Below are 57,268 nucleotides of genomic sequence, written 5' to 3'. Positions count from 1 at the left end.
GAGTTCCTGTAGATGAAAATAAAATTCCACTAACATTTTCAGAATTTTCTTGAAGAAAAAAACCAGCAGGTATTTTTGCTCCTGTCTCCTTTGTATAATGATCTACATTTATGATCTCAATTTTTTCAGAACCATCTTCATTAATTAGGACAACATCTCTTTTTCCATATAAATACTCCACAAGGGCAGTAAAGGACCAGGTCATTGAAGCATTGTCGTGAAAATCAGCTATTGCAAAAATTAGAGGTTTATCTTTTAAATGCTTTAATTTCCAATACTCTTTATTTAATTTGGAATAAAGTGCACTACCAAATCGTAAAGGCATTTCATTTTCTAATTTTTCTTTGATTTGAGCAGGAGTTGCTGCATCAACATCATGAAGTAAATATCTAGGTGGATTATTTTTACGATCGACTATAACTGCCTCAATCCCTATCTCAACCTCATTTTTTTTAACTAGAAAATCTGGTCTATTATACCCTCTAATTATTTCAAAGTGAGATTCTATTAATGATGCAAAAAGATAAATCTCCCAAATTCTAGCATCAAAACCATTTATTGATTGAAACTGTTCAATAAAATTACCATCAATATCATCTAAATGATTTGATATTTCAATTATTGCATTTTTAGAAGCCTTTAAAGCTATATCATTATTTAAACGTATGAAATAAGGATGCAATTTTCTTTTGTCAACTATAATCTTAAAAAGATCAAGGCCTTTTTTAGAAGCTCCTTGTACTACTACCCTAACATTCTGAGCAGTATGCCACTTTATTGAATTCTTTAATGTACTTATAGCTTCTTCTTTTGTTTTAAAACTATGCTGAACTTCAAACGCTCTAAACTGCTTGTTTTCATCCCGAGCCATTAAAGTATAATTGAAATCTTCATCTTCATAGTCGAATAGTAAAACTCCTAAAATAGAATTATTTTCATTAGAATAATACCCAACTTCTTGAGCTATAAAATTTGTATAAGGATGTCTAGTAAATAGCATATAGATATTGAATCTATTTCTATTTATTTCAAACACTTCTATTTCCTTTATTTTTCTCATAATTATGCTAGACAAACAAATGTCCAAAAATATTCTCAAAATCAACAGAACATATTTGTAGTTAAAAATTGAAGTTATTGAATAGTTACGAAGATGTTAGCCTGACGTTTTTTTATTAAAATGCAGCCTGGATTTGCACCAGGACTTCTCATTTAGAAATAAGCGTGCTATCTAATTACACCACTGTTGCATTTTTATACCCTAATGGTAGCCTTAAGACTACCAGACACCTCGACCTCCCCAAATTTAGCTTGTTTATAATTGAATTTGTGGAGAGTTAGGGAGTTGCTTCTTTAATTAGGTTGCTTTTGTGCACCGTCTAATATTTTTCCAGTTTTAGGATTTGTTCTTTCAAAATTTTCATTTCTCCATTCAATATTTTCTACGTTTACTTTTTGAAGATATTCGCGACCATATAGATATAATTTTTCATTGATAACACTACCAAATAATATTGAATTTTTAATTCTATATAATCCAACTATTTGTGGAGTTCCTCCACTGTAAATATCTTTCATATTATTTAATGTTTTTATCAAACATTGATAAACACCGCGACTTGTTCTATATTCATTATGAGATTCTCTTTCTAAATTTTCAAAATTTTTGTTGAATTCTTCTGCACCTGAACCACCGCTATATACTTTGGTCGAAATTAATGGTAACTCAATTTCCTCGTACGTAAATTCTTCGCTTTTGTAATCGTATAAATATTTAAATAGTTTAAACTCATGACTTATTCTTGTTCCATAAATAATATTAAAATTTTGATTTAAAGCAAATTTTGGATATAAATTAATAGCTTCAGAAATGAATTTGTATATTCTTTGTGATTTTATTTCTTTAGTGTCCGTATCATTAAAAAATATACCATAATCTATTTGCGTAATTAGCTGATTTATAATATTTGAAGGCAGTAAAACATCTCCACTAAAACCAAATATTTCTGGTGAATTAATACAACCAAACACCTTTACACCATAATCATATTTACCATTTTTACCCCAACTAAATCTACTATCTGAAGCAATATAAAGTGATGCAATTTGGTTTCCATTTTTCTTTTGATCTACTCCAATCCAAGATACAATTAACGTCATATAAAATAGTGGGTAAAAATGTCAACTAACTCTCAAATATCCAAATATTTAATGAATAAGCAAAATTGATTAAATCACTTATTGTCATAAATATATGCATTTTCTAATTATTATAATTACGATTTTTTATTTAACCTATATTTGAGTTATGACTTTTAAACCTATATATTTTATATTTCTCCTACTACCTCTTCTATCCTACTCTCAAACGATAGCCACAGTAGTAGGCATAAAAGACGGGGATACCATTGTCGTACTTCTGAAAGACAAAACTCAGCAAACACTTAGATTAGCTGAGGTCGATTGCCCGGAAAGTGGTCAGGCATTTGGAAAAAATGCCAAACAGTTTACATCTGATGCCGTTTTTGGAAAGGAAATAACTTTTGAAGAAACAGATCAGGACAGATGGGGACGTACTATAGCGAAAGTATTTTATGATGATAACTTGTATCTATCAGCTGAAATTATAAAAGCCGGTATGGGATGGTGGTATTACAGATATTCAGACGATGAAAGCCTTGGCGACTTAGAAAAAGAAGCGAAAGAAAATAAACGTGGTTTATGGCAAGACCCCCACGCTGTGTCTCCTTGGGAATTCAGAAAGAAGAAGCAAGAAGAACGAAATTAATGTATATTTATACTTGTGAAAGAGTTAACACTTGAAGATTATCAAAAATTATCGAATCACGAACAATATGACCTTGTTTTTAAACAAGGTGATTTCATTGATGTTTATATAAAATCAGATTCTCGATTTGTATTGTATTCGTTATTCACATTTTTTGTAGAGGTCGAATACAAAGTTTCTCAGAATAAAATTATTGGAATTGATTATTTTATTGACGGAGAAAAGTTGGAAAGACATACTACCTATTAAAATCTTTAGTTCCTTTTTTGTTTTTCTTTATTTTTTTTGAATAGCTGAAAATCAGCTATCTCCTTTTCAGTAACAGCACCATAAATTTCACCAAATACATTCATTGAGAAGCCTAATGCTTCAACTATTGCGATTAATGTAATGATTCTTGATTTTGTATTAGCGTTAAAAATATCATTTACAGTAGCTTTCCGTAAATCTGCAGCTATTGCAATCTTTTCATAGCTCTTTAAAACTTCTTTCTCATCATTCGTATTGACAGGATGTGTTTTATTTTCACTTAATAACTTTTTAAGTGTGATTGCTACTTTAATTTGAATATGGTTATGATATGTTTTATCCACAATGCCAATTAAAGAATTTTATAAAATTTATTCGGTACGGTTTGGCGTACCGAATAAATTATTTATATTTGAATAATTTATAGTATTGAAATAGTTTAATAAATTTGCAATTCTTCCAATAGGATCAAAATATTAGAAGCAATTGCTTAGATTCTCGAATCGAAAACTGGTAATTTTTATGCACGAGAAAATAAGCAAGATGCTCACGACCCGGGCGTGGGCTCTCTTATCGTGCAAGGTATGCCAGTACCCCGATTCGGTAAGTTGAGTTCCACGCCCTCCTTTTTGGGTTGGTTTTTCAACTGGATTTCTAAGCATCTTCTTTTTCTGGTGAAGTTTTGCAGCACATAACAACACAGAAATAATCTTAAAAAAAGAAGGCTTATGAAAAAACACATTTAACAACAATAAGTAAACATATCTTACAGTAAAAGCATAACGAAACTTGTGTTAGTTATTTAGCTTCTCTGTCGGGGCATCTAAACATTTAGGTGCAAGGTAAGAAAGCACCAATGCTTCGGCAGAGATTTTTACTGTAAACAAGAGGTGATAATACATTCACTTTGTACTTCCTTCAGACTTATTGTTTAGCAATTTAGATGATATGAGCAGATGTGGAAATATTCCCGATTATGCTACTCATCATCATCACGCTTAAAAAGCCAAAGAAGCATTTATAAATGCTCATCCTGCCATAAAAATATGACGGGCTTGCGACAGCTTTGGCCAAAGAGCAAAATAATTATTGTATCACTAAAACCCATTCAAAATTATGAAAATCAAACTATTAAACGGGAAGGGAATTGTGCCGAGGCACCTACTTATTGTCCTTATGACCTTGTGCTCACTCGCTTCGGCGCAACAACCTCCCAAGATCATTACCGGAACCGTTTATGATGCCGGCGGCCCTATCCCGGGCGTTTCTGTTCTTGTCAAAGGAACGAATCTTGCTACCGTCACCAATGAAGACGGTACGTATGCTATTTCGACAACGGAATCAGACACCCTGGTGTTTACTTATCCCGATTATGAACCGGTGGAAGCTGTGGTTGGTAACCAAACGGCCATCAACATTGAAATGTATGAGGCAGTCGCCTTGCAGGAAGCCGTGATCAATGCCGGTTATTATACTGTAAAAGATAAGGAAAGGACGGGGAGTATTTATCGGGTATCAGCAGAGGAAATAGAAAGACAACCGGTCAACAATATTCTGGAATCATTGCAGGGTCGCGTTCCGGGATTGGACATTGTTCAGACAACCGGTTTAGCCGGAGGTGGTTACACCGTACGAATTCGTGGACAAAATAGCATATCAGCCGGAAATGAACCACTGTATGTAATAGATGGAGTTCCGTATGATACAGGTACGCTTTCCGATAGGCAAACTTCGGGTTCCGTCTTGCCTGATGCACAAATAAATCCGCTGAATACCCTAGATCCAAGTTCAATCGAATCCATTGAAATACTCAAAGATGCAGATGCGACAGCCATCTACGGTTCACGTGGTGCCAATGGGGTCATTCTGATCACCACTAAAAAAGGGAAGTCCGGAAAAACGGAATTCAGCGTAAATGCTTCTACTTCGGTGCTTCGTCTTATCAAGTTTCAGAAATTATTAAATACACAGGAATACTTATCGGTAAGGGAACAGGCCTTTTTAAACGATGGGTATTCGGAATATCCGGCTACGGCCTATGACGTAAACGGAACATGGGATAGGGATCGATATACGGACTGGCAAAAGGAATTCTTAGGCGGTACTGCTTTTATCAACACCTTGAATACTGCGGTTTCAGGAGGCAGCGAACAGACCTTTTTTAAAATTGGCAATAGCATCCGAAAAGAAACAACCGTTTTTCCGGGGCATTATAATTATAAAAATCTGGCATTTTATGCTTCGGTCAGTCACCGATCTAAAAACGATAAACTCCATCTTCAGTTTACAGGAAATTTCGGGCAGGATCAAAACTATCTGCCGGCAACTGATCTTACATGGATATCGACTTACCTCCCGCCGAATGCTCCGGCCTTGTATGACAGTGAAGGAAATCTGAATTGGGAAGATTCAACATGGGAAAATCCCCTTGCCGCAATGGAAAGTGAATACCGCAACAAATCCAATAATCTGTCTGCCAATGCGCGTATTCAATACGAACTCTTCAAAGCACTTAGCATTAGTTCCAGTTTTGGTTACACCCATGCTGATTTACAAGAAACCCGTACTTCTCCTCATACGATGTTCAATCCTGCATGGGGATATGACAGCTCCTTTTCCAGCATCTTTGATAACAGAGGGCAAAGAGATTCCTGGATCATCGAACCGCAGATCAATTCCTCCTTTCAGTTGGGCAAAGGGAAATTTGATTTTTTGGTGGGAGGAACCCTTCAAAAACAAAACAGCGAAAGACTGTCTATCCTGGGTGCAAATTTTATCAGCAATGAATTCATCAGGGATTTGGGTGCCGCTTCTGAAATCAACATCCTCACGGATCAAACCGCTCAGTACAACTACATCGCTTTTTACGCCCGGTTGAATTACAACCTGAATCAGAAATACATCCTGAATCTTTCCGGAAGAAGGGACGGCTCCAGCCGTTTTGGACCCGACAACCGCTTTTCCAATTTCGGTGCTGTAGGTGCGGCCTGGATTTTTTCAAAAGAGCATTTTTTCCAAGATCTTCGTTGGTTAAATTTTGCAAAGCTCCGAGCCAGTTACGGTATCACGGGAAATGACCAGATCGGAGATTATCAATATCTCAATACGTACAGCATAGGATCTGCCAATTATGACGGAAACATTGCACTTTCCCCTACCCGCTTGTATAATCCCTCTTATGCATGGGAAAAGAACCGGAAATTCGAAGTTGCCCTTGAATCTGAGTTGTTCTCCAATCGCGTGCGGTTTGAAATCAATTATTACAACAATACGTCGGACAATCAGCTTTTAGAAATTCCCCTACCCGTCACTACCGGTTTTGCAGGCATCAATTCCAATCTGGATGCAACGGTTCGCAACTCAGGTTGGGAATTTATGCTCACAACCCGAAACATTCAGAACAAAAACTTTAACTGGTCTACTTCTTTTCAATTTACCCTGCCAAAAAATAAACTCATTTCCTTTGAAGGACTCGAAAATTCCACTTACATCAATTCACTGGAAATTGGTTATCCCATCGGGATTTATAAACTGTATGAATTAACAGGAATCAATCAGGAAACCGGATTCTATGATTTCAGGGATTACGACGGAGATGGCGAGATCAGTTCACTGGGTGACCAACAGTACATCGCAGATCTCAATCCTAAATTCTATGGTGGAATAGAGAATAACTTCCAATATAAAAATCTGAAACTAAATTTCTTTTTACAGTTCATGAAAAAGGATAATTTCAATGAGTTTTACGGAACCGAACCACCGGGACTGATGCGGAACCAACCCGCAGGAATTCTAAACCAAAATCCCATCCAGCCTTATACGACAGGAGAAAATTACGATGCTTACTTTGCGCATTACCTCTTTAGCATTAGCAATGCCGCAGTATCAGATGCTTCTTTTATCAGACTAAAGTCACTCAACATCGCTTATTCGATTCCTACTCAAAAAGAGACAGCTTACAAACTGACGCTATTTGCACAAGGATATAACCTATTGACCCTTACCCGATTCAAAGGACGGGATCCGGAACAAAATCCGGGCTTTCTTGCTCCTCTCAGACAATTTACTTTTGGATTTAAACTCGAATTATAAAATCAATCACATGAAAAATACAATACTACAAATCATAGCAACAGTAAAACCAACCTACGGAATGGTTTTTCTATTCTTTTTTCTCTCCGCTTGTGAAGAATTTTTAGATGTTCCTGCGCCAAACGGTCAAATCACGCAAAGCCAGATTTTTGAAGATCCTCATACAGCGGAAGCGGCAGTAACAACCCTTTACACTAAACTAAGGGACAATACGCTTTTGACCGGAAGAATTGAGGGAATGAACGTTCTGATGGGACTCTATGCAGATGAATTGGATTATTACGGTTCCTCAGGCCAACCTATTGAAACATTCTACAGACACCAGATCATTGCATCCAACAGCTTGGTACTCAACATTTGGAAACGATCTTATGAGCTGATTTATATGTGCAATTCTGTAATGGAAGGTCTACAGAACTCCGTACATCTCAGCACGGAGCTAAAGGATCAATTAATGGGTGAGGCATTATTCGTTAGAGCTTTAACGCATTTTTACCTGACAAACCTTTTTGGAAAGATTCCCTACATAACACAGACAGATTATGAGATGAATCAGGATGTCTCTCGGCAGGATGCCAACGAAGTGTATCTACAAATCAAAGAGGATTTACTCCTATCCAAAAGTTTGCTTCCTTCGAACGATCTGAACGGGGAACGAACCAGAGCGACTTCGTTTGTGGCTTCTGCACTTTTAGCCAGAGTATACCTATACAATCAAGAATGGCAAAGTGCTGTTAATGAAAGTTCGCTCCTTCTAAATGAATCTTCATTTTTTATACTGGAATCGAATATAGAAAATGAATTCTTAAAAGAAAGCACCTCCGCTATTCTCCAACTCAAACCGGGTAACGCAGGACAAAATACCCATGAAGCGATTTCTTTTATTTTTCAGCAAGGACCTCCAAGTTCCTTTGCGCTGAATGAGGCATTTATAAATTCATTTGAAGAAGGAGATTTACGAAAGCAATCCTGGATCAATTCAGTAACAGACGATAATCAAATTTGGTACATGCCATACAAATACAAACAATCCGGAAATACAGGTACTACAGTTGAATATTCCATCGTCTTTCGTTTGGCTGAACAATACCTGATCAGAGCGGAAGCCCATGCGCACCTCGGAAATTTATCTTCTGCTCTCTTCGACCTGAATAAAATCAGAAGCCGGGCAGGTTTGCCTGAAATTACTTCAGGCAGTGCCGAAGAAGTTTTGGAATCAATATACCGTGAAAGAAAATCCGAACTTTTTTCGGAACATGGACACCGTTGGTTTGATTTAAAACGATTGAATAAAGCAGATGCCGTGTTATCTCCGATTAAACCTTCTTGGCGTCCAACAGATATCTTACTTCCTGTACCCGAATCTGAAATTTTGTTGAACCCAAACCTTTTACCTCAAAACGAAGGGTATTAATAGTTTGAAATGAGAAATAAATTTTTTATCATAAAACTTCTGATTTTGATTCTGGGAGTTCAAATTGGAGCACAGGATAATTCAAAAAAATTGGAAACCTACCATAGTAAATTTGATTCGCTTTGGAGTAAAAACATTTACGTCCAAAGCAATAGTGAAAATGGGAAATGGATGGTTTTCTCGGAAGTTTATGACCTTAAACCGCCTAAGATTACATTATTGAATGTGCAGGATTTGACGAACTGGGATATAAGCGATAGCTACATGCATGCATTTTCCTCCAACAGTCAGTACTTTGCATCTCTTTCCCAAGACAGTACGCTTTTGATTCAAAATCTGAACAACCATCATCAGGTGAGGTTAGAAAAGGTTATAAAATTTCATTTCGACAAAAAAGACCATATAATTGCATTGAGCAAGAGAGGAAATCAAAATTCCCTCTTGCTTTTTGATGGGACTACAAACCAGACAAATGAAATAGAAAACGTAAAGGACTATTTCATAAACCCGCAAAAAGATACTTGGGTCACGCTGTCTCAATCTGAAAACCAAGAGGAATTAACACGGTACTCAATCCATGAGCGGGAAAATAATTCTGTTTTCATAAGTAATTCCGAAAATATAGCAGGTTGTGTTTGGAATGATTCGGGAAATGCTATGGGATGTTTTTTAAAGCAAAAAGAAAGCAACTCCATCCTCCTTTGCCAAAACAATCAGACCCGCATACTTACTGATGCAGAGATAAATCGACACTTTAAGGATTTTTCCATTTCTGATAAAAAGCTTGAAATTTCAGAAGACGGGAAAAAGGTTTTCTTTTTCAGAAGTCTAAAGACCAATCCGGACAAAAAAACGAAAGAAAAAGACATGGAAGTCTGGGACACATCGGATCCGTGGATTTTTCCTCAGATGAATGAATTCAACAGCTATGAGAGAAAATTTTTCCTAACGCTATGGCAGACTGAGACAAAAAATGTATCTCCTATAACGGATTCCATCTTTTCATCTTACCAATTGAATAAAAATCACGAAATCGCATTGGTTTACAACAAATTGGACTACGAGCCGCAATACAAATATTTTCCGGAGTCAGATATCTATCTCTTACACCTTTCAAGTGGTAAAAAGGAAAAAATTATAGAGAAGCAATCGGTACATCCTGGTCTTATTTCAATTTCACCCTCCGGAAATTTTATTGCATACTTTTCGGACCATCATTGGTGGTTATATGATGTGAGAAAAAAGAAAAAAAAGAATTTGACGTCCGAACTACCATTTCCTTTTTCCCAAGAAGAATTCGACCTTCCCTTTGGATCACCCGGATGGATAGAAGATGAAAAATATCTGATTGTTTACGACCAATATGACATATGGTTGTTAGATACCGGAAACAATACCCATAAAAAACGAACCAACGGAAGGTCTTCCAAAATGAAATACCGAATCAACCGCGATGTAGACCGGCACGATTCTAAATATTTATCCTTATTAAGTGAAAGCACAGGTGTATCCTACAATCCAAAATCCAGAAAAATAATACTCGACAGGACGGGGCATGATTTGAAAACAGGAATCAGCATTTGGGATAAAAACGAAATAGTGGATTTAGTATATGGGTCAGCACTGACGGAAGATTTAACGTTATCTTCTAATCAGTCTTTGCTGATCTATAAAAAAAGTAAATTCAACCTGCCCCCATCCCTCCATAGTATTGATTTATCCAACCACAAAACAAAAGAACTCTATCAAAGCAATCCCGGGCTACTCCAATTTGATTTGGGGAAACATGTATTTTACCACTATAAGGAATCTGACAACAACGAATTGGAGGGACTAATTTTCTTTCCTTCCAATTATAATCCCCAAAAGAAGTACCCGATGATTGTGAAAATATATGAAGCTGTAAATACTTTTGATATGCGCTACATGAGTCCGACAATTTATGAAGGAACCGGCTTTAATTTAGTTAATTATCTTACAAACGGATACTTTGTGCTGATGCCGACGATTAAATATGAAAAAGGAAACCCTGCAAAATCATCCCTTCTGTATGTAGAAAACGCTGTAAAAAAAGCATTGAAAACTTATCCCGTTGACCCAAAAAAAGTCGGTTTAATCGGACATTCATATGGAGGTTATCAGGCGACCTATATAGCGACAAAATCAGATATGTTTGCAACGGCCGTGGCCGGAGCTCCCGTTACCGATTTAGGTATTTATTATTTGGATATATCATGGGATTTCAAAAGAGAGCAGATATGGAGAATTGAAAATAAGCAATTCAGAATGGGAAAATCTTATTTTGAAGCGAAAAAGCAGTACAATGAAAATTCGGCGTTACAAAGTATAGAAGAATTAAAAACACCACTTTTGCTTTGGGCTGGAAAAGAGGATGGAAACGTAAACTGGACACAATCCGTTCATTTATTTATGGCGATGAAAAGACTAAATAAAGAAGGAAAACTACTTCTTTTTAACAACGAACCTCATTCTGTAGATAAGTTGGAAAATCAAAAAGACCTGTCAGAGGAAGTGATGAGTTGGTTTAACCACTATCTAAAGTAAAAGGAGCGAAAAATTTCGCTCCTTCAAAAAATTAATTAGGTGTATGCTGAAAGAGTTTTACCCTGCAAGTTGTTTCACCATCTTCAAGATTATAAACCTGCAAGCCCATGTATTTGCAATCATATCTTGCATCAACCACACAATCTTTCGGAGCCGATGTACAGACTCCGTTCTGGATTACATACCCTGTGATCAAGGGAGCTTCTCCCTTCACGTTTGTTTCCGTTGCAAATGCAAACGCAATAGCCATCAAAAATGCCATAATAGGCAGTCCTGTTTTGAAAATTTTTGTTTTCATACGTGTTAATTTTAAAATGATGACCTACTATTTTATACAGGTATTCGGTCTTACTCCTGAAGTGCACACTATATCTTTAGTTTATTTTTGTCATCCATTCTATTATCTAGGAACAAGGAAAAAAAGGAATATATTAATCTGCGAAATATTCAGGTTTTATCTTTTGTACCCATAACTGATCCTCTACGATTGCAATGATGGTATCTTTTATCACCCTGAATTCTTTGAGTTTCTGATCCCGTTGATGATAGAAATAAAAGCTGTGTCGGTATTCCTTTCGGTTCAAATCATAGACATCAATAATTCCGGCTGATTTCAATACCTTTTCATTTTCATATTTCCCCAAACGCTCACTGTTTATATAAAGATGATTTCCCCAAACAGAACTGGTTTTATTCACTAGGGTTGACTTTCCTAATTTATATACATTCTCCTTTTTGTAATAGCCAACATCAATCTGAGCACGCGAAATTGTGTCAATAGTTTTACCTGTAAATAGAAAGGATAGACGTTTATTGGCTACTTCAAATTGATTGCGGTAATAATAGACAAACACCATTTGATTCATGGGAGCATTCCATAACAAATCTCCATCGGTATCAAAGGTTCCATCTATTTGAGACTTTAATATGGAATCGCTCAGTATTAAATCGACCGTGTTGTTTCTTTTGCGCAGAATCCCCAAAACATTGGCTTGGGATTTTGTACGGGTTGTACTGATAAGTATTTGGTTGGAATCCAGCACCTGAAAATCATAAAAATAAGCTTCACCTTTTGAAAAAACTTCACCTTTCCAGTCGCTTGTTTTGCCTCGCAACAACACGGGCACCGTTCCGTCTCCTATAAAAAAGTAGGGAATCTGCACGTGGATTTTGATACGTTTAAAGGGTAAGTTGTAGTTTTCAATCTCAATTTTTATAAGCTCTGAAGCTCTCAAATCCCGACGGATGACTTTTAGATACAGCGGAGCATTGTAATTTCCTAAATAAATGTTTTGATCATCAATTCCTGCTATATAAAAAGCATTGGATTCCAATGGGAAACTACCTAATTCTTCCAATCTATGCGGGATATACTTCCGTTGAAAGGCATTGTTTCTTTTGATTTCTTTTTCGGATAAACCATATAACACTGCAACTAAGCTTATCCCAAATAAAAACAATCCTGTTATTTTAAAGATTATTGGCCTGATATTATCCACTAAACTGACCAATGCTAGAATGGCCAAAAGAATAAAAACCACATTGAAAATCAAATGTTCCGTCCACCCCAAATCTTCCAATACGCCCCCACAGGAACACGGAGTAAAAGAGGTGAAATTCAAAATAATGACGATGTACGCCGTAAACATTACCATCAGCAAAAAAGATAAATAAAGGCCTACCACACGGCTTTTCTCAAAAATCAAAAGCATAGATACCATCATTTCAATTAAAATAATCCCGTAGGAAATCGGAACGGCAAACGCACCCAAAACTGGGGATTGCCCCAATTGGGTTTGGAAGTCTTGGAATTCGAGTATCTTACTAACCGATGCATAAACAAACAATACGATATATAAATAACATATAAAATATACTATTAATTTTTTCTTTTTGATGTCAATATTAATCCCCATGATGAATTCTTATTTATCTCAATAATGTAAATTAATTGGCAAGTTTTTTATTTTGACAACAACTCATTTCAAATATATAAACATCAGAAAATCAAATTATTATCCATATCAAGCATTAGTTTTCCTATTTAGTGCATTTTAGCATTGATAAAGAATTATATCATTGAAGTGATAAAAATGAAGACCCATTTTCACAAAATAGAAAAAGGAAACTGAGATTACCAGGACAGTCAAAGACATATCATTCCTTTCGCTTCCTAGCAAGAATCTGATTGATACTCAAATATAATTTTGGATAAAAAAACATGAACTATATAACTAATGATGATCTGGAAAAGTTTCGCGTTTCTTTAATTGAAGACATTAAGAAAATACTACAAACTTATCATAGTGAAAATACTGAAAATAACGAAAACACAGAATGGCTCAGAAGTAAAATGATTAGAAAGATTTTGAACATTTCTCCCGGAACACTTCAGAATTTAAGGACGAGCGGAAAAATTCGTTATCAAAAAGTTTTAGGTTCTTATTACTACAGCAAATCTGATCTTTTAAAACTCTTTGATGGAAAATAATGTTTACTTGTCTCACTATTGGATAACTTACCTAATCTCAGTGTCAAATAATCCCGAAATTACTATATGGCACTTGACAATACTAATAGCAGTAGCCAGATTAGGTTTAAATCAAAAATCAGCAAAATCTATTGTAATAACAAGAAAATTACTTTTGAAACATTCAAAAATTAAAAGCATTCCTACATATCATAAGTACATCAAAGAACTAGTGAAATTGGGCATAATTCACTATACCCCATCCTATCACCCTTCCGGAAAAAGCCTTATCCAAATATTATAAGATTCTCATCTCAATCAGTAATTGCTTCTTTTATTCTTTGAATTTCCTGCTCTAATTTCCAAAGTTTCCCTAATGCGTCATTCTTATTCGAATTTAATATATCATCCGATAAATATTTAAATTCTTTGGTATTGCCTCGTTTCTCTTTAGCAAGTCTCTTCTGAAGCAACTTCATTTCTCTGTTTATCGTTTTACTTTCAGTAATTGCGTATTCTTCAGTTTGTTTGACAGAGTGATGTCCCAGCATTTCTTTGACCACATGTATTGGAACACCCATATTCAAAGTAACAGTACTTCCAAAAGTTCGTCTTGCTTTATGAGTGGTAAGTTCATTATCAATTCCACAGATAGCAGAAATTTCTTTCAAATATCCATTCATTTTTTGGTTAGACTTTACCGGCAAAGCTTGATTAGTAGTTTTACAGAAAGGATGATCCTTATATTTATCTAAAATTTGGATAGCCTTTGGTAAGAGCGGCACATCTGAGACTGAATTGGTTTTTTGCCGATTTGATATTATCCATAATTCACCATTTGAGCCTTTCTTGATATCTGATCTTTTTAAATTAAATACATCAATGTACGCCAAACCGGTATAACATTGAAAAACAAAAATGTCCCTTACAATAGCTAACCTTTCATTAGTTATTTCTTTTGATTCAATTCGCCGTAATTCTTCCCAGGAGAGTGGTCGTTTATTAAGTTTTACTTTCCTGATTTTAAATTGAATAAACGGATCAGAGTTGATAATTCCTTTAGCAACTGCTCTCAATACTATCTTCTTGAAATTACTGATATATTTAAGAGTGGTATTATGACTGCATTTCCTGACCGTTTTTAAATAAATTGCATATTCACTTATGAATTCATAATCGAGTTCATGGAATGTGATATCCTCTCTTTTATAATTGTGGCTTATGAATTCTTCTAAGTGTGATTTTGCAGTCTTATAACGCTCTAATGTCCCGGGAGCATATTCGGAAGAGACTAGTGCTTCGATCTCGTCATTATGCTTTTGAAATTCTATTAAAACATAGTTTTTCTTTCGGTCTGTTCCTTTTATGTGATTTATGATGTCAATTGTATAAATAATTTTATTTTCAGTAACCATTTTAGCTCTGAACATCATGATTTTAGATTCCAAAGAATCCAGATAAAAGTTTAAAACTTTCGCATCTTCTTTATTATCTCTTGCTCTTCCTCTTTTCTGATCCCATCTTGAAACGTTCCATTTCTTTTTGATCGAAATTTCCTTTGCAATTCCGTCTACTGTAACTCTCAAATAAATAAATCTATGGGGAGTTTCTCTCTTAGTCTTTTTTAAAAAGAATAATATTGCAAAACTATTTTCTAACATAACTTTAAATATTTATGGTTTATAAATTTCTAAATATTATGTCTTTGAATCAAGATGTTAAACTACTTAACATCTTATATTTTAATGAATTATACTTCAAATCGTGGCAGTTATTTTTCGGTCTGAAAAATTGCCACGATTAATGCAGAGTAATTTTGATTGCTTTTGAAAATTTTGTGATAGATGATTAATCAAAAAACCCTGCAATTCATTGTTATTACAGGGTTTTTGAAAATTTTAGAAGATTTTGAAAAGTCTAGCTTTTCATATTCAGCGGAGAAAGAGGGATTCGAACCCCCGGAGGTGTTACCCTCAACAGTTTTCAAGACTGCCGCAATCGACCACTCTGCCATTTCTCCAAATGGAAACCTTGACCGTTTCCTCATTTGTGGGTGCAAATATATAGTTTTTTAATTCAAATCTGCAAACCTAAATCGAAATTTCTATAGTCGTTCCCAATAAATCTTCGATCGTCTCTCTTTTTCTGATCAATTGCGCTTCACCATTGACCAACAAAACCTCTGCAGGTCTGAACCTTGAGTTATAATTGGAAGCCATTGAGAAACAATAAGCTCCGGCATTTAAAAAACACAAAACATCGCCCTCACGGATTTCATTTATTTTGCGATTGTTTCCAAAAGTATCGGTTTCACAAATATATCCGACTACGGTATAATATCTATTTCTTCCTTCCGGATTGGACAAATTCAGGATTTCATGGTGCGCACCATAGAACATAGGACGGATCAAATGGTTGAATCCACTGTCAATTCCGGCAAAAACCGTAGATGTCGTTTGCTTTACTACGTTGACTGAAGCCAGAAAATAACCTGATTGACTTACCAAATATTTCCCCGGTTCAAACATCAAGGTCAATTCTTTTCCATATTTCTTCTGAAAAACATTGAATCGATTGCCCAATTTTTCACCTAAATATTCGATATCCGTTTCATCACCATTTGGATAATAAGGCACTTTAAATCCACTTCCAAAATCCAAATAGTCCAAATCCTTAAAATCTTTTGCGACTTCAAATAAAATTTCCGCTCCTTGTAAAAACACATCGATGTCCAAAATATCAGATCCTGTATGCATGTGTATGCCATTGATTTTTAAACCTGTATTTTCCACCATTCTCTTTACAAGTGGCATCTGATGAACCGAAATCCCAAATTTAGAATCGATATGTCCTACCGAAATCTTTGAATTTCCACCAGCCATGATGTGTGGATTGATACGGATACAAACCGGATAATCAGGGAATTCATGTCCGAAATGTTCCAAAACCGAAATGTTATCAATGTTAATTTTCAACCCCAATTCCACAGCCATTTTAATTTCCTCAAAAGAAACACCATTTGGCGTATAAATGATTTCATTTGGCTCAAATCCGGCTTTCATACCGATCATCGCTTCTTGAATGGAAACCGTATCTAGACCGGAATTCAAAGATTTGAAAAATTTTAAAATGTTCAGATTTGTATTCGCTTTACAAGCATAATTTAATTTGACCTTCTTGACAGTAGAAAAAGCATTGATCATTCGCTCGTATTGAGCCCTCATAATTTCTGAATCGTACACGTAAACCGGCGTACCAAATTTCTCAGCAACATTTAGGAGCTGTTCTCTATCCATTGTCATATTAAAAATTTTTCTAAGTTGCAAAAGTATTAATTTGAATGAAAGATTAAAGCGAATTCTCAAATTTTCACTGTAAAAATCGCTAAATTGCAGGACTATTTTAAAATCATAACGCAAAACAAATTATGAAAGAAGTTGTCATCGTATCTGCCGTAAGAACGCCCATGGGCTCATTTTTAGGTGGATTATCTACTGTACCCGCTGTTCAATTGGGTGCAACTGCTATTAAAGGTGCTTTAGAAAAAATCAATTTAGATCCTTCAAAAGTTCAGGAGGTTTTTATGGGAAATGTTTTACAAGCCGGTGAAGGACAAGCTCCTGCCCGCCAAGCTGCTCTTGCTGCCGGTCTTCCCAATTCCGTTCCTTGTACTACCGTTAACAAAGTTTGTGCTTCAGGGATGAAAGCCGTGATGTTTGCTGCGCAAGCGATCAAATGTGGCGATGCCGAAATCGTCGTTGCCGGTGGAATGGAAAATATGTCCCAAACGCCATTTTACAATATGTCTGGTCGTACCGGAATCAAATTTGGAAATGCCGTTCAATTGGATGGAATCATTCAAGATGGACTTCAAGATGCCTACAACAAAAAAACAATGGGTTTTGCAGCTGATGCAACGGCTGTGAAATACAATATTTCAAGAGAAGCACAAGATGCTTTTGCCATCGAATCCTATACCCGTTCAGCCAATGCTTGGAAAGAAGGGAAATTTGCAGATGAAATCGTTCCGGTAGCAGTTCCTCAACGAAAAGGTGATCCGCTAATCGTTTCAGAAGATGAAGAATACAAATCTGCCAACTTCGAAAAATTCGCAAGTTTACGTCCGGCATTTGAAAGAGAAGGTACCGTTACCGCTGCAAATGCCTCTACTTTGAACGACGGTGCTTCTGCTTTGGTTTTGATGTCGAGAGAAAAAGCTGAGGAATTAGGCTTAAAACCATTGGCCAAAATCCTTTCTTATGGAGATGCAGCTCATGATCCTGAATTGTTTACCACGGCTCCTGCAAAAGCAGTTCCGGTTGCTTTGAAAAAAGCCGGATTGGACAAATCTGAAGTTGATTTCTGGGAATTCAACGAAGCTTTTTCCGTAGTTGGAATCGTGAACACCAATTTATTGGAATTGGATGCTGCGAAAATCAACGTAAACGGAGGTGCAGTTTCACTCGGACATCCTTTGGGAAATTCAGGTTCCAGAATTTTGGTTACGCTGATCAACGTATTGAAACAAAACGGCGGAAAAATCGGTGGAGCCGGGATCTGCAACGGAGGTGGTGGCGCTTCTGCGATGATTATTGAGAATGTAGAATAATTGTACAAAATACAATCTATAAAGTATCCTTGTCAAGTTTTTTTGGCAAGGATTTTTTATTTTCAAATTCCCAAATTATCCAATTTTCAAATTGAAAAATTATCTTTGTTCAAATTCATTTTTCTATGTCCATTCAAGAAAAAATCAATTCGCTTCGGGAAGAATTGAACCAGCATAATTACAATTATTACACACTTGACAATCCGACGATTTCCGATTTTGATTTCGATCAGAAATTAAAAGAATTACAAGAATTGGAAACGGCGCATCCCGAATTTTTCGATGCGAATTCTCCAACCCAAAGAGTTGGCGGAGCAGTTACCAAAAACTTTCCGACCATCGTTCACGAGTTTAGAATGTATTCCTTGGATAATTCTTATTCGATTGAAGATTTACAGGATTGGGAAAAAAGAATTGAAAAAACACTAGAAGAAAAAGTCGAATTTGTCTGCGAACTCAAATACGATGGCGCTTCGATATCCATTTTATATGAAAACGGCCAAATGAAACAAGCCGTCACACGCGGCGATGGATTTCAGGGCGATGAAGTCACTCAAAATATAAAAACCATCCGAACCGTTCCCTTAAAATTGAAGGGAAATTATCCCGAAAAATTCTACATCCGTGGCGAAATCATTTTACCGCTAAAAGAATTCAACCGCATCAATGCTGAACGGGAAAAAGAAGGTTTGGAATTATATGCCAACCCAAGAAATACGGCAAGCGGAAGCCTCAAACAACAAGACAGCGCTGAAGTTGCGAAACGAAATCTCGACTGTTATCTCTATACGATAGTGGGAAATAATTTGCCTTTTGAATCCCAATGGGAAATGTTGCAATCCGCTCAAAACTACGGATTTAAAATTCCTTCCACAGCCAAATTATGTTCGAATTTGGACGAAGTTTTGGCATTTATCGAATTTTGGGACAAAGAAAGAAAATTATTGCCCTTTGAAATCGATGGAATCGTCGTAAAAGTCAATTCATTTGCACAACAGAACGAACTCGGATTTACAGCCAAATCACCGCGCTGGTCGATGGCTTACAAATTCAAATCTGAAAAGGCTGAAACGGAATTGTTGAGCATTACCTATCAGGTCGGAAGAACCGGGGCGATTACACCGGTCGCCAATTTGAAGCCGGTTTCTCTCGCCGGAACGGTTGTGAAACGGGCTTCACTCCACAACGAGGACATCATCGAGAAATTGGATGTTCGGATTGGGGATATGGTTTATGTTGAAAAAGGTGGCGAAATCATCCCAAAAATCGTGGAAGTAAATTTGGATGTGCGACAACCTGATGCGCAGAAAATTGAATTCATCAAAAATTGTCCGGAATGCGGAACAGCACTCATTCGTAACGAAGGCGAAGCCCACCATTTCTGTCCCAATGAAGATGGATGCAAACCACAAATCATCGGGCGAATGGAACATTTTGTTTCAAGGAAAGCGATGGACATGGCAAGCATCGGTGGTGAAACAATTGTTTTGCTTTATGACAATGGTTTGGCAAAAGATGTGGCGGATTTTTATGATTTGAAAAAGGAAGATTTATTACCACTTGACAGGATGGCTGAAAAATCAGCACAAAACATCATCGATGCAATCGAAGAATCCAAAAAAATTCCATTTGAAAAAGTTTTGTATGCGATTGGAATTCGCCACGTGGGCGAAACGGTTGCTAAAAAATTGGCCAAAAAATTTCATTCGATTGAGAATTTGCAAAATGCAAGTTTGGAAGAATTGGAAAATGTGGAAGACATCGGAACGAAAATCGCGGAAAGTATCCAAGAATTCTTTTCCAAAGAAAAAAATCAAATCTTAATTGAACGGCTTAAAAAAGCAGGAATTCAACTCGAAATTGGCGAAGAAGAAAAACCGCTTTCCGATTTGTTAGAAGGAAAAACTTTTCTGTTTACCGGAACGTTGACGCAATTCACCCGTGAAGAAGCCCAAAAATTGGTGGAACAGAACGGTGGGAAAAATATTTCGGCGGTCAGTAAAAATTTGAATTATTTGATCGCAGGTGAGAAAGCCGGAAGCAAACTTAAAAAAGCAGAATCCATCGGAACGGTTGAAATCTTAACCGAAGATGAATTCTTAAAAATGATCCAGAATTAATTCTCCTTTTTTCGTTTTTCGTAAGGCGAATTGTCCATAGGATTGGCGCCAAAAGCGCCCATAAAAAAAGAAAGAATTGCCACAAAAATGGCGTATAAAATCATACCGATAAAAAATCCATAAAAAGGATTTTCACTGGAAAAATAGCCGATGCTCACTGCAATGAAAAATCCGACGATATAATAAATGTATACTTTTTTCATGGTCAAAATTAATTTGCAAAGGTACGGCTTACTTTTTCGATTCCCTCGATATTTTTCAATTGTTCTAAAATTCGTTCCAATTGAACCTTATTTTTAACTGAAACCGAAATTTTCCCATCAAAAACACCATCTTCTTCAGAAATATTGATGCTTCTGATGTGTACATGCAAATTGGAAGAAATGATTTTCGTGATGTCATTGACCAATCCAATTCTATCCAAACCGTGAATATTTATAATCGCCCGGTACAATTGGGAAGAAGAATCGATCCATTTGGCGCGGATAATCCGATAGGCTTGATTGGCTTGTAATGCAACTGCATTTGGACAATCTTTTTTATGTACCCTGATGCCTTTTGCAACCGTCACAAACCCAAATACTTTATCGCCCGCAATCGGATTACAACAGGAAGCCAAATCATAATCTAGTTTTTCTTCATCTGGTCCAAAAACCAGCGAATCGTATTTCTGCAGAATCAATTCTTCTGGCTGAGAAACGGTTTTGGCTTTTGGGCGGAATCGGTTGATAAAACCTGTAATACCTGATTTTCCTTCCGCAAATTTCCGCAAACTTTTGTTGTCAATTTCTCCCGTCGCAACTTTATAGAAAACATCCTGGCTGTTTTTCAATTTGAAAAAAACCTGCAAATCATTGACGATACTTTCACTAAAATCCAATTTCAAATGACGCAGTTTTCTGATCAGAATTTCCTTTCCCTCCTCAGAAGTTGCTCTGCGAGCAGCATTGAGCGAAGCTTTAATTTTTGATCTCGCCTTACTGGTGACCACAAATTCTAACCAATCCATCTTTGGTTTTTGATTAGGTGAAGTCAAGATTTCGACTTGATCACCACTTTGCAATTCATGGCTCAGCGGATAGAGTTTCCCATTCACTTTGGCTCCCAAACAAGTGTCGCCGATGTTACTGTGGATCGCATACGCAAAATCAAGCGATGAAGCACCCTTGGGCAAAGAAAACAAATCGCCTTTTGGCGTAAAAACATAGATTTCTTTGGCATACAAATTAAATTTGAAATTATCGATGAATTCAGATGCGTCCTGTCCTTCATTGTTTTCCAACATTTCCCGCACCTGACTGATCCATTCGTCTACTTTCGAATCTTCAACTTGGTAATTCTCCTTGTATTTATAATGCGCTGCCACTCCCCTTTCTGCCAATTCATCCATGCGCTCTGAACGGATTTGGACTTCTACCCATCTCGCCATCGGGCCCATTACGGTTATGTGTAAAGATTCATATCCGGTAGATTTGGGTTGGGAAATCCAGTCGCGTAATCGTTTAGGATTGGGGCGGAAGATGTCGGTCACGACCGAATAAATTTTCCAAGCCACAAATTTTTCGTTCTTTTTGTCGGACCGGTAAATAATACGGATGGCAAATTTGTCGTAGACTTCCTCAAAAGAAACATGCTGAGAAAGCATTTTTCGGTGAATGGAAAACACGGATTTTGAACGGCCTTTGATCTCAAATTCCAAACCTTCTTCTACCAATCTTTCGTTGACCGTTTGGGTAAAATCATGGATGTATTTTTCTCTTTCTTCTTTGGTTTCAATTAATTTTTGTTCTATGCTTGCGTATTCGTCCGGTTTGGTATATTTCAAACTCAAATCTTCCAATTCCGATTTGATGTTGTACAATCCCATACGGTGTGCGAGCGGCGCATAAATAAAAATCGTTTCAGATGCGATTTTCAGCTGTTTGTCCTCTTGCATGGATTCTAGCGTCCGCATATTGTGCAAACGATCAGCAATTTTGATGAGAATAACACGAACGTCTTCTGAAAGTGTTAAAAGGAGTTTTTTATAATTCTCCGATTGGATCGAAACATCTTGTTTGTTCAACACCGAAATTTTGGTCAAACCATCGATGATTCTGGCGATTTTCTCCCCAAATATTTCACGGATATCATCCAGCGTATAATCTGTATCTTCCACTACGTCATGCAACAATGCGGCTGCAATACTCGTCGCGCCCAATCCGATTTCATCAGCGACGATTTTGGCCACTTCAATCGGATGAAAAATATAAGGTTCGCCCGACTTTCTGCGTTGGTCTTTATGCGCTTCCACCGCCAAATCAAACGCCTTACGGATCAACTTTTTGTCATCCGTCGTTAAGGTTTGATACGAATGTTTCAACAATAATTTATACCGTCTTGAAATCTCCTGATTTTCCTTCTCTATAGGATCTAATACCTTCTCTTCTGCCATAGGTTAAAGTTAATTAAATTGTTCCGAAATCACAAGATGTCTTTGATCAGAACTGGTGGCCGACCGACGACTGCTTTTCTTCCGTTTATGACTATGGGTCGTTCCATCAAAGCTGGATGTTCTATCATTGCTTGGATAATTTCATCATCAGTCAAATCTTGACCTTCAAAATTCTCCTTCCATGCCTTTTCTTTTTTCCGTACCAAATCCAAAGGTCTAATTCTCAATTTTTGAATAATTGATTCTAAATCATTTTTAGACATAGGCGCTTTCATGTATTCTACAACTTCAAAATCTTTACCGGAATCTTCTATGATTTGCTTGCCTTCTCTACTTTTGCTGCATCTATTATTGTGGTAAATTTTTATCATTGTATAATTTTTGTAATTTAATTCTTTCTAATTTTCGAAGATATATATTCTAATTTTACTACTCAAAAAAATAAATATTGAATCTAAAATCCATTCACCATATCGCCATGATTTGCTCTGATTATCCGGTTTCTAAAAAATTCTACACAGAAATATTAGGTTTAGAAATTATCCGAGAAGTGTATCGAGCAGAACGAAATTCGTACAAATTGGATTTGGCACTCAATGGAAAATATATAATCGAATTGTTTTCTTTTCCAGATCCACCGGAAAGAGTTTCTCAACCGGAAGCTACGGGACTTCGGCATCTGGCATTTGAAGTCGAAGACTTAGAAAAAGCAATTGAAGAATTGAATTCCAAAAACGTTCAAACCGAACCGATTCGAACCGATGAATTCACCAGAAAAAGATTTACTTTTTTTGCTGACCCGGATGGATTGCCATTGGAATTGTATGAAATTGAATTAACCTAAAAGAACATCCAAACTCATCATCACCACAAATCCGGCGACAAATCCCAAAGTTGCAATGTCTGTATTTCCACTTTGCTGGGTTTCCGGAACGACTTCCTCAATTACCACATAAATCATGGCAGCCGCTGCAAAAGCTAGTGCGTAAGGTAAAATCGGAGTGAAAAAAGTTACGGCCAAAGCGCCCAAAACCCCAAAAATGGGTTCGACGATGGCAGAAGCTTGTCCGTACATAAAGCTTTTTCGGCGCGAAAGTCCCATTCGGCGAAGCGGCATAGCCACCGCTATTCCTTCCGGAAAATTCTGAATTCCAATTCCGATGGCCAAAGTCAGAGCGCCTGCAATGGTCGCTTCGGGAATTCCCGCTGCAACGCCACCAAATAAAACACCGACCGCCAAACCTTCGGGAATATTGTGAAGTGTTATCGCCAAAGTGAGCAAAGTCGTACGTTGCCAAGGCGTTTTCACTCCTTCCGCTTGTTTGAAGTTGATGTGTAAATGCGGTAAAATTTTGTCCAATCCAAAAAGAAAAAATGCACCTAAAACAAATCCAAATGCGACCGGAAAAATCTTCATTATCCCTTGGCCTGAACTCATTTCTACAGCGGGCGCCAGCAAACTCCAATAACTCGCCGCAATCATCACGCCACCGGTAAACCCCAACATACCGTCGAGAAAAACGCGGTTCATGGTCTTAAAGAAAAACACAAGAGAAGCGCCTAAGGCAGTCAGTCCCCACGTAAACAACGTCGCATACAAAGCGGCTAATACAGGAGGAATGCTTTCAAAATAGTCAACTATATATTGAAACATTCAAATAATTTTTACAAATCTAAAATTGTTAGTCAAATCTAACAAATATTTTTGATTAATTTTTATTCTGAAATATGAAAGGGATTAATTAGATTTGAAAAAAAGAAACACGTCATGAACAAAGCAGCATCTGAATTGGTTTTAAATCCGGACGGAAGTGTATATCATTGCAATATTTTACCAGAACAATTAGCCGATTTGGTTATTACGGTGGGTGATCCTGATCGTGTGGAAAAAGTTTCCCAATATTTTGATGAAATCGAATTCAAAACCCGAAAAAGAGAAATAGTCACCCATACAGGAAGTCTGAATGGAAGACGGATCACCGTAATTTCTACCGGAATGGGAACGGACAATATTGATATTGTTTTCAGCGAATTGGATGCGTTAGCAAACATCGATTTGAAAACCGGTGAAATCAAAGAAGATTTACGGCAGTTGCAATTTGTACGATTGGGAACTTCAGGCGCTTTGCACCAAGACATTCCGGTGGATAGTGTTGTGTTGAGCTCCCATGGATTGGGTATGGACGGTTTGTTGCATTTTTATGAAGATTCGTTGATGGTACGGGATTTGGATATGGAAGAAGCCTTTTATGAGCATGCCGATTGGGACGATTCTAAGGCTGTTCCTTATGTAGTGAAAAGTTCGACTGAACTTTTGGAACAACTTTCATCTGATCAAACCATCAACGGAATAACCGCTACAGCTTTGGGATTTTATGGTCCACAAGGACGAAATCTACGACTGGCACCCCATCCGGTTGATATCAATGAAATTCTTTCAAGTTTCTCACATAACGATCATCGGATCACCAATTTCGAAATGGAAACTTCAGGCATTTATGGTCTTGCTGCGATGATGGGTCACGAAGCGCTTTCGGTCAATTGCATTGTGGCAAACCGTGCTTTGGGAGAGTTTAGTAAGGATTCCTTTAAAAGCGTAGATAAGATGATTCAGTATGCGTTGGAGAAGTTGACAAATAGTTAGATGAAAAGATATATTTTTTTGCTTTTGATGTTTTGCAGTTTATTTTCTTATTCTCAAAAGTTAGAATGGAAAACTATTTCTGAATCCTATTCGATTGCGGTGATTTCTGAAAACAAAGTCGAATTGTTAAATGAAAATGATAGCTTGAATTTAGAGTTTTACCAATATGATCCTGAAAAAGAATTTGAAATAATGAATTTTCAAGATTCTGAAATTAGCCATAGGATCTCTAAAAAAGATTTAATTGAAAAAACAAAAAATGATCTCATCTTGTACAAAGATTCAGAATATGCGGTAAAGTATCTAATGATTTATGATTCGATTACAGTAGAAATTTTCTTAAAAAATTCGATTTCTGATATAGATTTTGACAATTTAAAGAATCGGTTAAAAGAAAATTTCAAATCAGATGAATTCCGTTATATTTCAAAAGAAGAGGCTCAAAAAATCGCGGAAAAAGAGCTAGGAATTCCATATAATTTTTTTGAAGAAAATATATTTCCAGCAAGTTTTATTATTCAATTCAAAAGTACAACTGAAATTGTATCAAAAATCAAAAAAATTATGGATGAATTGAAAACCCAAAATTTCATTGACGAAATCACAACGGAAGGTTTGGAAAACCATTCATTTATATTGAAAATAGTTACCTAACTCAACTCAGCACCGAATAAAAATCCTCGATGATTTCCAGTTCCGTGCGAAATGCATGCATTTTATCGGCAAATTTTTCCAATGATTTTTGTTGAAGTTCCTGGGCGAAATTTTGTTGGTAATCCTCTAAATCATGACGAGAATGGCAAGTGTACTGTGCCGAATAATTGGCGCTTCCCTCCTCTTTGTGCGAAACCAGTTTTGAAAATCTGCACGAAATAAATTTACCCGTATTCATCACGTCTGGGATATGGGTCTTTTTCATCCATTGTACCCATTCCGTTTCTACTGTTTCGTCAATGTTGATTGTTACGCTGTAAATTATCATAGTCCAAAATTTCTACAGCGAATATAGGATTTAATTTGAAAAAACTTAGTTTAAATGATTTAAATCAAAAATCCATTCGTAATTCTGACATCTAAACTCAAAATTCTTACATTAGCTTTTTATTAAAATTTCAATTTATAATGGACGAAACACAAAGGTTTATAACCGATAACAAGCAAAGATTTTTAGATGAATTATTGGAATTACTCAGAATTCCTTCGGTGAGTGCTGATCCTGCCTACAATCAGGATGTGCTGAACACAGCAGAAAAAGTAGCAGAATTTTTAAACGCAGCAGGCGCTGACAATGTTGAAGTTTGTGAAACAAGTGGTTACCCAGTAGTTTATGGCGAAAAAATCATCGATCCTTCTCTTCCGACCGTTTTGGTTTATGGCCATTATGATGTTCAGCCAGCTGATCCTATGGAACTTTGGGAATCAGGACCCTTTGATCCGGTTATTAAGAAAACAGAAATTCATCCGGAAGGTGCCATTTTTGCGCGAGGCGCTGCCGATGACAAAGGACAATTTTTTATGCATGTAAAGGCTTTTGAGGCGATGAACAAATCAGGAGAACTTCCTTGCAATATCAAATTTATGATTGAGGGAGAAGAAGAAGTGGGTTCCTCGAGTTTAGGTGAATTCGTCCGAAACAATAAAGAAAAGCTGAAAAACGATATCATTTTGATTTCCGATACTGAAATTATTTCAAACGATCAACCTTCTATTTCGGTAGGTTTAAGAGGTTTGAGCTATGTAGAAGTGGAAGTAAAAGGAGCCGATTTGGATATGCATTCGGGCGTATATGGAGGCGCTGTGCCAAACCCGATCAACGTTTTGTCTCGAATGATCGCTAAATTGCACGACGATGACGGACGGATTACCATTCCCGGATTTTATGATGAGGTAGAAGATCTTTCAGCAGAAGACCGAGCCGAAATGGCTAAAATTCCTTTTGATTTGGAAGGGTATAAAAAATCAATCGGGATTGCTGATATTCAAGGAGAAAAAGGTTATTCCACTATCGAACGTGCGTCTATTCGTCCTACGCTTGATGTAAATGGAATTTGGGGCGGATATACCGGCAAAGGCGCTAAAACTGTCATTGCTTCGCATGCCTATGCAAAAATTTCTATGCGATTGGTGCCCAATCAAGACCCGGAAAAAATCACACAACTTTTTGCCGATTATTTCCCTACGCTTGCTCCTTCTTCCGTCGAAGTAATTGTAAAACCCCATCACGGAGGACACGGATATGTTTTACCGACTTCCGATCAAGGTTTCCAAGCGGCTAAAAAAGCGATGACGCATACTTTCGGAAAAGAAGCTTTGGCTACAAGAGGCGGCGGAAGTATTCCGATTGTGGCTTTGTTTGAAAAAGAATTGGGTTCTAAATCGGTATTGATGGGATTTGGTTTGAATTCGGATGTGATCCATTCGCCAAATGAAAACTTTGGATTATTTAATTTCTATAAAGGAATCGAAACGATTCCGTATTTCTTTCAATATTATACGGAAGGATAATTCTTCAAAATAAATAAAAAAAGCAGTCAAATAAGACTGCTTTTTTTCTACCACCAATTCGCCTCAGGCAAGGCATAATAAGTTGTGTCGGTTTGATTCTGCCAAGGAGCTTGTGGGAAATTCCATTGTTCATCTACATCATCTAGAAATCTGGAAATGGATTGTTCTCCCCACTGAAAACCAACTTCATACGTCTTTTCTCCATTTGAAATTTCTCCAAACAAATAAATATTAGAAGAACCGGAAACGCCATTGGTAAACAATGTTGCTTTTTCTATGGTAAAAGTTGCGCCTTTTGGAAATCGGTCAATTTCCGCAACATCTTCGTTTCCAGAACGAAGTTGTTCGCTGACATATTGCCATTTCGTCTGCAAACTATCTGTAAATTCGTATGGAAAATATTCATCAGTATGAGATTTCAATTTTTCATTGAATATCAAAATTTCTTGGTTCAATTCCACCTTTTTCCCAACCCAATTCTGAAAAGGTTGTTCATCACTCACATCTGTAGATTTGGTTTTAATGGTAAAATAAAGGAAAAACCCAAACAATAGAATTCCCAATAGAAAAACACCGCCTAAAATGAACAGAACTTTCTTTAATGTCATCTAATTCGAATTATTTCTTGACCACATCATAGACATCTTTCCTCCTGTCTTTCAGGTTTTTAACACTTCCAAATTCATGCAATTCCGTCAACAAATCCAAATCGACATCAGAAATCAGAATCATTTCGGTATTGGGTGTAGTTTCGGCTTTCACACCATTGGATGGAAAAGCAAAATCACAAGGCGTTAAGACCATGGATTGTGCATATTGAATGTCCATATTGTGAACATTTGGTAAATTTCCGACACTTCCTGCGATGGCGACGTAACATTCGTTTTCTATGGCGCGGGCTTGGGAACAATGACGCACGCGTGAAAACCCATTTTGGGTATCGGTTAAAAAGGGAACGAATAAGATTTTCATTCCATCTTCTGCCAACAAACGACTCAATTCCGGAAATTCTGAATCGTAACAAATCAAAATCCCAACTTTCCCGCAATCGGTATCAAAAACCTTGATTTCTTTTCCGACTTGCATTCCCCAAACTTTGGCTTCGTCCGGCGTGACATGGATTTTCTCATAGCGTTCCAGCGTTCCGTCTCTTTTGCATAAATAACCCACGTTATAAAGTTTTCCATCTTTCATTTCGGGCATGCTTCCTGAAATGATGTTGATGTTATAGGAAATCGCCAATTCGGAAAATTTCGAAACGATTTCTTCGGTATATTCTGCCAATTTTCGGATAGCTTCCGGTTCAGAAAGATGGTTGTATTTTGCCATGAGCGGCGCATTAAAAAATTCGGGAAATAGAGCAAAATCAGAACGATAACCGGAAAGAGCATCCACGAAATATTCGACTTGTTGCATCAATTCTTTTACGTCTTTGTAGGGACGCATCTGCCACTGAACCAACCCGATACGCACGACTGTTTTTTTTGCAACAGCTTTGGTTGTGGGTTTTTGGTAATAAATATTGTTCCATTCGAGAAGGATAGCAAATTCATTTGAAGCTTCATCTCCTTCCAGATATCCTTTTAAGATTTTGATGGGGTGGAAATCATTGGACAATTGAAAATCCAAAACGGGATCGTGAATTTCTTTGGTTCTGACTTTTTCCAAATATTGTTTTGGAGTAAGATTGTTTGCGTATTTATGGTAGTTTGGAATCCTGCCACCAAATACGATTCCTCTTAAATTCAATTTCTCACATAATTCTTTTCTATAATCATACAACCTACGTCCCAAACGCAATCCTCTGAATTCCGGTTTGATGAAAACCTCAATTCCATAAAGGACATCGCCATTTGGATCATGGGAATTGAACGTATAATTGGCTGTAATTTCTTTGTATGTATGGGGTTTTGAAGTAATATAATCAGCGGTTGTCAAGATGGACAAAGCACACCCGGCTATTTTCCCATTGACTTTAAGAACGACTTGTCCATCCGGAAATTTGTTCAATAAGGATTGTATATGATTTTCTTTCCAGTACATTTCTCCCATCGTCGCATAGGACGAAATCATGGCTTCTTTTAACTCTTGATAATCCTGAATGGAAAGATATTCCAATTCGATATTCTCTATTTCCGGTTGTTGCATAATTTGAATTCTTATAAATCTAAGATAAGTATTGAATTGAAAATAAACAAAAAAAGCAACCCGATTTGGATTGCTTTTCTGTATGATCAAAAGATTAAATTAATCTTTCTTTTCTTCCGTTCCTTCTTCAGCAGTAGGTTCTTCAGCAGTTTCCGCTTTTGGTTCTTCAACCTTAGCTTCTTCTACTGCAGGTGCTTCCTCAGCTGCTTCCGCTTTTACTTCTTCAACTGTTTCTTCCGTTTTTGTTTCAGTTTCAGCAGCTTTGCTACTTCCTCTTCTACTTCTTCTGGTTTTCTTTTCAGGTTTAGCTGAAGTGTACAATTCGTTGAAGTCAACCAATTCGATCATCGCCATATCAGCACCATCTCCTTGACGGAATCCGGTTTTGATGATGCGGGTATATCCACCCGGACGATCTGCGATTTTTGGTGCTACTTCACGGAACAATTCTGCAACTGCTTCTTTGTCTTGTAAATAACTAAATACCACACGACGGTTGTTGGTGTCGTCTGTCTTTGATTTTGTAATCAAAGGTTCTATATATCGTTGCAATGATTTTGCTTTTGCAACGGTAGTGTTGATTCTTTTATGTGTAATCAATGAGGAAGCCATGTTGGAAAGCATCGCTTTTCTGTGCGAAGCTGTTCTTCCTAAATGATTGATTTTTTTACCGTGTCTCATTTTAATAAAATTATTCTACGTCTAACTTATATTTGGAAATATCCATTCCGAAACTTAATCCTTTGTTGTCTACCAATTCTTCCAATTCGGTCAAAGATTTTTTACCGAAGTTTCTGAATTTCATCAAATCTGATTTGTTGTAAGAAACCAATTCGCCTAAAGTTTCTACTTCAGCTGCTTTCAAACAATTCAATGCACGAACTGACAAATCCATATCGACCAATTTGGTTTTCAATAATTGTCTCATGTGAAGTGCTTCTTCGTCATAAGTTTCGCCGTAGGCTACTTCCTCTGCTTCTAAAGTAATTCTTTCGTCAGAGAACAACATGAAATGGTGGATCAAGATTTTTGCTGTTTCAGTCAATGCATCTTGTGGAGAAATAGAACCGTCTGTAGTGATTTCCAAAACCAATTTTTCATAGTCGGTTTTTTGTTCCACACGATAGTTTTCAACGCTATATCGCACATTCTTAATCGGCGTATAAATCGCATCAATAGCGATGGTTCCGATTGGCGCATTGGCTTTTTTATTGTCATCAGCCGGTACGTACCCACGTCCTTTTTCGATGGTAAAAGTGAAGTCCAATTTCACTTTTTTATCCATGTTTGCAATTACAAAGTCAGGGTTTAGGATTTGAAATCCGGAAATAAATTTCCCCAAATCTCCCGCTGTCAATTGTTCTTGCCCGGAAATGGAAACGGTAACGGTTTCAGAATCAGATTCGCTGATTTGTCTTTTGAATCGAACTTTTTTCAAGTTCAAGATAATTTCGGTCATGTCTTCTACTACACCAGAGATGGTTGAGAATTCATGGTCAACTCCTTCGATTTTCACAGAAGTGATCGCATATCCTTCTAGAGAAGAAAGCAATACTCTGCGCAAAGCGTTTCCGATGGTCAGACCATAACCTGGCTCTAACGGACGGAATTCGAATTGTCCAAAATTAGCGTTTGATTCGATTAAGACTACTTTGTCCGGCTTTATAAAGTTTAAAATTGTCATCTTTTTTTCTAAGATTTTTTAGTTTAACCAAAACCTTTCGGTTTCTCCACTTGTTATAAATTCTTGTATTCTAATTATTTAGAATATAATTCGACGATCAATTGTTCTTTGATGTCTTCCGGAATCTGAATTCTTTCTGGAACAGAGTTAAATGTACCTGACATTTGTTCGTCATTCCAGATCAACCAGTCATAAGTAGATCGAGATTTCAATGAATCTGTAATTGCGCTCAATGTTTTTGACTTTTCGCGTACGGCCACAACATCTCCCGGTTTTAACTGATAAGATGGAATGTTTACCACTTCTCCGTTTACGGTAATGTGTTTGTGTGATACGAATTGTCTTGCTGCACTACGACTTGGCGCGATACCGAAACGGTATACTGCGTTATCCAAACGAGATTCACAAAGTTGCAATAAAATCTCACCTGTAATCCCCGGTTTAGCGTTTGCTTTTTTATACATATTTGCAAATTGACGCTCAAGGATTCCGTAAGTATATTTTGCTTTTTGTTTTTCTTCTAACTGAACTGCATATTCAGATTTTTTCCCTCTTCTTTTGTTTGGGCCATGCATCCCTGGAGGGTATTTTTTCTTTTCGAAGCTTTTGTCATCACCAAAAATGGTTTGTCCGAATTTTCTAGCGATTTTGGTTTTTGGTCCTGTATATCTTGCCATTTTTCTTTAAATTTTAAAATTAGAATTTAGAAATTAGATTTTCACTAATTCGATTAAACTCTTCTACGTTTTGGTGGACGACAACCGTTGTGTGGCAATGGTGTTACGTCGATGATTTCGCTTACTTCGATACCTCCGTTATGAATAGTACGGATTGCAGATTCGCGACCTTGTCCAGGTCCTTTTACATAAACCTTTACTCTTCTCAATCCTGCTTCCAGCGCTTGAGCTGTTGCATCTTGAGCAGCTACTTGCGCAGCATAAGGTGTATTCTTTTTAGATCCTCTGAAGCCCATTTTCCCGGCTGATGACCAAGAAATTACTTCACCATTCTTATTAGTCAAAGTGATGATCACGTTGTTGAAAGAAGCCTGGATATGTGCCTGACCTGTTGCTTCAACGATCACTTTTCTTTTCTTAACTGTTTTTTGATTCTTTGCCATAACTACTATCTATTATTTAGTGGCTTTTTTCTTGTTAGCAACTGTTTTCTTTTTCCCTTTTCTCGTACGAGAATTGTTTTTAGTTCGCTGTCCTCTAAGAGGTAATCCAAGACGGTGACGGATCCCTCGCTGACATCCGATGTCCATCATACGTTTGATGTTCAACTGGACTTCTGAACGAAGTTCACCTTCCACTTTGTAGTTCTCAGTAATTGCCAAACGGATTGCGTTGATTTCATCATCGTTCCATTCGTTTACTTTTTTGTCTTTGTCGACATTGGCTTGATCCAATATCTTCTGTGCTGTGCTTTTACCAATTCCGTAGATATAGGTCAATCCTATTTCTCCTCTTTTGTTTTTTGGTAAGTCTACTCCTGAAATACGTGCCATATCTTAACCTTGTCTTTGTTTAAATTTAGGATTCTTTTTATTAATCACGTAAAGCACGCCTTTCCTGCGTACTATTTTGCACTCAGCACTTCTTTTTTTGATAGATGCTCTAATTTTCATTTTAGTTCCTTTTTTAAATGCTCCGGCTTTATGCCTCCTGTCGTTTTATTTTTGTTTCAAGTTTCAAGTTCAAAGTTTCAACTAATTACTATTCACTCGTTACTAATTACTTAATATCTGTAGGTAATTCTACCCTTTGTCAAATCATAAGGTGACATTTCTATTTTCACTTTATCACCTGGCAATAATTTGATATAATGCATACGCATCTTTCCAGAAATATGAGAGGTCACGATGTGACCATTCTCTAATTCCACTCTGAACATCGCGTTTGACAATGCTTCGATAATCGTTCCGTCTTGTTCTATATGTTTCTGTTTCGCCATAAATTTAATTCTCCCTTGTCAGAAAGTTTGCAAATGTACAATAAATTAATTACTTAAGCAACGTTTTTTGTACGACCCGTTGACATCAATCCATCGTAATGGTGGTTCAACAAATAAGTGTTAATTTGTTGGATCGTATCCAAAATTACAGCTACCATGATCAACAAAGAAGTTCCTCCGTAAAACATCGCCAAACTTTGATCTACACCAAATAAGTGCGCAATCGCTGGAAGAATCGCTACAAATACAAGGAACAAAGATCCAGGAAATGTGATTTTAGATAAAATATCGTCTAAATAATCCGCTGTGTCTTTACCTGGTTTGATACCCGGAATGATTCCGCCGTTTCTTTTCAAATCGTCAGCCATTTGGTTAACCGGAATCGTGATCGCCGTATAGAAAAAGGTAAATACTACGATCAATACTGCAAATATCGCACTGTGTTGCCATGAGAATGGATCAGATACTTTTGCCAAAAACATCATCATCGGCGAATCTGCTTCTGAAACCAAACCTACCAAAGTAGCAGGTAAAAACATGATCGCTTGAGCAAAGATGATCGGCATCACACCAGATGCATTTACTTTTAAAGGAATATAAGAACGAACTGAATCAGTCATTGAACGCATATAACTGCTGCTTCCAGCTTGGGCTCTACGCACATACTGTACCGGAACTTTTCTTACCGCTTGTACCAAAAGCACACATAACATGATGACTACCAATAAAGCGACGATTTCCAATAAGAACATGATTCCACCGGTTGTGTCCAACTCAAATGCATTGATCAACGCACGTGGGAAATCGGCCAAAATACCTACCATAATCAAAATGGAGATACCATTACCAATTCCTCTGTCTGTGATTTTTTCACCCATCCACATGGTAAAGATCGTTCCTGTTACCAAAATAATCGTTGATGGGAAAATGAACCAGAATGTTCCAGGATCTACCAAATAAGCAGAATGGAAACCACCGTTGTATGGTAATAATTGGGTTTGTAATAAAGTCAAATAAGCCGGTGCCTGAACCAAACAGATCGCAATGGTTAACCAACGCGTAATTTGGGTGATTTTTTTACGACCACTGTCACCGTCTTTTTGTAATTTTTGTAAATAAGGAACTGCCAATCCCATCAACTGTACAACAATGGATGCAGAGATATAAGGCATGATCCCTAATGCTAAAATGGAAGCTCTGTTAAAAGAACCTCCTGTAAAAGAGTTTAATAATCCTAGAAGACCTCTCTGATCCTCAGATTGAGCAGCTAATAATCTGGTTACCTCGTTCACATCAATTCCCGGAAGTGGGATATAAGAACCAAATCGGTAAACAATAAGAAAAAAGAACGTAAGAATTAATTTTTCTCTTAGCTCTGTGATGCTCCAAATATTTTTAATTGTTTGTACAAACCCTTTCATGTGTTCATTTGTATTTTTTCTGTTGTAACATGGATATTTACTACATGCTTTATAGAAATGGTTAAACCGAACAAATGGAACCACATTGTGATTCCATCATTCGGTCAATTTTTGATTTATTTTCCAGTCAATTCAGCTTTACCTCCGGCTTTTTCGATGGCTTCTTGAGCTGTCTTCGTGTATTTGTCAACAGTGATGTTTACACTTGCTTTCAATTCACCACGACCCAAAACTTTCACCAAATCGTTTTTATGTGCCAAACCTTGTTTTACAAGATCTTCTTTGGTAAGGGTATCTTTGATTTTCTTTTCATCTACCAATCTTTGGATCACATCCAAATTGATTCCGTTGTATTCCACACGGTTGATGTTTTTGAAACCAAATTTCGGGGCACGTCTTTGCAAAGGCATCTGACCTCCTTCGAAACCGACTTTCTTAGAAGAACCAGAACGGGACTTTTGTCCTTTGTGTCCACGGCCTGAAGTTCCGCCGTTTCCGCTCGCTTCTCCTCTACCTTTTCGGAATTTATTTTTTACTGAACCTGCAGCAGGTTTTAGATTATTTAATTTCATCTTTTAAATTTTAAATTTTGAATGAAAATTTTGCAAGCAAAACTTATCTTTCAACGGTTACTAAATGACCTACTTTCTTGATCATACCTTCGATCTGAGGTGTAGATTCATGCTCTACTACCTGGTTCAACTTTCTCAATCCCAAAGCTACCAAAGTTGCTTTTTGGGATTTATCGCGATTGATTGCGCTTCGTACTTGTTTTACTCTTACTTTACTCATCTCTGCGATTATTTTCCGTTAAACACTTTTCCTACCGAAATACCTCTTTGACGTGCAATTACACCTGCACTTCTCAAATCCAACAAAGCTTTAAAAGTTGCTTTTACCACGTTGTGTGGGTTGGAAGATCCTTTGGATTTTGACAATACATCATGGATTCCTACTGATTCCAATACCGCACGAACCGCACCACCGGCGATCAATCCCGTACCATGAGAAGCTGGTCTCAAAAATACGTGTCCTCCACCATATCTTGCTTCGATTTCATGTGGAACTGTATGTCCATCCAATGGGATTCTTACCAAATTTTTCTTTGCATCTTCAACTGCTTTTGCGATCGCAGAAGCAACTTCTTTTGATTTTCCCAATCCATAACCAACTACGCCTTTTCCGTCACCTACTACTACGATAGCAGAGAATCCGAAAGCACGCCCACCTTTGGTTACTTTAGTTACACGTTGTACGCCTACCAAACGGTCTGTTAATTCGATTCCCGCCGGTTTTACTTTTTCTATGTTTTTGTATCCTAACATCTTTTCTTTTTCTTAGAATTTTAAACCTCCTTCTCTTGCTCCGTCAGCCAAAGCTTTGATTCTACCATGGTAAACGAAACCGTTTCGGTCAAATACAACTACTTCGATTCCTTTTGCTGTCGCTTTTTCAGCGATTAACTTTCCAACTGCAGCAGACTGTTCTGTTTTAGTCCCTGTAGCTTTCGTTTCTCTTGATGATGCAGAAGCAAGTGTAACACCTGCGTTGTCATCTACCAATTGAGCGTAAATTTCTTTATTGGAACGGTACACAGAAAGTCTTGGTCTTTCCGCTGTTCCAAAGATATTACGACGAACACGTCTTTTTATCTTTTGTCTTTTTTCTGTTTTTGATAGTGCCATTGTTCGATTATAATTTATTAGGCAGATTTACCTGCTTTTCTTCTGATGATTTCTCCTACGAATTTGATACCTTTTCCTTTGTACGGTTCAGGCTTACGGAAAGAACGAATCTTTGCCGTTACCATTCCCAACAATTGGTTGTCGTGAGAAGTTAAAATGATAGTTGGATTCTTCCCTTTTTCTGCAGTTGTCTCTACTTTCACCTCTTTTGGCAATTCCAAAACGATGTTGTGTGAGAAACCTAAAGATAAATCCAATCTTTGTCCTTGTGCAGCCGCTCTGTAACCAACCCCAACCAATTCCAATTCTTTTTTGAAACCTTCTGTAACTCCTGTTACCATGTTGTTGATAAGCGCTCTGTAAAGTCCGTGTAAAGCTTTGTCTTCTTTTGATTCAGAAGGTCTTACCACGGTCATTTGTCCGTCTTCGATTTTTAACTCAAATCCTTCTTTGATGGCTTGAGTCATTTCGCCGTTTTTACCTTTTACCGTAACCACACCGTCTTTTGACTCGACAGTAGTTCCGGCTGGGATAGAAATGATTGCGTTACCTATTCTTGACATTTTCTTTTCTTTTAATCATTAATAAACTAAACACAATACCTCACCTCCTACATTCTCTTGACGAGCCTGTTTGTCGGTCATTACCCCTTTAGAAGTAGAAACAATCGCTACTCCTAATCCGTTCAATACTCTTGGAAGTTCGCCAGAACCTTTGTACTGACGTAAACCCGGACGGGAAACTCTCTTCAATTTTTTGATCACCGGCTCTTTGGTCACTTTGTCATATTTCAAAGCGATTTTGATAGAACCTTGATGAGATGTGTCCTCGAATTTGTAGTTCAAAATATAACCTTGATCGAAAAGGATTTTAGTGATCTCCTTCTTAAGGTTAGAAGCAGGAATCTCCACAACTTTGTGGCCTGCAGACATCGCATTTCGGATGCGTGTCAGATAATCTGAAATTGGATCTGTTAACATAAACTTGTTTATTTTACAGTATAGAATTGGACCCTCCAACTCTACTTTTAAACTTAAACTTTCCCAAATGAACCCATTTTAGGTATACATTTAGGCGTGCAAATGTAGGAAGTTTTTTTGATTTGACAAATTTTGATGGAATTCTTTTTTGGAAGATTTTATACTACATAATTCATTTTAACATATTAATTGATTTTCGTATATATTTGTGTTATGTGACATTTTATGAAAACTCCCATATCAATATTAATTATTATAATAATTTTCTCTTGTTCTCCTAAAGAAAAATATAATTATAATATTAATGAAAGGAAAAAAGACATCAATGACATAATAAATACACTTATCAATAATGAAGAATTAGGAGATACGAAAATTTTGTCATCACTAAGAAAAGTCAATATTCTATTTGATAAAAAAGAATTTTATAATGAGGGGTTAGATATTTTAATAACTGATAGTGAATTTGAAATTCCATATACAACTTTAATAAACCCTAATAATCCATTTGGTTTTTTTGAAAAAAATGAAATTGATTTCTTAAAAGTTCAAAATAATAACACTCCAGATACTGTTTTTCTTGATAAAAGTTATTTCAACAAAGATTCTTTTATTGAACCACAAGTAATATTAAGAAGCAAAAAATTTAATTACCCTTCATATATTGAATATACGATTCCAATCTTTTCAAAAGATAAAAAATTAGCATATGTAAAAGAAGGTTATCATTGTGGAGGATTGTGTGGTGGTGGAAAAGAATATATACTAAAAAAACTCAAAGGAAAATGGGTAATAATAGACTCATGGAATACATGGATTGCTTAAATAAACATCATTAAATTGGTGTTTATTAAATTGCGGGATAAGTTCAATACTTAACTTTTCCACTTTGTTTTCCGATCTTTCGCAGACACGCAGGCTATTGTCCAACCCACTATCGCGTATTTTCAATCCATTATAAAAACAAAAGTCGCAGATTTAGCTTCGCTCAGTTCGGCTTTTAGCCTCGTGTGCAATCCATAATTGATTTACTTCAAAAAAAACGTAACTTTGATAAAACTTTAAAAATGGAAACCATCATCGTTCAGATCAAAAATAAAAAAGCATTAGAACTTCTAAAGAATTTGGAAGATTTGGAAATCATCAAAGTTTTGAAAAAAGACGAAGACTGGTGGAATACCATTTCTGACGAAGAAAGATCAGCCATAGAAAAAGGTTTGCAGGACGCTGAAAACGGAAAATTAAAACCTCATTCTGAAGCAAAAAAAATCCTAAATGCTCATTTCGCTTAAAAATTCCTTTGGTAAAAATACTTGAACAGAAGAATCAATTTTGAAATCGTTTTTATTTCTTGTTATGATGTATTCAATTTCATTCAGTTCAGAAGCCGTTAATTGAATTGCATCTTCAAAATCTTTCATTTCTTTGGAAAGCGCAGCGAGAACAACCTCTTTGTCAATTCCTACAACATTTACAATTTCTACTAAATCTGAAATAAACGCATGGCTTTTTTGATGTCCTTTGACCTTTTTGACAATGTAATAAATATCTGTAATCGTGGTGGCTGATACAAAAGCAGAAATTTTCTTCTCATCAATCAATTCAAATAATTCTACCGCTTCTTCAAAAAAAGGTTCGCGTTCTAAAATTATATCCAAAATGATATTTGTATCAAACAATACTTTTCTCATCCATATTTTTTCATGAGGTAATCAAAGCGGACATCTTCGGTTTCTTCATTTTTTAAAAAACCTTTCCACTTTTTTATGAAATCTGAAGCAGAAAAATTTTGAACCGAATGGTCAATAGATTTTTGCTCGATAGACACAAAAGTCAAACTCTGCAAATATGCTAAAAAAGCCTTTGCTCCTTTTTTTTTTGTATCAATTTTTATGTTGAGTTCCATAACTATTCAATTGATTCTTACAAAGATAAAAAATATTTAATCGAACCAATATTTATTTCTTCACAAACACCCGATGTCGCGGATTTAGCTTCGCTCAGTTCGGCTTTCAGCCTCGTGTGCAATCCGTGACTAAATACTACTTCTTCACAAACTTGGTCAAAATCACAATCAACTGACCATCGACTTTTCCTTCGATTTGTTCGACGTCATCGTGAACAAGTCTGATGTTCCGCACCGCCGTTCCGATTTTCGCATTGATCGACGAACCTTTTACATCCAAGTCTTTGATTAACGTTACCGTATCACCGTTTTGTAAAATATTTCCGTTGGAATCTTTGTGCAATTCCACATTTCCATCGCCAACGTGATCGCCCGATGCTTTTGCCCATTCGAGCGTATCATCATCCAAGTATAGCATATCGAGCGCATCGGCAGCCCAAGATTCGTTACGGAAACGGTTCAGCATACGCCATGAAACCACTTGAACGCCCGGAACTTCGCTCCACATCGCAGTCGGTAAGATGCGTTCCCAATATTTCCCGTCCGGCTCTTCTCTTTTTTCGATTTGCGCCAATGCTTTTTCGCAAATGAAAACCGTGCGTTCCGGTTCATTTCCTGAAGTCGGTTGAACTTCATAAAAACTTAAGTTTCCCGCTTCACCACTCAATTCACAAACACCGTTGCTTCTCTCTTTTACTATATTTTCTAATTTCATTTTTTATTTATTTAAGAACATCGTAAATCGTAATTCGTATTTCAAACTTCGTACTTCAAACTTCGAATTATCCATGAATCGTTTCTTTATTTCCATAACTCTGAATCAGATTTCCTTCAAAATCCAACCATTCTTTCCAGCGTTTTTCCACGTCGACATCACCGGCATATTTTCGCGCGAAACCCAGAAAAACCGTATAATGATTGGCTTCCGAAACCATCAATTCATGATAAAATTTGGCCAATTCTTCATCTTTGATGTTGGTGGATAAAACCCGGAATCGTTCACAACTTCTGGCTTCGATCATCGCTGCAAAAAGCAATCGGTCGATGAAGGCTTCTTCTCTCGATGCATTTTTTTTGCAAAACTTCACCAATTGATTCACATAATCATCTTTGCGTTCTCGACCAAATTCAAACCCACGCTCCAAAATGATATCATGCACCATTTTAAAATGCTGCATTTCTTCGATCGCAATTTCTGACATCGTCGCCACCAAATCCGGCAATTCCGAATTGTTGATGATCAGATAAATCGCATTGGAAGCTGCTTTTTGTTCGCACCAAGCATGATCGGTCAATATTTCTTCCAAATTACCTTCGGCGATGTTGGCCCATCTCGGATCGGTGGCTAATTTTAGTCCTAACATATTCAAAGTTTTGACAAAAATCGGATATTTGGATGATGAATCAAAACAAAGTGCTGTTTATTGGACTCGTTTGGCCGGAACCGACTTCTTCTGCAGCCGGAAAACGAATCCTCCAATTGGTCGAATTCTTTCAAAATCAAGGCGATGAAGTGATTTTTTCTTCGGCCGCTGCCAAATCGGAAGCCAGTTTTGATTTCTCCACTATGTCATTGCGAGGTACGAAGCAATCTCCCATTCAACTCAACGATTTCTCTTTCAATGAATTCATCCGAAATCTAAACCCCAACATCGTCGTTTACGACAGATTTGTATCGGAAGAACAATTCGGATGGCGGGTATCACAAGAATGCCCAGATGCGCTCCAGATTTTGGATACAGAAGATTTGCATTTATTAAGATTTGCGAGAGAAAAAGCCTACAAAAAGAAAGAACCGGAAAATTTGTACAATGAAATTGCGGTTAGGGAAATCGCATCGATTTTACGGTGTGATTTGAGTTTGATGATTTCGAAATTTGAATCGAATTTATTAGTAGAAAAATTCAACATCGCTCCTTCTCTGCTTCATTATCTTCCTTTTTTGGAGGATTGTCATTCCGAGGAACGAGGAATCTCAAAATCTTTTTCTGAAAGAAATGATTTTGTTTTCATCGGAAATTTTCTTCATGAGCCCAATTGGCAAACGGTTTTGCATCTGAAAAAGAACATTTGGCCAAAAATCAAATCCCAAATACCCAAAGCCAAACTCAATATTTACGGCGCATATCCTTCTCAAAAAGTTTGGGATTTGCACAATGAAAAAGAAGGATTTTTGGTTCATGGAAAAGCAGAAAATGCGTTGAAAGTAATCTCTGAAGCGAGAATTTTATTGGCTCCGATTCCATTTGGAGCGGGTCAAAAAGGAAAATTCATCGATGCAATGCAAGTCGGAACGCCGATTGCGACGACTTCTGTCGGTGCAGAAGCCATGTTTGAAGAAGTTCTTCCAGGGATTGTGGAAGATGATAAAGATGAATTCGTAGCGAAAACAATTGAATTGTATGAAAATGAAAATCTTTGGAATTCGGCACAGGAAAATGGTTTTAAAATTCTGAAAGATCATTTCGATAAAGAATTATTTGAAAAAGAATTCGAAGCAAAACTAAAATATCTTCAATACAATTTGACCCAACATCGCAACCAAAATTTCATCGGTCAAATTCTGAAATCCAATGCTGCAAACGCTTTGAAATACATGAGTTTGTGGATTGAGGAGAAAAATAAATCCAAAAAATAAACCTTCCAGGTTTTAAAAACTAAGAAGGTCTTTTTATCTCTTATTTTAGTGTTCTTTGTGTAAACCTTTGTGAGCTTTGTGTTTTAAAAACCACAAGGAACACTAAGAATTTACTAAGTTCACAAAGAAATTAATTCCATGTTATTTCGCTTCCAACACTTTTTGTTGACGTTTTCTATCTTCTTCTTTCAAGAAAATTTTACGCAGACGAATGAAGTTGGGTGTTACTTCGATGCATTCGTCTCCTTGGATATATTCCATACATTCTTCAAGTGACATATTGATTTTTGGTGCGATGGCATTTGAATCATCTTTACCCGCCGCACGGATGTTATTCAATTTTTTAGCCTCTACCACATTCACAACCAAATCGTTGTCACGTGAATGTTCGCCGATGATCATTCCGGTGTAGACTTCCTCTCCCGGATCGATGAAAAATTTCCCTCGATCTTGTAATTTATCGATCGAATAAGGCGTAGAAACACCTTGATCTTTGCTGATCAACACACCCGCCAAACGACCCGGAATTTTTCCTTTCAAAGGTTTGTATTCGCTGAAACGGTGCGCCATCACAGCTTCTCCGGCAGTTGCAGTCAACATTTGAGAACGCAATCCGATCAAACCTCGCGATGGAATATCAAACTCCAAATGTTGGGATTCCCCTTTGGCTTCCATGATCAACAAATCTCCTTTTCGTTGGGTCACCAAATCGATGGCTTTGCTCGCATAATCCTGTGGAACGTCGATCACCAAAGTTTCATAAGGTTCACATTTTTCACCATCGATTTCTTTGATGATTACTTGTGGTTGACCTACGGTCAATTCATATCCTTCACGGCGCATGGTTTCGATCAAAACCGACAAGTGCATGATCCCACGACCGTATACTAAATAAGTGTTTGAATCATCAGTCGGCTCAACTCTTAATGCTAAATTCTTTTCCAATTCTGCTTCCAAACGTTCCACCAAATGACGGCTCGTTACAAACTTTCCGTCTTTTCCGAAGAAAGGAGAATTATTGATACCAAACGACATATTCATCGTCGGTTCATCGATTTTTATATTGGCCAAAGCTTCCGGATTTTCTGCGTCGGCAATGGTATCTCCGATTTGGAATTTATCCATTCCCACTACCGCACAAATATCGCCTGCATTGACTTCGTTCGTTTTCTTTTTCCCAAGACCTTCAAAAGTGAACAATTCTTTTACTTTTTGTTTGGTGATGCTTCTGTCCGGTTTTACAAGTGCTACCCATTGTCCTTCTTTGATCGTTCCACGCGCTACTTTCCCAACGGCAATTCGACCTAAAAACGACGAATAATCCAAAGAAGTAATTTGAATTTGCAAAGAACCCTCTGAAACTTCCGGAGCCGGAACATGCTCTAGAATTCCGTCTAACAATGGTGAAATATCTTCTGTAGGTACATTTTCTGTATTGAACCAACCTTGTTTGGAAGAACCATAAAAAGTTGGGAATTCCAATTGTTCTTCGGTCGCATCCAGATTGAAAAACAATTCAAAAACCGCATCGTGGACTTCGTCCGGACGACAATTCGGTTTATCGACTTTATTGATAACTACCAAAGGTTTTAGGCCCAATTGCAAAGCTTTATGCAAAACAAATCGCGTTTGGGGCATCGGTCCTTCAAAAGCATCGACCAACAAAATCACGCCATCTGCCATTTTCAATACACGCTCTACTTCCCCACCGAAATCGGCGTGACCAGGGGTGTCGATCACATTGATTTTCACACCTTTGTATTCTACCGAAACGTTTTTGGAGAAAATCGTAATTCCACGTTCACGTTCCTGATCGTTATTGTCCATGATCAAATCACCGGTGTCTTGGTTTTCCCGAAAAACATTGGTGCTGTGTAAGATTTTGTCAACCAAAGTCGTTTTTCCGTGGTCAACGTGTGCAATAATTGCGATGTTGCGTATGTTTTGCATATAAAAATTTGAGGGTGCAAAAGTACGATTAATTGTAGAAAGTACAAAGTAGAATTTACATTCTATTTTTTTATTTAACGTTTTGGTTATAAGTTAATTTAAGAAATTGCATTAAGAAATATTAATTATCTATTGTAGTTATTAAAATTATTCCATTTCCCCTAACTCATTATTTATTTTAACGCTTATTTCCCTTCTTAAAAAATCAAAAGTATGAATAGCATTTTGATTAAAAGGGAGTGTTACTGTATCAGATTTGGAATCATTATTATAAATTTCACCATTTATTACTATCAATGGATTTTTCTTAATTATTCCTTTTTGAAAATTTACTTGCAAAGAATCATTAATGGTTTTCAATTTAGAATCTGATGATTTTATCCAAAACATCTCTTTTAAATATTGAAATTCCTTTTTACAACAAATTAAAAAAAATAAAATCACCACTAGTATCCTACTCATCTCCAAACCTTCAAAATTTCTGCATCATTTTCCAAATCCAGTTTCGACTCAAAACCTTCAACCGATTTCAAAATATATTTCATCGTTTCCAATCGGGCTTCTTTTTTATCGTCGGTTTTGATTTCGATCCATGGTGATTTTACAGTTGAAGTTTCTTGCAACATTTTATCGATATATAAAGTATAAACCTCCCATTTTTCTTGGGCTTGCTGATCGAGTCCACCTACTTTCCATTGTTTCAACGGATCCTCTTTTCGTTCATCCAATCTGTCTTTTTGTTCTTCTTTGGAAATGTTCAGAAAGAATTTAATCAAAATGATTCCATCATCGATTAATAATTCTTCCAAACGATTGACTTGATTCATAAACGATTGGTATTGCTCTTCTGTGCAAAATCCAAAAACCGGTTCCACGACGGCGCGATTATACCAACTTCGGTCAAAAAATGCAATTTCTTCCTGAATCGGCAAATGATCGATGTACCGTTGGAAATACCATTCTTTCAAATTAATTTCGGTTGGTTTGGGAAGTGCAATGACTTTGTATTTTTTGGGATTGATTTTGGCAATCGTACGGGAAATCGTTCCGCCTTTTCCGGCGGCATCGCGGCCTTCGTAGATAATCAATAAACGTTTTTGGTTTCGGATGATGAATTCCTGCAAATGGAGCATTTCAGACTGGAGTTCGTCTAATTCTTTTTCATATTTCAATTGTTCCAAAAACTTTTTTTCTTTGATAATTCCTTTCTGAATCAACAAATCCAATACTTCCTGACTTTTGGAAATATTGTCTAAATCTTCTAAATCGAATTCGGCCATAACTAAATTTATCTAATTGTTAAAATTAACATAATTCCAATAATTTTGTCTTTTATGGAATTTTATTTGTGGTAAATTCGGAAAAAACTTTAAAAAATGAAAAAATTAACAATTGGATTAAGTGCATTGGTTTTGGCTTTTGGTTTAACTGCATGTGACCAACCCAAAACCGAAAATGTAGATAACGCTGCAGAAACAACCCAAAATACAACAACTGAAAGCGTTGGAAATCCGGCCGATGTAAAAGCCGACGGCGGAACATTTGCAATGCCCGGTTTGAAATACGGATATGCCGATTTGGAAAAATCCATTGATGCAAAAACCATGGAAGTCCACTATTCCAAACACTTTTTGGGCTATACCAATAAACTAAACGAAGCCATCAAAGGAACACCGATGGAAGGAAAGTCCATCGAAGAAATCATGAAAGGTTTGGATTTAAACAATGGCGCAGTTCGCAATAACGGTGGCGGATACTATAACCACAACCTTTATTTTGCAACGATGAGTCCAAACGGCGGTGGACAACCAAGCGGTGCTTTGGCGGAAGCGATCAATAAAGATTTCGGATCTTTTGATGAGTTGAAAAACAAATTGGCAGAAGCCGGTGGAAAACAATTTGGGTCAGGTTGGGCTTGGCTGGTTGTGAAAGACGGAAAATTAGCCGTAGGTTCAACTGCCAATCAGGACAATCCGTTGATGCCAAATCAATCCATTTCCGGAACTCCAATTCTCGGAATTGATGTTTGGGAACATGCGTATTATTTGCGTTACCAAAACAAAAGACCGGATTACATCACAGCATTTTTTGATGTCGTAGACTGGAATGCAGTCGCTGAAAACTATTCAAAAGCAACTGCGAAATAATTGATTATTAGATCAATTTCAACCTCCAAGTTTAGCAAAATTTGGAGGTTTTTTTATTGAATTTTTTTCCAAATCTCCACCACTTCCTTTGCTTCTTTCACATCATGTACCCGTAAAATATTTGCGCCTTTTTGTAAAGCCAAGGTATTTAAAACTGTCGTTCCGTTTAGTGCTTCATTTTGATGAATATTTAAAAATTTGGTGATCATTGATTTTCGGGAAACACCGACCAACAACGGAAATTCGTCAAATCCAATTAGATTTAAATTTTTTAATAATTCATAATTCTGCTCTACTGTTTTTCCAAATCCAAAACCCGGATCGAGAATGATGTCATTGATTCCCAATTCTCGTAATTCGTTGATTTTCTGCGCAAAAAACTGATTAATTTCCAGCGTAACATTTTCATAATGTGGATTTTTTTGCATGGTTTGCGGTGTTCCTTTCATATGCATCAATATGTACGGAACATTCATTTCTGCAACGGTTTTGAAAAAATTTTCATCCAAATTTCCGGCAGAAATATCGTTGATAATTGCTGCTCCGGCAACAACGGCTTTTTCAGCAACTTTCGCCCGATAGGTGTCGATCGAAATAAGGGTTTCCGGAAATTCTTGCAGAATACTTTGAATAACAGGAAGCACCCGTTTGATTTCTTCTTCTTCCGAAATTTCTTCTGAACCTGGACGTGTGGACATTCCACCGATGTCGATAAAATCCGCGCCCTCTTCGATCATTTTCCTTGCTTTCTCCAAAGCTGAATCGATGGTTTGGCCACGGCTTCCTTCAAAAAAAGAATCGGGCGTCACATTCAAAATTCCCATGATTTTGGGTTTTGATAGATCAATTAAGTTTCCTTTGCAGTTAATTCGCATACTTATTGGGTAATTTAAATCGGATATCCTATTTTTGAATCCGAAACGAATGTATGGAAAAAACAGTAGAACAGTATCAGTCTGTCATCGAAGAATGCCGAAGTCTATTTGAAAAAAAATTAATGGATTATGGCGCTGCTTGGCGCATTTTACGATTACCATCGGTTACCGACCAAATTTATATCAAAGCCGCACGCATCAGAACAATTCAAGAAGCTGTTGAACAAAAAGTAGATGAAGGACAAGAAAGCGAGTTCATCGGGATACTGAACTATTCGATCATCGCATTGATCCAATTGGAATTTGGTGTAGTCGAAACGATTGATTTCTCAGTTGAAAAATCCATGCAGGAATTTGACAATCAATCCAACAAAGCATTTGAATTGATGCAGAATAAAAACCATGATTATGGTGAAATCTGGCGGGACATGCGCGTGAGTTCGATTACAGATTTGATTTTGCAAAAATTATTGCGTATCAAACAAATTGAGGACAACAAAGGAAAAACCATCGCTTCTGAAGGACTGGATGCCAATTATTTGGACATGATCAATTATGCTGTTTTTGCGTTGATTTTACTAAAAGAAAAATAAAATCCTTTTCAAGGTTATTTTCATATTGCTGATTTACCTTGATAAGGTTCATAACTTGAAACAAAAAAATAAATGAAATACCTCGTACAAATTAGTCGTTTTATCGTCGGAATTATCTTTATCCTTTCCGGATTTGTAAAAGCCGTGGACCCGATCGGATTTGGATACAAATTGGAAGAATATTTTGCACCTGATGTGTTTAACATAGGATTTCTACACGATTTAGCGTTGCCACAAGCTACATTTTTCAGCATTTTTGAAATCGTTTTGGGCGTGTTTTTGATCTTGGGGATTTTCAGAAAATTCACGAGTTGGTCACTTTTGATTCTGATCGTATTTTTCACGTTTTTGACTTTCTATTCTGCTTATTTTAACAAAGTTACGGATTGTGGTTGTTTTGGGGATGCGATGAAATTGACACCGTGGCAATCTTTCTGGAAAGATATCTTCCTTTTGGTTTTGATCATCATTCTGTTCATTGGTCAAAAACACATCAAACCGCTGATTGACAATGCAAAAGTGAATTATGGAATCGCAGCGGTTACGTTGTTGATTTGTGGATGGATTTCGTTTATGGGTATCCAAAAATTACCGATCATCGATTTCCGTGCGTATGCTGTGGGAAAAAATATTACGGAAGGAATGAAATCCGCTCAGGAATTAGGATTGGAACCGCCGAAATACGAAGTTTTGTATACGTTGAAAAATAAAACTTCCGGGGAAACAGTTCAAATTACCGATACCGAATATACAAACGACGAGAAATGGTATGCCGAAGGAACGCCATGGGAATTCCAGTCTGATTTGACGGAAAACAAAATGATTTCAGCCGGATATGAGCCTCCGATTCACGATTTCATTTTGGATTGTGATGGTGAGGATATGACCGAAACTTATTTGAACGAAGAAAAAGTTGTGTTTTTTATTACGCCTTTTTCGGAAAAAGTTACATCCGAAGAGATTTCGCAGTTGAATAAATTATACGAAGAATTGTCCAAAGAAAACATCAAAGTGGCGGCTTTGACCAACGGCGATTTGGAAAATGTGAAATTTCCGTATTGTTTTGTGGATCAAATTACCTTGAAAACAATCATCCGAAACAACCCGGGAATTATCGTTTTGAAAAAAGGAACGGTAGTAGCAAAATTTCATGATAATCCGATTCCAAATTCAGGAGAAATTTTAAAATCATTTAATTAAACTAAGTGAATTTCGTAATTCGTAATTCGTAATTCGTAATTCGTAATTCTCATATAAAAAATGTTCCGTTATCTCATCAATAAAATCTTGTATGGTTTCCTGACATTGTTGGGTGTGATAACGATTGTATTTTTACTTTTCACGGTTTTACCGGGCGATCCGGCTAGAATGATGCTAGACCAAAAAGAAGATCCGGAGCAATTGGCTTTGATCAGAAAAAATTTAGGTTTGGACCAACCGGTTTGGAAACAATATTTGTATTATCTAAACGACCTTTCTCCTATTTCTTTTCACGCAAAATCAGGCGAAAGTTATACTTCATTGGAGTCCGGAAAATACAAGGGAACTTCATTGATTTCAATAGGAAATTCCACTTTGGTACTGAAATATCCCTACATGCGGGTTTCGTTTCAGAAACAAGGAAAATTGGTGTCGGACATCATCGCAGAAACCTTACCCAATACTTTGGTTTTGGCAGTTTCAGCGATTGTTTTTGCCACAATAATTGGAATTTTATTAGGCATTTGGTCGGCGTTGGTAAAGGACAGTTGGTGGGACAGGGCGCTATTGGTCATCACAAGCATTGGGATGAGTACCCCTTCTTTTTTCTCAGCGATCATCATCGGCTATATTTTTGCGTTTTTGTTGCATCAATTCACCGGATTGTCCATGACAGGAAGTTTGTATGAAATCGATGATATGGGAGAAGGAAAACATTTGGAACTGAAAAATTTAATTCTACCAGCTTTTACGCTGGGAATCAGACCACTGGCTGTTATCACCCAATTGACTCGAAATTCTTTGTTGGAAACATTGAACCAGGATTACATAAGGACGGCATTTGCAAAAGGTTTAAAATCGAGTGAAGTAATTCGGAAACACGCATTAAAAAATTCTTTGAATCCGGTCATTACAGCGACATCGGGATGGTTTGCTTCGATGTTGGCAGGGGCAGTATTTGTCGAATTCATTTTTGGATGGAATGGTTTGGGAAAAGAAATTGTCAATGCGTTGAATACCTTGGATTTACCCATCGTAATGGGTGCGGTTTTGATCATTGCGACTACCTTTATTTGTATCAACATTTTAGTAGATATTTTGTATGGAATTTTGGACCCAAAAGTTCGAATTCAATGATATTTATTAGATTTCAACAAATTCATAAATTAAGATTTTTTTCACATTTGATTTTTTCCTAAATTTATGGAAGAGAATTGAATCTTTATTAACAAAAAACTTTACGACCATGCGACGAAAAATAGTAGCCGGTAATTGGAAAATGAACCTAACTTTTCAGGAGGCAAAGGAATTGGCACTCCGTTTAAACACTTGGGTGAAAGCAAATAAACCTACAGCCGAAGTCATCATAGCTCCCACTCATTTGTACTTGGAACAACTTAATAAAGATTTAAAAAACAGTCATATTACGGTGGCTTCCCAAAACGTTTCGGCTATGGAAAATGGTGCTTATACCGGAGATGTTTCTGCTGAACAATTATTGTCCATTGGCACCAAAATGAGTATCGTAGGACACTCTGAAAGAAGAGCTTATCATTATGAGCAAGATAAATACATCGGGAAAAAAATCACACATTTGTATGAATTGGGTATGAGTCCTATTTTATGTGTAGGAGAAAAATTGGAGGACCGCGATGCTGGAAAACATTTTGATGTGGTGCAAGAACAAGTGACTGTAGCGCTTGAACGCCAAAAAGAAGAAGATTTAAAAAATTTGATCGTTGCTTATGAACCTGTTTGGGCAATAGGCACCGGAAAAACGGCTAGTCCTGATCAAGCTCAGGAAATGCATGCTTTCATCCGAAAAACCATCGGTGCGCAACATGGAATTTCAATAGCCAACAGCACGAGTATTTTATATGGAGGAAGTGTAAATCCAGGAAATGCGAGAGATTTATTTGAGCAATATGACATAGACGGTGGATTGGTTGGTGGTGCTTCACTTAAATTGGAAGATTTTACAACGATTATTTCAGCGAATAAATAATTCGCAAAAAAAATTTCAAAATGAATTATATAGAATACCGGTTTTCCATTTCACCAGTTGAACCATGGAGAGAAATCTTAATGGCATTGCTAGCTGAAGTAGAGTTTGAAAGTTTTGTCGACACAGAAAATGGAATGGATGCTTATGTAAAAGCTGATTTGGAAGATGAAAAATCCATTTTAGAACAAATTCAATCAATTTCAGAAGCCAAAATCGAATTTGAAAGAAAGGAAATCGAACAAGAAAACTGGAATGCGCAATGGGAATCCAATTTTCAACCGATCATGGTGAAAGACCAATGCTACATCAGAGCTGAGTTCCATGAGCCGAAACCGGAAATCCCATTCGAAATCATCATCCAACCCAAAATGTCTTTTGGAACCGGTCATCATGAAACCACCCATTTGATGGTCGAATTCATCCTCGAAACCGATTTCACCGGAAAAGATACGCTGGACATGGGATGTGGTACTTCTATTTTGGCCATTCTTGCCAAAATGAAAGGTGCTGCTTATACGGAAGGAATTGACATCGACGAATGGTCTGTTGAAAATTCTATCGAAAATGCTGCGCGAAATCAAGTTGAAATGACTGTAAAATTGGGAGATGCAGAAATTTTGGGTTATCGGAATTTTGATGTCATCATGGCCAATATCCAACGCAATATCCTGATGGATGACATTCCGAAATACATAAAAGTCCTAAACTTTGGCGGAGAATTGCTCCTCAGTGGTTTGATGGAGCATGATTTTGAAGACATTAAGAAAAAATGTGAAGAAAACGGCTTGAATTTTGTTTCTAAAAAACAGCGGAACGAATGGATCGCCCTAAAATTTATTAAAAATTAATTTCAAAAAAAGAAATGTTAACTCCTAAATTTCAACATCAACCTCAGTGGCAAGAAGAATTTGGTCTGGATGTTTTGGTTGAAGAAGAACCTAAAAATGTATTGGTTTTACACAACGATGATCATAATACTTTTGATTTCGTTATCGAATCTCTAGTAAAAGTCTGTTTGCATACGCTGGAACAAGCAGAACAATGCACTTGGCTGGTTCATTACAAAGGAAAATGTGAAGTGAAAACCGGAAGTTTCAAATTTCTGGAACCGATGTGTACGGCACTACTCGACAGAGGGCTGAGTGCGGAAATCGTTTAGAAATTAGCAATATAGAATAAACCTTCAATGTCATTTACAGTTTGAGAATGTCTTGAAGGTTTTTAGATTTTGGATTGCGTTACAATACAATTCATAAAAAAAACCACCCTTTACGAGTGGTTTTTCATTTTATATCAAAACTTGATTAAGCTTCTTCAGATGGTGTTTCAGTTTCAGTTGAAACTTCCTCAACTTTTGCTTCCACAACTTCTTCTACTTTTGGTTTTTTCTCAAACAAAGGATTGTCATAGTTAAAACCAGAATCGTCAGTTTTGTTAGCGTTCGCTGCTCTTTCAGCATCCATTCTAGCTACTTCGGCTTTTGCTTTTGCAGCAGCTTCAGCGCGTTGGATAGACTCTTGATCCGCTACGATTTCAAACTCGAAGTCAACTTCAACTTCTCTGTGGAAACGGATTTTCGCAACATTTTTACCCAAACGTTTGATCGTATTTCCAGGGATTTTGATGTTTTTCTTTTCGATTTCTACGCCTGCTTTGTTCAAAGCTTCCGCCAAATCTCCGTTGTTTACAGATCCAAATAATTTGTCTCCGGAACCAACTTTTGCATCGATCTTCACTTCCAAACCGTTCAATTTAGCTGATTTCTCGTTTGCAGCAGCGATCAAAGACGCTTCTTCTGCTTTACGGGTTTCCAAAACTTTGGCCAATTCCTCTCTTTGTTTTGCAGTTGCAATCACTGCTTTTCCGTTAGGAATCAAAAAGTTACGGGCATACCCTGGTTTTACTGAAACGATTTCGAATTCAAAACCTAAATTTTCTACATCTTGCTTTAAAATAATGTCCATTTTATCTACTTTTTAGGTTTTACTTATTTTAATTGGTCACCGATGAAAGGCATCAAAGCAATGTGTCTTGCACGTTTGATAGCTTGTGAAACTTTTCTTTGGTACTTCATAGAAGTTCCGGTATAACGACGTGGTAAAATTTTACCTTGCTCGTTTACGAACTGTAACAAGAAATCTGGATCTTTATAATCCACATATTTAATTCCGTATTTTTTGAAACGACAGAATTTCTTGGTTGTTTGTGTCTGAATGTCTAATTGAGATAAATAACGGATCTCGCTTTCACCTCCTTCTGCAGCTTTTTTTGCTAATTCGTCAATTGCCATAATCCTAATTTTTAAGCGTTAGATTTTTGAGATTTTTGTTTCGTTCTGCGTTTTTCAGCCCAATCAATTCCGTGTTTGTCTAGTTTTACAGTCAAATAACGGATGATACGTTCGTCACGTTTGTACATCAATTCAAGACCGGCAACAACTTCATTGTTATCAGTTTTGAATTCTAGCAAATGGTAAAAACCATTGCGTTTGTTCTGAATCGGGTACGCTAATTTTTTCAAGCCCCAATTTTCTTTTGCTACGATTTCCGCATTGCTCTCAGCAAGGAAATCTTCCACTTTTTTTACTGCTTCCTCCACCTGCGCGTCAGATAGAACGGGAGTTAAAATGAAAACAGTTTCGTAATGAGTCATTTAAATAATTTTTAATTTGGGTTGCAAATGTAGGGCTTCTTTATCATTTGACCAAACTAAAAATCGTTTATTTCGAAGTGATTACTTCATCGAAGCTTGTTTCAATAATAATTGATCATGAATACTGCGTGTAGTCGGTTTGTTTCCGCCCGTATGGAAAATAAACATGCCGGTTTCTACATTGAGAAATAATTTTTCCTGACCATCATTAATGCTGAACCATTTGAGCAAACCATTGATCAAATTCTCCCCTTCCCAAAACACTTTTGAATTCCTCAAATCAAAGGTATGTTCAAATCCGGTCGTACTTTTAAAAACAGCCAAATCACCAACCACATAAATGACACCACTTCCTTGAAAAGCTTTTAATTTGATGATTTTGTCTTGTTGGTTGCCGCGGTTGTACCGCACAAATGCATGAAATTCAGCGTCTGAAGGCAATGTTTCCAGCAATTTTTTCTGCTTCTTTTTACGGCTTTGGGCTGCTACATAAGCAATTAGAAAAATTCCGCCGATGAGCAAAATGAAAAACAAAAACAAAAATAGCAGAATGAAGATTTCTGATGACATAGATGTTGAATTTGAATTCTAAATCAAACTTACAAAATAAGACCAATAAAATAATTATATTTGGTTGTACTTAGTAAATCCTTAACACCATGAGAAGTAGAAATTCAGGATTTTGGTTACGCATCTTGATCGCTGCCGGAATCGTCATTTTTTCCCTGATTAAATTTTATTCGTCTTCCGAAGTCAACGAAATCACAGGTGAAAAACAATACATCAGTTTAAACAAAGAAGAGGAAATTGCGCTCGGTCTGAATTCCGCACCACAAATGGCGGCCGAATTCGGCGGTCTCAGCACAAATGCTCAAGCTCGGTATTTGGTGGATTCCATCGGACAGAGCATCATCCGCAACAGTACTGCCGCGCAATCCAAATACCCGTTTGATTTCCATTTACTTGCCGACAACCAAACGGTGAATGCATTTGCACTTCCAGGCGGACAGATTTTTATCACCGAAGGCTTGCTTGGACGATTGGAAAACATCGACCAATTGGCTGGAGTTCTCGGTCATGAAGCCGGTCACGTCATCGCTCGCCATAGTGCCCAACAAATGGCCAAACAAGAGCTTTCACAAGGAATAGCCGGAGCAGCGGGTGTCGCAGGTGGCGACGCCAATTCGGCTTATTATGCACAAGTTGTCGCCAATATGGTCAACATGAAATATGGTCGCGAAGATGAATTGGAAAGTGATGAGCTCGGTGTTCGCTTCATGATCGAAGCGGGTTATAATCCCGAAGCTTTGATCGGGGTAATGGATATTCTCGAACAAGCCTCCGGTGGAAGTCAAGTTCCCGAATTTCAAAGTACGCACCCTTCTCCGGACAATCGTCGGGAGAAAATCAGAGAAGCGATAGAGAAATACAGAACGAAATAAAGTGGTTGAGTGGTTGAGTTGTTGAATGTTGAAAAAAATTCTCAAGCTTTATAATGATGACTTTTGAGTAATTAGTAAAAATATTCGTAATTCGTAATTCAAATTTCCTCCTGACATACTGTTGTCATTTCCACATTTTAATTTTGTTTTAGAATTAAAAATTAACTCAAAAAAACAAGATTATGAACACAACAGCAGCAAACACCCAATCCATCCTTTCATCAGAAGAAATCCTAACTCACTGGCAAGGCCACAGAGGATTGACAAGAAGAGTCATCGAAGCCTTTCCTGAAAAAGAATTATTTGAATTTTCCATCGGCGGAATGCGTCCTTTCAGCGAAATGACCAAAGAACTTCTGGCCATCGCCGTTCCCGGCTTAACCCAAATCGCGCATGACAAAGAAACAGAATTGGAAGAAAAACGGGACGAATTGAAAACCAAACAGGATTTGTTAAACGCTTGGGATCAATCCACTGATGAAATCAATGCGCTTTGGAAATTGGTTAAACCGGAACGTTTACGGGAAGAAATCAATTTGTTTGGACAATACAATAACATTGGCATCAAAAGCGTCCAATATTTCATCGACAACGAAATCCATCACCGCGGTCAGGGATATGTTTATTTAAGAGCTTTGGGAATTGAGCCTCCGTATTTTTGGGAGCATTAATTTAGGTAAATCTTACGGTTTTCTTGTGTACTTTAGTGGATTCTTTGTGTGCTTTGTGTTTAAATTTAACCACAATGTGCACAAGGAATTACACTAAGAACTCAAATCTAATTTCCCTATTTCTAAAAGCTCAAACCGTCTACATTCATCTGCAGATGTGCATCGGTATCAATTACAACCGTTAAATTTTGATTGAAAACCAAAATCTGACTTGGGTACAAATCCACTACTCTTCCTTTTAAATAAATGCCCGGAAAGTATTCTTTATTAAAATTCTCGGTCAAACTTTTTTTTGAAGCTGAAATGATTTCATCCATCGGGATGCCGTACTCCTCGCCTATCATCCTTTTGATTTTTCCTTCAAATAAAGTCGCCACCGTTTTATGAAATAGGTTTTTGGTTTTCAATTTGAAATCAATTTTGGATAAAACAATTTTCTGTTTATCCGCATCATAAACCGGAATGCCTTTGATGATAGAAGTTCCACTAACTTCGCCGATAGTTTCGGCCTCGATGACGACATAAAATTCTTCCGAATACACTTTTACATCCGTGATTTTCACTTTGTTTTTTTCACTGGTTAAGACGAATTCCTGATTCAGAAATTGGGCTTTGGCCAATTGGGTTGCTTTTTCAAATGAAACATTGGCCGTGGTTTTCAGATTGAAATCGGGATTCATTTCTTCTTTCAGTATATAATTGGGAAATGTAATTTGTAATGGAGAAGGAAGTGGAATTCTTCCAATAAAAGTTTCCGAATACAAATCCAGTCCCACAGTGGTTTTGATGTAATCCGCATAAATTTTCACCGGTGACAAATAGACTTTTTCCGGTGTCAGTTTCAGCCAAGTATTGTATTCCTCCGAAATGTTGATCGGCGAACTGAAATTGTTCCAAACTGCCAACAAATAAGGTTTCAAATCAAAACTTTCCTTGATTTTATCGTCAATTACCGATGTGAATTTGGCTTGTTGTTCGGTCAAAGTTTCTTCGATCAAAGAAGAAATCGGGATTTTCACTTTTCCATAATCCAAAACCGGTTTTACCGTCCAGTCAAATCCATGGGTTTTGGTTTGGGTTTTCAGTGTCCAATCAGGTTGGAATTCGACAGAAGAAATAAATTTCATCGTCACATGGAAATTGGTGTCTTGGTATACATAATATCCCATTCCACCATAGCCTTGTTCCGCCCAAATTTTCAGTGGAACTTCGATCAGAAAACGGTTTTCTTTCAGCGCTGTCAATTTAATTTTATCGCTTTTCTCGACACGGACTTTGAACTGGTCGTTGTCGTTGTCCGTATACGAATTGTCTTCAAACAAAACGCCCGTAACCGAGCCATTGATCAAGTTATTTACCTCAGCAACAGGAATGGAAATCGGCAAGGTAAGATGAGACTTGATTTTAGGAAAAGTATAGATTTCG

63 protein-coding genes, 1 tRNA gene and 1 pseudogene (2 of these 65 only partly in view) are annotated in these 57,268 nt (G+C 37.0%); 23 read left to right on the top strand and 42 right to left on the bottom strand.

What is annotated here, in order from left to right; all coding sequences use genetic code 11:
- Both HU137_RS11175 and HU137_RS11170 read right to left on the bottom strand, forming a co-directional pair.
- A protein-coding gene (locus HU137_RS11175; RefSeq protein ID WP_182043935.1) for a hypothetical protein crosses the window boundary here: on the bottom strand, positions 1-1,060 show its 5' portion. Its footprint begins 320 nt before the window's first position; 1,060 of the gene's 1,380 nt are visible here — the first part of the coding sequence; it begins with the start codon at positions 1,058-1,060; its stop codon lies off the left edge, out of view.
- A gap of 293 nt (positions 1,061-1,353) precedes the next feature.
- Positions 1,354-2,160 carry a hypothetical protein gene (locus tag HU137_RS11170; RefSeq protein WP_182043934.1) on the bottom strand — a complete coding sequence of 269 codons (807 nt, stop codon included), beginning with the start codon at positions 2,158-2,160 and terminating at the stop codon, positions 1,354-1,356.
- 148 nt (positions 2,161-2,308) lie between these two features.
- Here HU137_RS11170 and HU137_RS11165 point away from each other — a divergent pair, with 148 nt between their 5' ends.
- On the top strand, positions 2,309-2,788 hold the full coding sequence (locus HU137_RS11165; RefSeq protein WP_182043933.1) for a thermonuclease family protein: 480 nt from the start codon (positions 2,309-2,311) through the stop codon (positions 2,786-2,788).
- Between the two features lie 254 nt (positions 2,789-3,042).
- Here the strand turns inward: HU137_RS11165 and HU137_RS11160 are convergent, their stop codons facing one another.
- Positions 3,043-3,381: a hypothetical protein gene (locus tag HU137_RS11160; RefSeq protein ID WP_182043932.1), complete on the bottom strand. Its 339-nt coding sequence runs from the start codon at positions 3,379-3,381 to the stop codon at positions 3,043-3,045.
- Positions 3,382-4,153: 772 nt separating this feature from the next.
- Here HU137_RS11160 and HU137_RS11155 point away from each other — a divergent pair.
- Genes HU137_RS11155 through HU137_RS11145 form a run of 3 tightly spaced genes read left to right on the top strand, consistent with a single transcriptional unit; the run spans position 4,154 to position 11,108 of the window.
- Complete coding sequence (locus HU137_RS11155; RefSeq protein WP_182043931.1) at positions 4,154-7,129, top strand: SusC/RagA family TonB-linked outer membrane protein; 2,976 nt, start codon at positions 4,154-4,156, stop codon at positions 7,127-7,129.
- 10 nt (positions 7,130-7,139) lie between these two features.
- Entirely contained in the window at positions 7,140-8,543 is a 1,404-nt protein-coding gene (locus tag HU137_RS11150) for a RagB/SusD family nutrient uptake outer membrane protein (RefSeq protein ID WP_182043930.1), read from the top strand.
- A 9-nt stretch (positions 8,544-8,552) separates the two neighbouring features.
- Positions 8,553-11,108, top strand: coding sequence for a S9 family peptidase (locus HU137_RS11145; protein WP_182043929.1), 2,556 nt, complete (start codon positions 8,553-8,555; stop codon positions 11,106-11,108).
- Between the two features lie 31 nt (positions 11,109-11,139).
- On the opposite strand, the gene HU137_RS11140 is transcribed toward HU137_RS11145, so the two are convergent.
- Together HU137_RS11140 and HU137_RS11135 are read right to left on the bottom strand one after the other, a co-directional pair.
- Positions 11,140-11,406, bottom strand: a complete 267-nt coding sequence (locus HU137_RS11140) for a DUF6520 family protein (protein WP_182043928.1) — start codon at positions 11,404-11,406, stop codon at positions 11,140-11,142.
- 133 nt (positions 11,407-11,539) lie between these two features.
- Positions 11,540-13,024 (bottom strand): MauE/DoxX family redox-associated membrane protein, encoded by a 1,485-nt coding sequence (locus tag HU137_RS11135; RefSeq protein ID WP_182043927.1) that lies wholly within the window; start codon positions 13,022-13,024, stop codon positions 11,540-11,542.
- 305 nt (positions 13,025-13,329) lie between these two features.
- Between HU137_RS11135 and HU137_RS11130 the strand changes: the two genes are divergently transcribed.
- On the top strand, positions 13,330-13,599 hold the full coding sequence (locus tag HU137_RS11130) for a helix-turn-helix domain-containing protein (RefSeq protein ID WP_182043926.1): 270 nt from the start codon (positions 13,330-13,332) through the stop codon (positions 13,597-13,599).
- Between the two features lie 293 nt (positions 13,600-13,892).
- Here the strand turns inward: HU137_RS11130 and HU137_RS11125 are convergent, their stop codons facing one another.
- The 3 genes from HU137_RS11125 to lysA all read right to left on the bottom strand — a co-directional run bounded on the left by HU137_RS11125 (position 13,893) and on the right by lysA (position 16,874).
- Positions 13,893-15,239, bottom strand: coding sequence for a site-specific integrase (locus HU137_RS11125; protein WP_182043925.1), 1,347 nt, complete (start codon positions 15,237-15,239; stop codon positions 13,893-13,895).
- A gap of 274 nt (positions 15,240-15,513) precedes the next feature.
- Positions 15,514-15,598: transfer RNA gene (locus tag HU137_RS11120), tRNA-Ser, on the bottom strand.
- A gap of 70 nt (positions 15,599-15,668) precedes the next feature.
- Positions 15,669-16,874, bottom strand: coding sequence for a diaminopimelate decarboxylase (gene lysA / locus HU137_RS11115; RefSeq protein ID WP_182044140.1), 1,206 nt, complete (start codon positions 16,872-16,874; stop codon positions 15,669-15,671).
- 131 nt (positions 16,875-17,005) lie between these two features.
- Between lysA and HU137_RS11110 the strand changes: the two genes are divergently transcribed.
- Together HU137_RS11110 and ligA are read left to right on the top strand one after the other, a co-directional pair.
- Positions 17,006-18,187: a thiolase family protein gene (locus tag HU137_RS11110; RefSeq protein ID WP_182043924.1), complete on the top strand. Its 1,182-nt coding sequence runs from the start codon at positions 17,006-17,008 to the stop codon at positions 18,185-18,187.
- A 125-nt stretch (positions 18,188-18,312) separates the two neighbouring features.
- A complete protein-coding gene (gene ligA / locus HU137_RS11105) occupies positions 18,313-20,307 on the top strand; it encodes an NAD-dependent DNA ligase LigA (protein WP_182043923.1) in 1,995 nt (664 codons plus the stop codon).
- Here ligA and HU137_RS11100 read toward each other — a convergent pair.
- The 3 genes from HU137_RS11100 to arsC are packed head-to-tail and all read right to left on the bottom strand — an operon-like array spanning position 20,304 to position 23,112.
- The gene (locus HU137_RS11100; protein WP_182043922.1) at positions 20,304-20,510 is read right to left on the bottom strand and encodes a hypothetical protein; all 207 of its coding nucleotides are present in this window, start codon (positions 20,508-20,510) and stop codon (positions 20,304-20,306) included. The two genes, ligA and HU137_RS11100, sit on opposite strands and share 4 nt — an antisense overlap.
- An 8-nt stretch (positions 20,511-20,518) precedes the next feature.
- Entirely contained in the window at positions 20,519-22,741 is a 2,223-nt protein-coding gene (locus HU137_RS11095; RefSeq protein ID WP_182043921.1) for a RelA/SpoT family protein, read from the bottom strand.
- Positions 22,742-22,770: 29 nt separating this feature from the next.
- Positions 22,771-23,112, bottom strand: coding sequence for an arsenate reductase (glutaredoxin) (arsC, locus tag HU137_RS11090; RefSeq protein ID WP_182043920.1), 342 nt, complete (start codon positions 23,110-23,112; stop codon positions 22,771-22,773).
- Between the two features lie 74 nt (positions 23,113-23,186).
- Between arsC and gloA2 the strand changes: the two genes are divergently transcribed.
- A complete protein-coding gene (gloA2, locus tag HU137_RS11085) occupies positions 23,187-23,585 on the top strand; it encodes an SMU1112c/YaeR family gloxylase I-like metalloprotein (RefSeq protein ID WP_182044139.1) in 399 nt (132 codons plus the stop codon).
- On the opposite strand, the gene HU137_RS11080 is transcribed toward gloA2, so the two are convergent.
- Positions 23,577-24,395 carry a ZIP family metal transporter gene (locus HU137_RS11080; RefSeq protein WP_182043919.1) on the bottom strand — a complete coding sequence of 273 codons (819 nt, stop codon included), beginning with the start codon at positions 24,393-24,395 and terminating at the stop codon, positions 23,577-23,579. The genes gloA2 and HU137_RS11080 overlap by 9 nt on opposite strands.
- Positions 24,396-24,509: 114 nt before the next feature.
- Between HU137_RS11080 and HU137_RS11075 the strand changes: the two genes are divergently transcribed.
- Together HU137_RS11075 and HU137_RS11070 are read left to right on the top strand one after the other, a co-directional pair.
- Entirely contained in the window at positions 24,510-25,385 is an 876-nt protein-coding gene (locus HU137_RS11075) for a nucleoside phosphorylase (protein ID WP_182043918.1), read from the top strand.
- Complete coding sequence (locus HU137_RS11070; RefSeq protein WP_246361548.1) at positions 25,386-26,039, top strand: cell division protein FtsX; 654 nt, start codon at positions 25,386-25,388, stop codon at positions 26,037-26,039.
- A 1-nt stretch (position 26,040) separates the two neighbouring features.
- Here HU137_RS11070 and HU137_RS11065 read toward each other — a convergent pair whose 3' ends face one another.
- A complete protein-coding gene (locus tag HU137_RS11065) occupies positions 26,041-26,367 on the bottom strand; it encodes a DUF4286 family protein (RefSeq protein ID WP_182043917.1) in 327 nt (108 codons plus the stop codon).
- 140 nt (positions 26,368-26,507) lie between these two features.
- Between HU137_RS11065 and HU137_RS11060 the strand changes: the two genes are divergently transcribed.
- Positions 26,508-27,890, top strand: a complete 1,383-nt coding sequence (locus tag HU137_RS11060) for a dipeptidase (RefSeq protein WP_182043916.1) — start codon at positions 26,508-26,510, stop codon at positions 27,888-27,890.
- Between the two features lie 47 nt (positions 27,891-27,937).
- Here the strand turns inward: HU137_RS11060 and HU137_RS11055 are convergent, their stop codons facing one another.
- The 16 genes from HU137_RS11055 to rpsH all read right to left on the bottom strand — a co-directional run bounded on the left by HU137_RS11055 (position 27,938) and on the right by rpsH (position 37,764).
- Positions 27,938-28,498, bottom strand: coding sequence for a hypothetical protein (locus HU137_RS11055; protein WP_182043915.1), 561 nt, complete (start codon positions 28,496-28,498; stop codon positions 27,938-27,940).
- A 10-nt stretch (positions 28,499-28,508) separates the two neighbouring features.
- Entirely contained in the window at positions 28,509-30,038 is a 1,530-nt protein-coding gene (locus HU137_RS11050; RefSeq protein ID WP_182043914.1) for a carbon-nitrogen hydrolase family protein, read from the bottom strand.
- A gap of 99 nt (positions 30,039-30,137) precedes the next feature.
- Positions 30,138-30,719 (bottom strand): 50S ribosomal protein L17, encoded by a 582-nt coding sequence (gene rplQ / locus HU137_RS11045; RefSeq protein WP_182043913.1) that lies wholly within the window; start codon positions 30,717-30,719, stop codon positions 30,138-30,140.
- A gap of 10 nt (positions 30,720-30,729) precedes the next feature.
- A complete protein-coding gene (locus HU137_RS11040; RefSeq protein WP_182043912.1) occupies positions 30,730-31,722 on the bottom strand; it encodes a DNA-directed RNA polymerase subunit alpha in 993 nt (330 codons plus the stop codon).
- Positions 31,723-31,796: 74 nt separating this feature from the next.
- On the bottom strand, positions 31,797-32,399 hold the full coding sequence (rpsD, locus tag HU137_RS11035; protein ID WP_182043911.1) for a 30S ribosomal protein S4: 603 nt from the start codon (positions 32,397-32,399) through the stop codon (positions 31,797-31,799).
- 53 nt (positions 32,400-32,452) lie between these two features.
- A complete protein-coding gene (rpsK, locus tag HU137_RS11030; protein WP_182043910.1) occupies positions 32,453-32,842 on the bottom strand; it encodes a 30S ribosomal protein S11 in 390 nt (129 codons plus the stop codon).
- A gap of 12 nt (positions 32,843-32,854) precedes the next feature.
- Positions 32,855-33,232: a 30S ribosomal protein S13 gene (gene rpsM, locus HU137_RS11025; protein ID WP_182043909.1), complete on the bottom strand. Its 378-nt coding sequence runs from the start codon at positions 33,230-33,232 to the stop codon at positions 32,855-32,857.
- A gap of 3 nt (positions 33,233-33,235) precedes the next feature.
- On the bottom strand, positions 33,236-33,352 hold the full coding sequence (rpmJ, locus tag HU137_RS11020) for a 50S ribosomal protein L36 (RefSeq protein ID WP_182043908.1): 117 nt from the start codon (positions 33,350-33,352) through the stop codon (positions 33,236-33,238).
- A gap of 110 nt (positions 33,353-33,462) precedes the next feature.
- Positions 33,463-33,678: a translation initiation factor IF-1 gene (gene infA, locus HU137_RS11015; RefSeq protein ID WP_182043907.1), complete on the bottom strand. Its 216-nt coding sequence runs from the start codon at positions 33,676-33,678 to the stop codon at positions 33,463-33,465.
- 53 nt (positions 33,679-33,731) lie between these two features.
- The gene (gene secY / locus HU137_RS11010; RefSeq protein WP_182043906.1) at positions 33,732-35,099 is read right to left on the bottom strand and encodes a preprotein translocase subunit SecY; all 1,368 of its coding nucleotides are present in this window, start codon (positions 35,097-35,099) and stop codon (positions 33,732-33,734) included.
- A 116-nt stretch (positions 35,100-35,215) separates the two neighbouring features.
- A complete protein-coding gene (rplO, locus tag HU137_RS11005; RefSeq protein WP_182043905.1) occupies positions 35,216-35,671 on the bottom strand; it encodes a 50S ribosomal protein L15 in 456 nt (151 codons plus the stop codon).
- 43 nt (positions 35,672-35,714) lie between these two features.
- Entirely contained in the window at positions 35,715-35,891 is a 177-nt protein-coding gene (gene rpmD / locus HU137_RS11000; protein ID WP_182043904.1) for a 50S ribosomal protein L30, read from the bottom strand.
- Between the two features lie 8 nt (positions 35,892-35,899).
- Positions 35,900-36,424 carry a 30S ribosomal protein S5 gene (rpsE, locus tag HU137_RS10995; RefSeq protein ID WP_182043903.1) on the bottom strand — a complete coding sequence of 175 codons (525 nt, stop codon included), beginning with the start codon at positions 36,422-36,424 and terminating at the stop codon, positions 35,900-35,902.
- 12 nt (positions 36,425-36,436) lie between these two features.
- Positions 36,437-36,784, bottom strand: a complete 348-nt coding sequence (gene rplR, locus HU137_RS10990; RefSeq protein ID WP_182043902.1) for a 50S ribosomal protein L18 — start codon at positions 36,782-36,784, stop codon at positions 36,437-36,439.
- Positions 36,785-36,801: 17 nt separating this feature from the next.
- Entirely contained in the window at positions 36,802-37,347 is a 546-nt protein-coding gene (rplF, locus tag HU137_RS10985) for a 50S ribosomal protein L6 (protein WP_182043901.1), read from the bottom strand.
- A gap of 18 nt (positions 37,348-37,365) precedes the next feature.
- The gene (rpsH, locus tag HU137_RS10980; protein ID WP_182043900.1) at positions 37,366-37,764 is read right to left on the bottom strand and encodes a 30S ribosomal protein S8; all 399 of its coding nucleotides are present in this window, start codon (positions 37,762-37,764) and stop codon (positions 37,366-37,368) included.
- 225 nt (positions 37,765-37,989) lie between these two features.
- On the opposite strand from rpsH, the gene HU137_RS10975 reads away from it, so the two are divergent.
- Both HU137_RS10975 and HU137_RS10970 read left to right on the top strand, forming a co-directional pair.
- Positions 37,990-38,589 (top strand): hypothetical protein, encoded by a 600-nt coding sequence (locus HU137_RS10975; protein WP_182043899.1) that lies wholly within the window; start codon positions 37,990-37,992, stop codon positions 38,587-38,589.
- Between the two features lie 242 nt (positions 38,590-38,831).
- Positions 38,832-39,056: a hypothetical protein gene (locus HU137_RS10970; protein WP_220457221.1), complete on the top strand. Its 225-nt coding sequence runs from the start codon at positions 38,832-38,834 to the stop codon at positions 39,054-39,056.
- Here the strand turns inward: HU137_RS10970 and HU137_RS10965 are convergent.
- The 4 genes from HU137_RS10965 to miaE form a co-directional block, all read right to left on the bottom strand.
- On the bottom strand, positions 39,036-39,455 hold the full coding sequence (locus HU137_RS10965) for a type II toxin-antitoxin system VapC family toxin (protein WP_182043898.1): 420 nt from the start codon (positions 39,453-39,455) through the stop codon (positions 39,036-39,038). The genes HU137_RS10970 and HU137_RS10965 overlap by 21 nt on opposite strands.
- Positions 39,452-39,670 carry a PIN domain-containing protein gene (locus HU137_RS10960; RefSeq protein ID WP_182043897.1) on the bottom strand — a complete coding sequence of 73 codons (219 nt, stop codon included), beginning with the start codon at positions 39,668-39,670 and terminating at the stop codon, positions 39,452-39,454. Before HU137_RS10960 ends, HU137_RS10965 begins: the two co-directional genes overlap by 4 nt.
- A 136-nt stretch (positions 39,671-39,806) precedes the next feature.
- Complete coding sequence (locus tag HU137_RS10955; protein ID WP_182043896.1) at positions 39,807-40,385, bottom strand: PhnA domain-containing protein; 579 nt, start codon at positions 40,383-40,385, stop codon at positions 39,807-39,809.
- Between the two features lie 67 nt (positions 40,386-40,452).
- Entirely contained in the window at positions 40,453-41,034 is a 582-nt protein-coding gene (gene miaE / locus HU137_RS10950; protein WP_182043895.1) for a tRNA-(ms[2]io[6]A)-hydroxylase, read from the bottom strand.
- Positions 41,035-41,069: 35 nt separating this feature from the next.
- Between miaE and HU137_RS10945 the strand changes: the two genes are divergently transcribed.
- Positions 41,070-42,308: a glycosyltransferase family 4 protein gene (locus HU137_RS10945; protein ID WP_182044136.1), complete on the top strand. Its 1,239-nt coding sequence runs from the start codon at positions 41,070-41,072 to the stop codon at positions 42,306-42,308.
- A gap of 141 nt (positions 42,309-42,449) precedes the next feature.
- Here the strand turns inward: HU137_RS10945 and typA are convergent, their stop codons facing one another.
- From typA to ppk2, 3 genes are all read right to left on the bottom strand, one after another.
- Positions 42,450-44,258, bottom strand: coding sequence for a translational GTPase TypA (typA, locus tag HU137_RS10940; RefSeq protein ID WP_182043894.1), 1,809 nt, complete (start codon positions 44,256-44,258; stop codon positions 42,450-42,452).
- A gap of 147 nt (positions 44,259-44,405) precedes the next feature.
- On the bottom strand, positions 44,406-44,720 hold the full coding sequence (locus HU137_RS10935; protein WP_182043893.1) for a hypothetical protein: 315 nt from the start codon (positions 44,718-44,720) through the stop codon (positions 44,406-44,408).
- Positions 44,717-45,538 (bottom strand): polyphosphate kinase 2, encoded by an 822-nt coding sequence (gene ppk2, locus HU137_RS10930; protein WP_182043892.1) that lies wholly within the window; start codon positions 45,536-45,538, stop codon positions 44,717-44,719. Before ppk2 ends, HU137_RS10935 begins: the two co-directional genes overlap by 4 nt.
- A gap of 96 nt (positions 45,539-45,634) precedes the next feature.
- Here ppk2 and HU137_RS10925 point away from each other — a divergent pair, with 96 nt between their 5' ends.
- Complete coding sequence (locus tag HU137_RS10925; RefSeq protein WP_182043891.1) at positions 45,635-46,405, top strand: superoxide dismutase; 771 nt, start codon at positions 45,635-45,637, stop codon at positions 46,403-46,405.
- Between the two features lie 53 nt (positions 46,406-46,458).
- On the opposite strand, the gene folP is transcribed toward HU137_RS10925, so the two are convergent.
- Complete coding sequence (gene folP / locus HU137_RS10920) at positions 46,459-47,280, bottom strand: dihydropteroate synthase (protein WP_182043890.1); 822 nt, start codon at positions 47,278-47,280, stop codon at positions 46,459-46,461.
- Positions 47,281-47,333: 53 nt separating this feature from the next.
- Here folP and HU137_RS10915 point away from each other — a divergent pair, with 53 nt between their 5' ends.
- The 6 genes from HU137_RS10915 (at position 47,334) to HU137_RS10890 (ending at position 52,237) form a co-directional block, all read left to right on the top strand.
- Complete coding sequence (locus HU137_RS10915) at positions 47,334-47,873, top strand: DUF1599 domain-containing protein (RefSeq protein ID WP_182043889.1); 540 nt, start codon at positions 47,334-47,336, stop codon at positions 47,871-47,873.
- Between the two features lie 72 nt (positions 47,874-47,945).
- Positions 47,946-49,073, top strand: coding sequence for a BT_3928 family protein (locus HU137_RS10910; protein ID WP_182043888.1), 1,128 nt, complete (start codon positions 47,946-47,948; stop codon positions 49,071-49,073).
- Between the two features lie 60 nt (positions 49,074-49,133).
- Complete coding sequence (locus tag HU137_RS10905; protein ID WP_182043887.1) at positions 49,134-50,210, top strand: ABC transporter permease; 1,077 nt, start codon at positions 49,134-49,136, stop codon at positions 50,208-50,210.
- Positions 50,211-50,319: 109 nt separating this feature from the next.
- Positions 50,320-51,078: a triose-phosphate isomerase gene (tpiA, locus tag HU137_RS10900; RefSeq protein ID WP_182043886.1), complete on the top strand. Its 759-nt coding sequence runs from the start codon at positions 50,320-50,322 to the stop codon at positions 51,076-51,078.
- A gap of 20 nt (positions 51,079-51,098) precedes the next feature.
- The gene (prmA, locus tag HU137_RS10895; RefSeq protein ID WP_182043885.1) at positions 51,099-51,926 is read left to right on the top strand and encodes a 50S ribosomal protein L11 methyltransferase; all 828 of its coding nucleotides are present in this window, start codon (positions 51,099-51,101) and stop codon (positions 51,924-51,926) included.
- Between the two features lie 14 nt (positions 51,927-51,940).
- Complete coding sequence (locus HU137_RS10890) at positions 51,941-52,237, top strand: ATP-dependent Clp protease adaptor ClpS (RefSeq protein WP_182043884.1); 297 nt, start codon at positions 51,941-51,943, stop codon at positions 52,235-52,237.
- A gap of 307 nt (positions 52,238-52,544) precedes the next feature.
- Here the strand turns inward: HU137_RS10890 and rplI are convergent.
- From rplI to HU137_RS10870, 4 genes and pseudogenes are all read right to left on the bottom strand, one after another.
- Positions 52,545-53,042 (bottom strand): annotated as a pseudogene (gene rplI / locus HU137_RS10885) (50S ribosomal protein L9); the annotation flags it as partial.
- Between the two features lie 23 nt (positions 53,043-53,065).
- The gene (gene rpsR / locus HU137_RS10880; RefSeq protein ID WP_182043882.1) at positions 53,066-53,368 is read right to left on the bottom strand and encodes a 30S ribosomal protein S18; all 303 of its coding nucleotides are present in this window, start codon (positions 53,366-53,368) and stop codon (positions 53,066-53,068) included.
- Positions 53,369-53,379: 11 nt separating this feature from the next.
- Positions 53,380-53,730 (bottom strand): 30S ribosomal protein S6, encoded by a 351-nt coding sequence (gene rpsF / locus HU137_RS10875; protein ID WP_182043881.1) that lies wholly within the window; start codon positions 53,728-53,730, stop codon positions 53,380-53,382.
- An 81-nt stretch (positions 53,731-53,811) separates the two neighbouring features.
- On the bottom strand, positions 53,812-54,300 hold the full coding sequence (locus HU137_RS10870; RefSeq protein ID WP_182043880.1) for a hypothetical protein: 489 nt from the start codon (positions 54,298-54,300) through the stop codon (positions 53,812-53,814).
- Between the two features lie 89 nt (positions 54,301-54,389).
- Between HU137_RS10870 and HU137_RS10865 the strand changes: the two genes are divergently transcribed.
- Together HU137_RS10865 and HU137_RS10860 are read left to right on the top strand one after the other, a co-directional pair.
- Positions 54,390-55,172 carry a M48 family metalloprotease gene (locus HU137_RS10865; RefSeq protein WP_182043879.1) on the top strand — a complete coding sequence of 261 codons (783 nt, stop codon included), beginning with the start codon at positions 54,390-54,392 and terminating at the stop codon, positions 55,170-55,172.
- A gap of 182 nt (positions 55,173-55,354) precedes the next feature.
- Positions 55,355-55,843 carry a DinB family protein gene (locus HU137_RS10860; protein ID WP_182043878.1) on the top strand — a complete coding sequence of 163 codons (489 nt, stop codon included), beginning with the start codon at positions 55,355-55,357 and terminating at the stop codon, positions 55,841-55,843.
- Positions 55,844-55,965: 122 nt separating this feature from the next.
- Here HU137_RS10860 and HU137_RS10855 read toward each other — a convergent pair whose 3' ends face one another.
- Positions 55,966-57,268: the 3' portion of a DUF4403 family protein gene (locus HU137_RS10855; protein ID WP_182043877.1), read on the bottom strand. Its footprint extends 56 nt past the window's final position; the window shows 1,303 of its 1,359 coding nt (coding positions 57-1,359); its start codon lies beyond the right edge, outside the window — the gene reads right to left on this strand; the stop codon is at positions 55,966-55,968.

The organism is Moheibacter lacus, from assembly GCF_014042165.1.
Lineage (GTDB): Bacteria > Bacteroidota > Bacteroidia > Flavobacteriales > Weeksellaceae > Moheibacter > Moheibacter lacus.
This window is presented reverse-complemented; position numbering and strand designations above follow the sequence as displayed.

Coding starts and splice junctions, on each gene's coding strand:
- rpsF (WP_182043881.1), bottom strand. CDS start 53,730: ATGACTCATTACGAAACTGTTTTCATTTTAACTCCCGTTCTATCTGAC.
- HU137_RS11055 (WP_182043915.1), bottom strand. CDS start 28,498: ATGACATTAAAGAAAGTTCTGTTCATTTTAGGCGGTGTTTTTCTATTG.
- HU137_RS10925 (WP_182043891.1), top strand. CDS start 45,635: ATGAAAAAATTAACAATTGGATTAAGTGCATTGGTTTTGGCTTTTGGT.
- HU137_RS10870 (WP_182043880.1), bottom strand. CDS start 54,300: ATGTCATCAGAAATCTTCATTCTGCTATTTTTGTTTTTGTTTTTCATT.
- HU137_RS10935 (WP_182043893.1), bottom strand. CDS start 44,720: ATGAGTAGGATACTAGTGGTGATTTTATTTTTTTTAATTTGTTGTAAA.
- rplQ (WP_182043913.1), bottom strand. CDS start 30,719: ATGAGACACGGTAAAAAAATCAATCATTTAGGAAGAACAGCTTCGCAC.
- HU137_RS10860 (WP_182043878.1), top strand. CDS start 55,355: ATGAACACAACAGCAGCAAACACCCAATCCATCCTTTCATCAGAAGAA.
- HU137_RS11060 (WP_182043916.1), top strand. CDS start 26,508: ATGGACGAAACACAAAGGTTTATAACCGATAACAAGCAAAGATTTTTA.
- secY (WP_182043906.1), bottom strand. CDS start 35,099: ATGAAAGGGTTTGTACAAACAATTAAAAATATTTGGAGCATCACAGAG.
- prmA (WP_182043885.1), top strand. CDS start 51,099: ATGAATTATATAGAATACCGGTTTTCCATTTCACCAGTTGAACCATGG.
- HU137_RS11065 (WP_182043917.1), bottom strand. CDS start 26,367: ATGATAATTTACAGCGTAACAATCAACATTGACGAAACAGTAGAAACG.
- infA (WP_182043907.1), bottom strand. CDS start 33,678: ATGGCGAAACAGAAACATATAGAACAAGACGGAACGATTATCGAAGCA.
- HU137_RS10955 (WP_182043896.1), bottom strand. CDS start 40,385: ATGAAATTAGAAAATATAGTAAAAGAGAGAAGCAACGGTGTTTGTGAA.
- typA (WP_182043894.1), bottom strand. CDS start 44,258: ATGCAAAACATACGCAACATCGCAATTATTGCACACGTTGACCACGGA.
- HU137_RS11150 (WP_182043930.1), top strand. CDS start 7,140: ATGAAAAATACAATACTACAAATCATAGCAACAGTAAAACCAACCTAC.
- rpsK (WP_182043910.1), bottom strand. CDS start 32,842: ATGGCAAAGAATCAAAAAACAGTTAAGAAAAGAAAAGTGATCGTTGAA.
- HU137_RS10890 (WP_182043884.1), top strand. CDS start 51,941: ATGTTAACTCCTAAATTTCAACATCAACCTCAGTGGCAAGAAGAATTT.
- HU137_RS10975 (WP_182043899.1), top strand. CDS start 37,990: ATGAAAACTCCCATATCAATATTAATTATTATAATAATTTTCTCTTGT.
- HU137_RS11125 (WP_182043925.1), bottom strand. CDS start 15,239: ATGTTAGAAAATAGTTTTGCAATATTATTCTTTTTAAAAAAGACTAAG.
- rpmD (WP_182043904.1), bottom strand. CDS start 35,891: ATGAGTAAAGTAAGAGTAAAACAAGTACGAAGCGCAATCAATCGCGAT.
- rpsM (WP_182043909.1), bottom strand. CDS start 33,232: ATGGCACGTATTTCAGGAGTAGACTTACCAAAAAACAAAAGAGGAGAA.
- HU137_RS11050 (WP_182043914.1), bottom strand. CDS start 30,038: ATGCAACAACCGGAAATAGAGAATATCGAATTGGAATATCTTTCCATT.
- HU137_RS11110 (WP_182043924.1), top strand. CDS start 17,006: ATGAAAGAAGTTGTCATCGTATCTGCCGTAAGAACGCCCATGGGCTCA.
- rpsH (WP_182043900.1), bottom strand. CDS start 37,764: ATGTTAACAGATCCAATTTCAGATTATCTGACACGCATCCGAAATGCG.
- rplO (WP_182043905.1), bottom strand. CDS start 35,671: ATGAAATTAAATAATCTAAAACCTGCTGCAGGTTCAGTAAAAAATAAA.
- HU137_RS11130 (WP_182043926.1), top strand. CDS start 13,330: ATGAACTATATAACTAATGATGATCTGGAAAAGTTTCGCGTTTCTTTA.
- HU137_RS10910 (WP_182043888.1), top strand. CDS start 47,946: ATGAAATACCTCGTACAAATTAGTCGTTTTATCGTCGGAATTATCTTT.
- HU137_RS10960 (WP_182043897.1), bottom strand. CDS start 39,670: ATGGAACTCAACATAAAAATTGATACAAAAAAAAAAGGAGCAAAGGCT.
- HU137_RS11040 (WP_182043912.1), bottom strand. CDS start 31,722: ATGACAATTTTAAACTTTATAAAGCCGGACAAAGTAGTCTTAATCGAA.
- HU137_RS10915 (WP_182043889.1), top strand. CDS start 47,334: ATGGAAAAAACAGTAGAACAGTATCAGTCTGTCATCGAAGAATGCCGA.
- HU137_RS11140 (WP_182043928.1), bottom strand. CDS start 11,406: ATGAAAACAAAAATTTTCAAAACAGGACTGCCTATTATGGCATTTTTG.
- HU137_RS11165 (WP_182043933.1), top strand. CDS start 2,309: ATGACTTTTAAACCTATATATTTTATATTTCTCCTACTACCTCTTCTA.
- HU137_RS11095 (WP_182043921.1), bottom strand. CDS start 22,741: ATGGCAGAAGAGAAGGTATTAGATCCTATAGAGAAGGAAAATCAGGAG.
- rpsE (WP_182043903.1), bottom strand. CDS start 36,424: ATGTTAGGATACAAAAACATAGAAAAAGTAAAACCGGCGGGAATCGAA.
- HU137_RS10945 (WP_182044136.1), top strand. CDS start 41,070: ATGAATCAAAACAAAGTGCTGTTTATTGGACTCGTTTGGCCGGAACCG.
- HU137_RS11155 (WP_182043931.1), top strand. CDS start 4,154: ATGAAAATCAAACTATTAAACGGGAAGGGAATTGTGCCGAGGCACCTA.
- HU137_RS11170 (WP_182043934.1), bottom strand. CDS start 2,160: ATGACGTTAATTGTATCTTGGATTGGAGTAGATCAAAAGAAAAATGGA.
- ligA (WP_182043923.1), top strand. CDS start 18,313: ATGTCCATTCAAGAAAAAATCAATTCGCTTCGGGAAGAATTGAACCAG.
- HU137_RS11080 (WP_182043919.1), bottom strand. CDS start 24,395: ATGTTTCAATATATAGTTGACTATTTTGAAAGCATTCCTCCTGTATTA.
- HU137_RS10965 (WP_182043898.1), bottom strand. CDS start 39,455: ATGAGAAAAGTATTGTTTGATACAAATATCATTTTGGATATAATTTTA.
- folP (WP_182043890.1), bottom strand. CDS start 47,280: ATGCGAATTAACTGCAAAGGAAACTTAATTGATCTATCAAAACCCAAA.
- lysA (WP_182044140.1), bottom strand. CDS start 16,874: ATGGATAGAGAACAGCTCCTAAATGTTGCTGAGAAATTTGGTACGCCG.
- HU137_RS10865 (WP_182043879.1), top strand. CDS start 54,390: ATGAGAAGTAGAAATTCAGGATTTTGGTTACGCATCTTGATCGCTGCC.
- rpsR (WP_182043882.1), bottom strand. CDS start 53,368: ATGGCAATTGACGAATTAGCAAAAAAAGCTGCAGAAGGAGGTGAAAGC.
- HU137_RS10905 (WP_182043887.1), top strand. CDS start 49,134: ATGTTCCGTTATCTCATCAATAAAATCTTGTATGGTTTCCTGACATTG.
- rplR (WP_182043902.1), bottom strand. CDS start 36,784: ATGGCACTATCAAAAACAGAAAAAAGACAAAAGATAAAAAGACGTGTT.
- HU137_RS11135 (WP_182043927.1), bottom strand. CDS start 13,024: ATGGGGATTAATATTGACATCAAAAAGAAAAAATTAATAGTATATTTT.
- HU137_RS10970 (WP_220457221.1), top strand. CDS start 38,832: ATGGAAACCATCATCGTTCAGATCAAAAATAAAAAAGCATTAGAACTT.
- HU137_RS11070 (WP_246361548.1), top strand. CDS start 25,386: ATGAAAAGATATATTTTTTTGCTTTTGATGTTTTGCAGTTTATTTTCT.
- miaE (WP_182043895.1), bottom strand. CDS start 41,034: ATGTTAGGACTAAAATTAGCCACCGATCCGAGATGGGCCAACATCGCC.
- tpiA (WP_182043886.1), top strand. CDS start 50,320: ATGCGACGAAAAATAGTAGCCGGTAATTGGAAAATGAACCTAACTTTT.
- rpmJ (WP_182043908.1), bottom strand. CDS start 33,352: ATGAAAATTAGAGCATCTATCAAAAAAAGAAGTGCTGAGTGCAAAATA.
- HU137_RS11100 (WP_182043922.1), bottom strand. CDS start 20,510: ATGAAAAAAGTATACATTTATTATATCGTCGGATTTTTCATTGCAGTG.
- HU137_RS11075 (WP_182043918.1), top strand. CDS start 24,510: ATGAACAAAGCAGCATCTGAATTGGTTTTAAATCCGGACGGAAGTGTA.
- rpsD (WP_182043911.1), bottom strand. CDS start 32,399: ATGGCAAGATATACAGGACCAAAAACCAAAATCGCTAGAAAATTCGGA.
- HU137_RS11145 (WP_182043929.1), top strand. CDS start 8,553: ATGAGAAATAAATTTTTTATCATAAAACTTCTGATTTTGATTCTGGGA.
- arsC (WP_182043920.1), bottom strand. CDS start 23,112: ATGATAAAAATTTACCACAATAATAGATGCAGCAAAAGTAGAGAAGGC.
- ppk2 (WP_182043892.1), bottom strand. CDS start 45,538: ATGGCCGAATTCGATTTAGAAGATTTAGACAATATTTCCAAAAGTCAG.
- rplF (WP_182043901.1), bottom strand. CDS start 37,347: ATGTCAAGAATAGGTAACGCAATCATTTCTATCCCAGCCGGAACTACT.